A 57671-nucleotide genomic window follows, 5' to 3' on the forward strand; every position below is an offset into this window, starting at 1 on the left:
ACGATGTGGGAAGGCTTAGACAGCTAGGAGGTTGGCTTAGAAGCAGCCACCCTTTAAAGAAAGCGTAATAGCTCACTAGTCGAGTCGGCCTGCGCGGAAGATGTAACGGGGCTCAAACCATACACCGAAGCTACGGGTATCATCTTCGGATGATGCGGTAGAGGAGCGTTCTGTAAGCCTGTGAAGGTGAGTTGAGAAGCTTGCTGGAGGTATCAGAAGTGCGAATGCTGACATGAGTAACGACAATGGGTGTGAAAAACACCCACGCCGAAAGACCAAGGTTTCCTGCGCAACGTTAATCGACGCAGGGTTAGTCGGTCCCTAAGGCGAGGCTGAAAAGCGTAGTCGATGGAAAACAGGTTAATATTCCTGTACTTCTGGTTATTGCGATGGAGGGACGGAGAAGGCTAGGCCAGCTTGGCGTTGGTTGTCCAAGTTTAAGGTGGTAGGCTGAGATCTTAGGTAAATCCGGGATCTTAAGGCCGAGAGCTGATGACGAGTTACCCTTTGGGTGACGAAGTGGTTGATGCCATGCTTCCAAGAAAAGCTTCTAAGCTTCAGGTAACCAGGAACCGTACCCCAAACCGACACAGGTGGTTGGGTAGAGAATACCAAGGCGCTTGAGAGAACTCGGGTGAAGGAACTAGGCAAAATGGCACCGTAACTTCGGGAGAAGGTGCGCCGGTGAGGGTGAAGGACTTGCTCCGTAAGCTCATGCCGGTCGAAGATACCAGGCCGCTGCGACTGTTTATTAAAAACACAGCACTCTGCAAACACGAAAGTGGACGTATAGGGTGTGACGCCTGCCCGGTGCCGGAAGGTTAATTGATGGGGTTAGCTAACGCGAAGCTCTTGATCGAAGCCCCGGTAAACGGCGGCCGTAACTATAACGGTCCTAAGGTAGCGAAATTCCTTGTCGGGTAAGTTCCGACCTGCACGAATGGCGTAACGATGGCGGCGCTGTCTCCACCCGAGACTCAGTGAAATTGAAATCGCTGTGAAGATGCAGTGTATCCGCGGCTAGACGGAAAGACCCCGTGAACCTTTACTATAGCTTTGCACTGGACTTTGAATTTGCTTGTGTAGGATAGGTGGGAGGCTTTGAAGCGTGGACGCCAGTTCGCGTGGAGCCATCCTTGAAATACCACCCTGGCAACTTTGAGGTTCTAACTCAGGTCCGTTATCCGGATCGAGGACAGTGTATGGTGGGTAGTTTGACTGGGGCGGTCTCCTCCTAAAGAGTAACGGAGGAGTACGAAGGTGCGCTCAGACCGGTCGGAAATCGGTCGTAGAGTATAAAGGCAAAAGCGCGCTTGACTGCGAGACAGACACGTCGAGCAGGTACGAAAGTAGGTCTTAGTGATCCGGTGGTTCTGTATGGAAGGGCCATCGCTCAACGGATAAAAGGTACTCCGGGGATAACAGGCTGATACCGCCCAAGAGTTCATATCGACGGCGGTGTTTGGCACCTCGATGTCGGCTCATCACATCCTGGGGCTGAAGCCGGTCCCAAGGGTATGGCTGTTCGCCATTTAAAGTGGTACGCGAGCTGGGTTTAGAACGTCGTGAGACAGTTCGGTCCCTATCTGCCGTGGACGTTTGAGATTTGAGAGGGGCTGCTCCTAGTACGAGAGGACCGGAGTGGACGAACCTCTGGTGTTCCGGTTGTCACGCCAGTGGCATTGCCGGGTAGCTATGTTCGGGAAAGATAACCGCTGAAAGCATCTAAGCGGGAAACTTGCCTCAAGATGAGATCTCACTGGAACCTTGAGTTCCCTGAAGGGCCGTCGAAGACTACGACGTTGATAGGTTGGGTGTGTAAGCGCTGTGAGGCGTTGAGCTAACCAATACTAATTGCCCGTGAGGCTTGACCATATAACACCCAAGCAATTTGCGCTTAAAAGCCAGATTGCGGTGTGTGAAGACGAAACGAACCGAAAGTTCGATGTTCACAAACACCGAAAGCTGTCACATACCCAATTTGCTGAAGCGAGGCCAACTGGCCACGATTCGGTACCCGAATTTCTTGACGACCATAGAGCGTTGGAACCACCTGATCCCATCCCGAACTCAGCAGTGAAACGATGCATCGCCGATGGTAGTGTGGGGTTTCCCCATGTGAGAGTAGGTCATCGTCAAGATTAAATTCCGAAACCCCAATTGCGAAAGCAGTTGGGGTTTTGTTTTGTCCGCAGGAAAGTTTTCGTGGGACACCGCTGTCCCAACCGTCGCAAGAAATGGCCATTGGGGAAATTCCTTCTGAGTGACCGGGCAGTTTTTGGTATGGTGCAGCTCGTTTTTTAACGGACTGATGTCATGCCCACGGATCGGCACTCATTTATGTCAAAGAGTTGCTGTAGAAATGCCTGAACCTATCCCGATCAAGGACCACGAAAAAGAGACGCGTCTGGTCAACAAACGGTTGATCGCCTGCGCCATGTTCGTCTTCGCCATCAGTTGCGCCCTGGTCGTGCGCCTGTACATCCTGCAAGTGGTGGAATTCGACTACCACTCGACCATCTCTGAAAACAATCGCGTCCACGTCTTGCCGATCCCGCCGACACGCGGCTTGATCTACGATCGCAATGGTGTGCTGCTCGCGGATAACCGTCCCAGTTTCAACCTGACCATCACCCGCGAACGCGCGACCGACGTCAATCAAGAACTGGACGAAGTCATCAATCTCCTGCACCTGCCTGCAGAAGATCGCACAGTCTTCGATAAAGCCATGAAGCAGTCCCGCCACCCGTTTACGCCGGTGACGCTGTTCTATGAGCTGACGGAGGAGCAAATTGCCGTACTGGCCGTTAACGAGTTCCGCCTCCCGGGCCTGGATGTCGAGCCGCAGTTTGTCCGCAATTACCCACTCGGCGCGCACTTCGCCCACTCGATCGGTTACGTTGGCCGGATCAACGAAAAAGAATCCAAAACCCTCGACTCGGTCGAGTATCGCGGTACTCAATCCATTGGCAAAACCGGCATCGAACGTTTCTATGAAGCGCAGCTACACGGCCACGTCGGTTATGAAGAGGTGGAAACCAACGCCCAAGGACGCGTACTCCGAGTGCTTAAACACACCGACCCGGTTCCCGGCCAGAACATCGTCCTGAGCCTCGACATCAAGCTGCAGGAAGCTGCCGAAGCCGCACTGGGTGACCGCCGTGGTTCTGTCGTAGCGCTTGATCCGTCGACCGGCGAAGTGTTGGCCATGGTCAGCAATCCGAGCTTCGACCCGAATCTGTTCGTCACTGGCATCAGCTCCAAGGAATACTCGGCACTACGAGACTCGATCGACCGGCCACTGTTCAACCGCGTACTGCGCGGGCTCTACGCACCGGGCTCGACGATCAAGCCAGAGGTGGCCATCGCTGGCCTCGATGCCGGTGTGGTGACGCCGCAGACGCGCGTCTTCGACCCCGGTTATTACCAGCTCCCGGACTTCGATCACAAGTACCGCAACTGGAACCACAGCGGCGACGGCTGGGTGGACATGGACGCGGCGATCATGCGTTCCAACGACACCTACTTCTATGACCTGGCACACAAGCTCGGTATTGATCGTCTGCACGATTACATGGCGATGTTCGGCCTCGGCGAGAAAGTCTCTCTGGACATGTTCGAAGAGTCTCCCGGTCTGATGCCATCGCAAGCGTGGAAGCGCGCGACTCGCCGGCAAGCCTGGTACCCGGGCGAAACGGTCATCCTCGGCATCGGCCAGGGCTACATGCAGGTCACGCCACTGCAACTGGCTCAGGCCACGGCATTGATCGCCAACAAAGGTGTATGGAACCGGCCGCACCTTGCCAAAACCGTCGATGGCGTTGCCCCGGTCGATGAGCATCCGATGCCGAACATCCTGCTCAAGGATCCGCGAGATTGGGAACAGGTCAATCACGGCATGCAGATGGTGATGCACGATGCCCGAGGCATCGCTCGTGCGGCCGCGGCCGGTGCGCAATACCGTATCGCTGGCAAGAGTGGTACGGCGCAGGTGGTGGCGATCAAGCAAGGCGAACGCTACAACCGCGAGAAAACCCTTGAACGCCACCGCGATAACGCCTTGTTCGTTGGCTTTGCGCCGGCCGAGCATCCGAAGATTGCGATTTCGGTGATGATCGAGAACGGCGAGGCCGGTGGTCGTGTCGCCGGCCCTGTGGTGCGGCAGATCATGGATGCCTGGCTACTTGATCAGGACGGCCATCTCAAGCCGCAATACGCGGCGCCGACCAAGGCGCCTGGAGACCCGCATGTCTAACGGTTCGCAGCCTCGGCTCATGCTGGTTGAGCCGAGGCTGTGAGTTGCCCTGCAAAGCCTATTTGCAGCGGTAACCCTCGGGCATCGTGACGGTGTAGTTGCGTTGTACACGGTCCTCGAAGTTCAGGTTCTGCAAGCCTTGCTCCACTAGAAAGTCTTCGACCCTGGAGGATTGGCAGTCTTCGTTATAGGACGAAGCGCGAAGCAGGTAGACCGGGCGCTTACTGACTTCATCGCGTGCAGTGGCAACGAAGGTGCTGAGCGTGGTGTAGCCGGTGCGCTCTGACGTCCCTACCGGGCCATAGGTCGTGTTCGGTTTACTCGTGCACGTCAGCCGGTCGTCTTTTTTCTTGCTGGTCTTGCACACGGTAGAGGTGCTGGTCGGCACTTGCCCGTACTCGGTGGCGGTATAACGGTAAGTCACCTGTCGGCTGCCGACATCGAGGCTGATGGTCATTTTTATCGGCGCATGTTTCTTCGGCAGACTGGCGTCGGTATAAACCTCCTGGAAGCCCCTGTCTTTCAACGCATTAACCATGTCGCGAAGATAGTAGCGGGCATTAAGAGCGTTTTCGTCGCTGCCAGTCGCAGACGTCACCAGTACAGTCGCCTTTCGATCAAAATGATAATCCGGATCGGGTGTGGCATTTAGCGCCACGTCCATTTGCGTGGCGCAGCCGCTGATCAACGCTGTCAGCGATAACAGCGCGCAGAATAAAAACCGGGTCATGACAAAGCCGCCTTACAAACTAAGGATTGAATAAGAGTCAAACGCTGTGGACTGGCGACAATTAACTCGCGCTGATGCGCAAGGCTCAGTCCTTCTGAAATTCCAGCAAATCGCCTGGCTGGCAATCGAGTGCTGCGCAGAGCTTGTCCAGGGTGGCCATTTTCACGCCCTTGACCTTGCCATTTTTCAGTAATGACAGGTTGGCCTCGGTAATGCCCAGCAGGCTGGCCAATTCTTTCGAGCGAATTTTTTGCGTGGCCATGACAACGTCAAGGCGGACGATAATGGTCATTGTATTGTTCTATATGTATTGGCTTTGCTCATCGCTGAGTACTTTTGCATCGCGCATGATAATTGAAAACAAACAGAGCAATACGCCTTTGACAATCTCGTAGGCAGAAGTGGAAGACAGACCGACCGAGAACTGAAAAATACGATCCCCTGGCGGCAGATCAATAGACAGGGCTAAACCTTGCAGGGTCTCTACCAGCGGGTAGGCGGCCGGAGAAATGATGCACAGAATTCCCACTCGCCATAGCACCGTGATGTTGCGCTCGGTCCAGGTTTCACCGCGGGACAAGCGCAGGAAAAACAATCCTGTCAGCCAAAGTACGTAGGTCGAAAGCAGAACGGGCAGGAAATCCAGAACGACGAGCAGCGCAGTGACCAGTGGCGAGAGCCATGTGTCGGGGGCAAGCAGCGCTCCTTCGACAAACGGATCAAGCAATTGCGGCGAGTTTTCGGCGAAGGCGTAGAGTAGAGCCGCGAGCATTTCATCGGTTTTGAAGAACCAGATCGAAGCGTTGCCACCAACCTCGGTCACCCCTAAGACCCAGACAAGAATCGCTGCCAGTAGTCCGACCCAATGCATGCGCTGCAGTGCCAATCCGTTGTTACGAGTACTCATGAAAAATCCTTGCGGTGTCATTGGGAATGACTAATTCTCGATGTTAAATTATCGAATGGCAATAATAAATTGTTCTTGTTTTGTGAAGGTCGCTCTTGGCATCGAGATGCCGGGGGCCACAGCATCATTCTCGGTTCATTCGCTATGGGGAGAATTTCAAGGTCGATGGGCTCTCGAGTTCGAAACAAGTCGAGAGCAGAGGAGGGGCGCGATCCACTCGGTGGCCGCTGGTATCGATGGCGGGGCAGGAATTGATTAGAGCGGGGACACACGCCATAGGCATGTTTCAGTCGCCCGCTCTCACAGGGCTTACTTGATCTCGGTAATGAAGTTTTCCCGCGAGCGGCGAACCTTTTTCAAGTTGACCAACCAGTCTCCCTCAGTGGCTCTATGCCCCAGCGGCAGAATTACCACACTGCGCAGGTTGCGGGCCGCGAGTCCGAGGATTTCATCGATGGCTGCCGGGTCGAATCCTTCCATCGGTGTGGCATCGACTTCTTCAAAAGCCGCGGCGATCAAAGCCGAGCCCAAACCGATATAAGCCTGACGCGCAGCCGCCTGATAATTAGCCTCCTTGCCACGTCCAGCAACAATGCCCAAGAGCATCTGACGGTAATTTTCCCAACCTTCGTTAATGGTCCCGCGTACTTCGTTAGTCAGGTCAAACATCATGTTGACCCGCTCGGCAGTGATGTCGTCCCACGCGGCAAACACCAACAAATGAGAACAGTCGGTAACCTGCTGCTGATTCCAGCTGACGGCTTTGATCTTTTCGCGAACCTCTGCATTGGTCACTACGAGCAATTCAAAGGGCTGCAGTCCACTTGATGTCGGCGTTAACCGCACCGCTTCCAGAATGCGCTCGATTTTTTCATCGGACACCGTCCGGGAAGGGTCGTACTTTTTCGTTGCGTAGCGCCATTTCAGCAGGTCTGTCAGTGTGCTCATCATCAAATTCCATAAAGGTGAAAGATGTTCAGGTGGTCAATAACGACTGGCTGTCGTGCTGAACCTGGGCTTATGCTAACGATTAAAGCCAACTTGAAGGTCAAGCAGTTTTTATGAAGATTGGAGAAGTTTCCAAGCGCACCGGTGTTGCCGCTTCGGCTATTCGCTATTACGAGGAGCAAGGTTTGCTGGAGCCTTCTACCCGTGACGCCAACGGATATCGCCACTATGTCGAGGCGGCTGTCGCGCGATTGATTCTGGTGCGCGATGCTCAGAGGCTGGGATTTTCTCTCGATACCATACGCGGTCTTTTCTTACAGGATGGCAGTTGTTCGAAATCGCTGACCATCGAGCAAATCGATATCCGTATGGATGAGATACGCCAGATCGAGGCCAACCTGGCGCTACAGCGGGAGGGCTTGTTGCGGCTACGGCATGTGCTTGAGGAAAGTTTGCGCAGTGGTGCTCCTGTCGTGTGCGCGAGTGTGCACCGGGCCGAGTCGTATCGGCCTGAGCAGAACATGATCACGCGCAACGCATTGCACGGGCGTTGACCCACATTTGAAATGCATTCCAATGTGGGAACGAGCCTGCTCGCGAAAGATCACTCAAAACCGCCGCAAAAAATTCAGGCCCCGGGCACCGGGCAGCTCATGTCACCTTCTTCACACTTCAAATACTGCTTCAACGCCTCAACCCGCATCTTGGTCACGCTCGTCAGGCAGTTGCTGTAGATCAACGGATAAACACTCCCGCCTGCCACACCGGATGCAGAAAAATTGCACTCCGCATCCCGAAATCCGAGCCACGCGCGCTGCGCACTGACCAATAGTTTCTTGCCATCCGGATTGTCCTTCAAACGCCCGGTAATCTGCTGGTACACCGTATTCAACTCCTTGTCCGCCGCTTTGAAGTCCTGACCGGCGCACTGATTCATCGTCGCCTGATCGCTGGCGTTCGCGCAGTCGACGGCGGCGTGGGCGAGGGGAGTGAACAGGAAGGGCGTGAGAGCCAGAAGCAGGCGTGGGGACATGGTCAAATCTCGCTGTATCGAAGTAAGTGCCGAGCAGTGTAGCGGCTGCGTCGCGCTTATTCAGGCGGGCGCATTCGGGAAGCCGAGAGCAAACGGTCGGCGGTCGCCGCAATCTCTTCACCGTCGTGCAGCTTTTCCAGCCAGTGTTCAGGAATCCCCCGTACGCCGTAATAGGCACCGGCCAACTGACCGGTAATCGCGGCGGTGGTATCGGCGTCATCGCCCAGGTTGGCCGCCCGCAAAATGGCCGCTTCGAAGCTGTCCGTGTGGTGAAAGCACCACAACGCCGCTTCCAGCGACTGCACGCTGTAGCCACTACCTTTGATCTCTGCCTCGGACAGACCGAGGAAATCGCCACGCCCAATTGAAGCGACCTTGGGTTGAGAGAAGCTGACGAGTGGCAGCTGACGCAGTTCTGCCTTGCTCGCGCCTTCAAGCGCGCAGGCAATCAACCCGGCCAACAATTGGCAGCATTCGATGGCTTCAGGTGCTGCGTGGGTGGTTCGCGAACTGTCGGCGGCAAAGCTCTGGATTTGCCGGACGTCGGGAAAGTAGAACAGCACCACCGGCACCAGACGCATCAGCGAACCGTTGCCGGCACTGTACGGGTCGGTCGAGCCGGCGAAGGGATCAGCGGTTTGTTGATATTGCGCCAGCGCCTGACTGACGGTCATGCCGATATCGAAACACTCACCGGTCGAACTCAGATAACCCCATTGCCACCAGTTGAGGTAGCGGCCCATTTGATCGGCAGCATTGAATCCATTCTTGTTCAGCAGGCTTTCTGCCAGACACAGGGCCATGGAGGTGTCATCGGTCCATTGCCCTGGCTTGAGGTGGAACGGGCCACCGCCGACCATATCGGTCAACGGTTGGAATGATCTCCGTGGTTTGAACTCAACCGTAGTACCGACAGCGTCGCCGCATGCCAGACCAAGCAGGGCACCGCGGTAACGTTCGGCGAGGGATGGCGGCATGATTCGTCCTTGTTATTTCAAATTCGCTGGAAAAGGTAACAGTTTCATTGGGCGAAGGGTGCGTGGATCCATCACTGAACCGGTCAGAAAACTGCAGCTTGATGTTTCCTTGCTGATGAATGACTGCACCGCTCTGATACAACTTCACATTGGACATGTGGTCATACAAGCCTAGTGTTCAGAACAGGAGGTGACGTATGAAACCAGTACCCAATAGTTTCGAACGCAAAATCACGCTCAAGGCGACGCGTTCGCATGTCTGGCGTGCATTGGTCGATGCCGAGGCGTTTGGCCAGTGGTTTGGGGTGGCGCTGGAGGGCCGGCGGTTTATTGCCGGTGAATGGACGCAAGGGCAGGTCACGTATCCGGGTTATGAACACGTGTTGTGGAATGTGCTGATCGAGCGGGTCGAGCCACAGCAGTTGTTTTCGTTTCGTTGGCATCCGTATGCGGTGAACCCGAAAATCGACTATTCCCAGGAGCCGACCACGCTGGTCAAGTTCGAGCTGCAGGATTACGAGGACGGCACACTGCTCAAGGTTTCCGAGTCGGGTTTCGCGCATATCCCGGATGTTCGCCAGAAAGAGGCTTATTTCATGGACAGCCGTGGGTGGGAAGAGCAGTTGAGCCGACTCGAACAGTTTCTTGCCGAGAGCGCCAAGGCCCGCGAGCGTGACGGTGGCTGACATTTTCGAACCTTGGCTGAAACGCTGGGCGCTGGTGCGGGATGGCGCGCCGATTATTACGCCCGGCAGCCGTCTGCTGCCGGTACGCCTGAACAACAGGCCGGTGATGCTCAAGGTTGCGCTGGATGTCGACGAAAAGTACGGCAATCAGCTGATGACCTGGTGGGACGGTGACGGTGCGGCGCAAGTACTGGCGCATCACCAGGATGGGCTGTTGATGGAGCGCGCCATGGGCCGACGCTCGCTGATGCACATGGCAGTGAATGGCGAAGACGACGGGGCGAGCCGGATTCTCTGTTCGGCGCTGGCACGATTGCATGCACCGCGCGTGACACCACCGCCGCCGCTGGTGGAGTTGGGGCCATGGTTTGCATCGCTGCGAGTCGCTGCTGCCCAACACGACGGTCTCTATAGCCTGAGCCTGCAAACCGCCGCAACCCTGCTCGGCGATCCACAGGATGTGGTGGTGCTGCACGGCGACATGCATCACGACAACGTTCTGGATTTCGGCGAGCGTGGCTGGCTGGCAATCGATCCGAAGCGGGTCAGGGGCGAGCGTGGTTTTGATTACGCCAACCTGATGTGCAATCCGGACTTGCCGACGGCGACGGATCCCGCGCGTTTTCGCCGGCAGCTGGATGTGATTGTCGAGGCTGCCGGGCTAGATCGCCGCAGGCTGCTGCAGTGGGTGCTGGCGTTCGCCGGTTTGTCGGCGGCGTGGTTTCTCGAGGATGACGCACTGGAGCAGGCCTCAGGGCAGCTGAAAGTCGCGCAGATCGCGGCTTCAATGCTCGATGCCTGACAGGGCTAAGGGTTTTCGGAAGGGTTGCTATGGCGAATGTCTTACACGCATTGGTAGCTTTTACGACTGTTGCCGATTGGATCCACTGCGTAATCTACACACATCAACTGAGACACAGGGAGTGTTTCAGGATCATGGATGATCGACCATTTGCAAGGATCGCTGCCGACAGGGAGTCGATAATGGTCTTGGGAAAAACCCGCTTCGGCGGGTTTTTTTTCGTCCATGGAAAAGTGCATTGCTCTAACGGAAACACCGCCGAATGGCGGTGTTTCTATATCAGCAGATCTTACGAAGCGATCAACTGGCGCAAGACGTAATGCAAAATCCCGCCCGATTTGAAGTACTCGACCTCATTCAACGTATCGATCCGGCACAGCACTTCGATTTTTTCCTGACGCCCATCCTCACGAGTGATCACCAACGGCAAGTTCATTCGCGGTGTCAACTCGACGCCGGTCAGACCCTGGATTTCGAAGGTTTCCTTGCCGGTGAGATTGAGGCTCTTGCGGTTCTGATCAAGCTTGAACTGCAGCGGCAGCACACCCATGCCCACCAGGTTGGAACGGTGAATCCGCTCGAAGCTTTCCGCGATCACCGCTTTGACACCCAGCAGATTGGTGCCCTTGGCCGCCCAGTCACGGCTGGAACCGGTGCCGTATTCTTGCCCGGCAACCACCACCAGCGGCGTGCCCGAAGCCTGATACTTCATGGCCGCGTCGTAAATCGCCAGTTTCTCGCCGCTCGGAATGTAGATCGTGTTGCCACCTTCTTCACCGCCGAGCATTTCATTGCGGATACGGATATTGGCGAAGGTGCCGCGCATCATCACTTCATGGTTGCCACGCCGTGAACCGTAAGAGTTGAAGTCCCGCGGCTCGACGCCTTTTTCGCGCAGATAACGCCCGGCCGGGCTGTCAGCCTTGATGTTGCCGGCAGGGGAGATGTGGTCGGTGGTCACCGAATCGCCGAGCAGGGCCAGCACCCGCGCACCTTTGACATCCTTGATTTCCGGCAACGGCCCGGAAATATCGTCGAAGAACGGCGGATGCTGGATGTAGGTCGAATCGTCCTGCCACACGTAAGTCGCCGCTTGCGGCACCTCGATAGCTTGCCACTGTTCATCACCGGCAAATACTTCGGCGTATTCCTTGTGGAACATTGCCGTGCTGACCTGATTCACCGCATCGGCGATCTCTTTACTCGATGGCCAAATGTCGCGCAGGTACACCGGATTGCCTTGCTGATCTTCGCCCAGCGGTTCGCTGCTGATGTCGCTGCGCACGCTGCCAGCCAAGGCATAGGCGACCACCAGCGGCGGGGAGGCCAGCCAATTGGTTTTCACCAGCGGATGCACGCGGCCTTCGAAGTTGCGGTTGCCGGAAAGCACTGAAGCGACGGTGAGGTCGGCTTTCTGGATGGCTTTCTCGATCGGCTCCGGCAGCGGCCCGGAGTTGCCGATACACGTGGTGCAGCCATAGCCGACCAGTGAAAACCCGAGCTGGTCAAGGTATTGCGTCAGCCCCGCAGCCTTGTAGTAGTCGGTGACCACTTTCGAGCCCGGAGCCAGCGAACTCTTCACCCAAGGTTTGCGGGTCAGGCCTTTCTCCACGGCTTTTTTCGCCAGCAGCCCGGCGGCCATCATCACGCTCGGGTTGGAGGTGTTGGTGCAAGAGGTGATCGCGGCAATGACCACGGCGCCGTTTTTCAGGCGATAAGTGTGGCCTTCGTACTCGTATTCGGCTTCGCCGACCAGATCGGCATTGCCCACCGCGACCCCTCCACCGCCCTCGCTTTCCAGACGTCCTTCTTCTTTACTGGTGGGTTTGAATTGCAGATCGATGAAGTCGCTGAAGGCTTGCGGCACATTCGGCAGCGACACGCGATCCTGCGGGCGTTTCGGTCCGGCCAGACTCGCTTCGACGCTGCCCATGTCCAGCGCGAGGCTGTCGGTGAACACCGGTTCCTGACCGGGCAGGCGCCACAGGCCCTGAGCCTTGGTGTAGGCCTCGACCAGTTTCACCGTTTCTGGCGGCCGCCCCGACAGGCGCAGGTATTCCAAAGTCACGTCATCAACCGGGAAGAAGCCGCACGTCGCGCCATATTCCGGGGCCATGTTGGCGATGGTCGCACGGTCGGCCAGGGGCAGATCAGCGAGACCGTCACCGTAGAACTCGACGAATTTACCGACCACGCCTTTCTTGCGCAGCATTTGCGTGACGGTCAGCACCAGGTCAGTTGCAGTGATGCCTTCCTTGAGTTTGCCGGTCAGTTTGAAACCGATCACTTCCGGAATCAGCATCGACACTGGTTGCCCGAGCATTGCCGCTTCTGCCTCGATCCCGCCGACACCCCAGCCGAGTACACCGAGACCGTTGATCATGGTGGTGTGCGAGTCGGTGCCGACCAGTGTGTCGGGGAACGCATAGGTGCGGCCGTCTTCATCCTTGGTCCACACGGTGCGGCCGAGGTATTCGAGGTTGACCTGGTGGCAGATCCCGGTGCCCGGTGGCACCACGCTGAAGTTGTCGAAGGCGCTCTGGCCCCAACGGAGGAAGGCATAACGTTCGCCGTTGCGCTGCATTTCGATGTCGACGTTCTGCTCGAACGCGCTGGCGGTGGCGAACTTGTCGACCATTACCGAGTGGTCGATCACCAGGTCCACCGGCGATAACGGATTGATTCGCTGTGGATCGCCGCCGGCCTTGGCCATCGCTGCGCGCATGGCGGCAAGGTCGACCACGGCGGGTACGCCGGTAAAATCCTGCATCAGGACGCGGGCAGGGCGGTACTGAATTTCGCGATCGGAGCGACGCTCCTTGAGCCACGCGGCAATCGCTTTGAGATCGGCGCCGGTGACAGTTTTTTCATCTTCCCAGCGCAGCAGATTTTCCAGCAGAACTTTCAGCGACATCGGCAGCTTGTCGAGGTCGCCCAGGCTTTTGGCGGCATCCGGCAAACTGAAATAGTGGTAGGTCTTGTCGTCGATTTGCAGGGTTTTAAGCGTTTTCAGGCTATCGAGGGACGGCATTACAATCACTCCTTTGAATCCGCACGGCTACGGATTGAGGGGACGGGCAGAGCTATCAACGTAGCCCTGTTTTCATTAGCTGGCTAATAACTGGACTCTATGAGCGGAACCAAGGTTCCGACATCGGCTATCATGCGCCGGTTTTCGTGACAGGCTTTGCTTCAGCGCAAGGCCTGAGCATCGCGCAGGGGCCGAATCACCGCCCTCTGCCCAGGAGTAAGAATGAACACCCTATTCATGCATTGCCGGCCAGGCTTCGAAGGCGAAGTCTGTTCGGAAATTTCCGACCTCGCCGCGCAACTCAACGTGGCCGGCTACGCCAAGGCCAAAGCGGCCACCGCGTGCGCCGAATTCGTCTGCACCGAAGAAGACGGCGCCGAGCGTCTGATGCGCGGTCAGCGTTTCGCCGAATTGATCTTCCCGCGCCAATGGGCGCGCGGGGTTTTCATCGATCTGCCGGAAAACGACCGTATCAGCGTGATCCTCGCGCACATGGCTGACTTCCCGGTGTGCGGCAGCCTGTGGCTGGAAGTCGTCGACACCAATGACGGCAAAGAGCTGTCGAATTTCTGCAAGAAATTTGAAGGCCCGCTGCGCAAGGCGCTGACCGGCGCCGGTAAACTGGTGGAGGACGCCAGCAAGCCGCGTCTGCTGCTGACCTTCAAGAGCGGTCGTGAAGTGTTTCTGGGGATGGCCGATGCCGGTAACTCGGCGATGTGGCCAATGGGCATTCCGCGCCTGAAGTTTCCGCGTGAAGCGCCAAGTCGTTCGACTTTGAAGCTGGAAGAGGCTTGGCACCACTTCATTCCGCGTGATCAGTGGGAAGATCGCCTGCACAGCGACATGACTGGCGTTGACCTCGGCGCCGCGCCGGGCGGCTGGACCTGGCAACTGGTCAATCGCGGCATGCTGGTGACCGCCATCGACAATGGCCCGATGGCCGAAAGCCTGATGGATACCGGTCTGGTGCAGCACTTGATGGCCGACGGTTTCACCTTCAAGCCCAAGCAACCGGTGGACTGGATGGTCTGCGACATCGTCGAGAAACCGGCGCGCAACGCCGCGATGCTCGAAGAGTGGATCGGCGAGGGGCATTGCCGAGAGGCCGTGGTCAACCTGAAATTGCCGATGAAGCAGCGCTATGCCGAAGTGAAGCGTTTGCTCGAACGGATTGCCGATGGTTTCAAGGCGCGCGGGATCAAGGTCGATATCGGCTGTAAGCAGCTGTATCACGACCGCGAAGAAGTGACCTGCCACTTGCGCCGGCATGACACCAAGAAAGCCAAATCTCGCTGAAACAACACAAATAACCTGTAGGAGTGAGCCTGCTCGCGATGGCGTCGTGTCAGTCACCTCCATGCTGAATGACACACCGCTTTCGCGAGCAAGCTCGCTCCCACAGGGTTAGACGTTTTACCCGGCAATGCGCGACAATGCTGGCCAGTTTCAGGAGTGAATCATGAGTGAAATGATCGATACCCCGGTCGACGGCACCCTCGACGCCACCGGCCTCAATTGCCCGGAACCGGTGATGATGCTGCACCAGCACATCCGTGATCTGGTGCCCGGTGGCCTGCTCAAGGTGATCGCCACCGACCCCTCGACCAAACGCGACATCCCCAAATTCTGCGTGTTTCTCGACCATGAACTGGTGAGCCAGCACGAAGAGGCCGGTACTTACCTGTACTGGATCCGCAAGAAACACGCTTAACAGCAGCTACACATAAAACAACTGTGGGAGCGAGCTTGCTCGCGAAAGCGGAGTGTCAGTCACTGTAAATGTCGACTGGATCACCGCATTCGCGAGCAAGCTCGCTCCCACTTTTTTGTCCTGTGTGAATGGCTTAGCCTGCGCTACGACTGATCCGAATACGCTTGCGCGCACTGCGCGTCAAACGGATCGACAACATCAACGCCGCACAGCTCAAGCCCACGATCAGACCCTGCCACAAACCGCTCGGGCCGCGTGGCTCACCGAGCCAGTCGGTCAGGCCGAGGGCATAACCCACCGGCAAACCAATGCCCCAATAAGCGAACAGGGTCAGGATCATCGTCACCCGAGTGTCCTGATAACCGCGCAGTGCGCCGGCAGCGGTGACCTGGATGGCGTCGGAAAACTGGAACAGCGCCGAGTACACGATCAGCATCGCCGCAATGTGAATCACCGTCGGGTCAGCGGTGTAGATCGCTGCAATCGGTTCACGCAGCAGCAACATCATGCTCGCCGACAGGCAGGCGTAGGCCAGCGCAGTGCCCATGCCGACACCCGCGGCAAACCGTGCCTCGCGTGGTTCTTCGCGGCCCAGCGCCTGACCGACGCGCACGGTAACGGCCATGCCCAGCGAGTACGGAATCATGAACACCAGCGAGCTGACGTTCAGCGCAATCTGGTGTCCGGCTACCACGGTGGCGCCGAGGCTGCCGATCAGCAGGGCGATCACGGCAAAAATGCTCGACTCGGCAAACACCGCGATGCCAATCGGCAGACCAATCCCCAGCAGACGTTTGATCACCGCCCATTGCGGCCAGTCGAAACGACTGAAGATTTCGCTCGAACGATAGGCCGGGGCCCAGCGCTCATACCCGGCCAGCCCCAGCGCCATCACCCACATCACAATCGCCGTGGCCCAGCCGCAGCCGACGCCGCCCATCGCCGGCACACCGAAGTGGCCGTAGATGAAGATGTAGTTCAGCGGAATGTTTAGTGCCAGACCGCACAGACCCAGCACCATCGCCGGACGGGTACGGCCGATGCCGTCACTGGTGCAACGCAGCACGTGATAGAACGCCACGGCCGGCAGACCGCTGGCGATGCCGTGCAGGTATTGCATGCACGGACCGATCAACTCGGGATCGACCTTCATCAGGTGCAACACCGGTTCGGCGGCAACCAGCATCGCGGTCGCGATCAGCCCGACCACCAGCGCCAGCCACAACGCCTGACGGACGATCGGGCCGATTTCGCTGTGGGTACCGGCACCGAAGCGCTGGGCAACTTTCGGCGTGGTTGCCAGCAGCGTGCCGGTCATCAGCAGAAACACCGGCACCCAGATCGAGTTGCCCAGCGCCACGGCCGCCAGATCCTTGGGCCCGACGCGGCCGGCCATCACCGCATCGACGAAGCCCATGGCCGTGGTTGCCAGTTGCGCGATGATGATCGGCAACGCCAGGGCGAGCAGGTTCTTGAACTCCAGGCGAATACGCGCGGGGCGGGTGAGGGAAACAGCGACAGGTTGATCAGTTACAGAGTTCACGGGCAAAGCGTCCACAGGTGTTGATGCGCAAGGCGCCGCATTCTACGCCGCTGACGCCTTGGTCAGGAAAAATCCTCTGTTGCGGATTTGTAAGCGCAAAGCCTGCTGGCCGGGCGACCGATCTGCACCTAAACTGCCGATCCGCCAAAGGAGCCCGCCATGCTGATTGTTGCCGACGAAAATATCCCGCTGCTCGATGCCTTTTTTGCCGGTTTCGGCGAGATCCGCCGGGTGCCGGGCCGTTCCATCGACCGTGCGACGGTCGAGCAGGCTGACGTATTGCTTGTGCGCTCGGTGACCAACGTCAACCGCGCGTTGCTTGAAGGTAGCAAGGTGCGTTTTGTCGGCACTTGCACCATCGGTACGGATCATCTGGATCTCGATTACTTCAATGAGGTCGGCATCACCTGGTCGAGCGCCCCCGGCTGCAATGCCCGCGGTGTGGTCGATTACGTGCTGGGCAGTCTGATGACGCTCGCCGAAATCGAAGGTGTCGATCTCACTCAGCGGATTTACGGTGTCGTCGGCGCCGGTGAAGTGGGCGGGCGTCTGATCAAGGTCCTGAAGGGCTTGGGCTGGAACGTCAAAGTCTGCGATCCACCGCGTCAGGCTGCCGAGGGCGGCGATTACGTCAGCCTTGAAGCGATCATTGAGCAGTGCGACGTGATCAGTCTGCACACGCCGCTGACTCGCAGCGGCGATGGCGCGACCTGGCATTTGTTCGATCAGTCGCGTTTGCAGCAACTCAAGCCCGGTGCCTGGTTGATCAATGCGGCGCGTGGCCCGGTGGTGGATAACGCCGCACTGCGCAACGTGCTGCTGGATCGTGAAGACCTGCAAGCCGTTCTCGATGTCTGGGAAGCCGAGCCCGAAGTTGACGTGGCGTTGGCCGAGCTTTGCGTATTGGCCACGCCGCACATTGCCGGTTATAGCCTTGATGGCAAGCAGCGCGGTACGGCGCAGATCTATCAGGCTTACTGCACATTCCTCGGTCAAGCGGCGAGCATTCAGCTCAGTGATCTGTTGCCGGCTCCGTGGTTGTCGGAAGTCACCCTGCACGCTGACAGCGATCCGGCTTGGGCGCTGGCGATGTTATGCCGTGGGGTGTACGACCCACGCCGCGATGACGCGGATTTTCGCCGCAGCCTTGTAGGCAATGTCGGCGAGCAGCGTGCGGCGTTCGATGTGTTGCGCAAGCAGTATCCCGTGCGGCGTGAGATTGAAGGGCTAAAGGTGCGGATTGAAGGGGCGTCGCCAGAGTTGGCGAGGATCGTGGCGGCGCTGGGGGCGGTGGCTGTCTAGAAACCGAGTCGGCCCTTTCGCGAGCAGGCTCGCTCCCACATGGATCTGTCATGCACTGAAGATCTGCTGTGGGAGCGAGCCTGCTCGCGAAGGCCGCGCCACAAGTGCCGGATCTGCAGACAGAAAAAACCCGGCCAAAGGGGCCGGGTCAGGAAGACGGTGGCTATATCACTCTTGTTCGGCAGGCTTGACCAATCGCTTCTCCAGCTCGCTGCACGCTTGCTGGATCATTTCTTCAGTGATCGGTACTTCGCGCCCATCCTTATCCAGTATCGAGCAACCCAGAGATTGGCCGGGCTTGGTGCGGATCACTTCAATTTTGTCATCGCTGCTGTGTTGCAAGGACATGGCCTGTCTCCTCATCAGGTTGTGCGCCTAGGGTAAAACCGCCACGTGACCGGGCTGTGACAACTCCCTGCGGTCTGTCAGTGGAGGCATCTCCACTCAAACAGAAACGACCGCTCGTCTCAACCGGGACTTTAGACCAATAGTAACTATGGCCTAGTCTTTGGGGGCATATTTAACCTGACTCATTGTGATTTACAGAGTTCCGCCCCAAGAAGGTTTAGGCTAGCCCTTTCACCAACACGGATGTGTACCTGAATGACCCCGAAGCTTTCTTCAAGGCACCGGCGCGCCCTGCGTCTGACCACTCGATTTCTGGCCCCTTACCGCTGGCAAGTCATCGCTGCGCTGCTGGCGTTGATCGTCACCGCCGCCGTCACGCTGTCGATGGGGCAGGGGATCAAACTGTTGGTCGACCGTGGCTTCATGACTCAGTCGCCGCATCAGCTCAACCAGAGCATCGGCATCTTCATGCTGATGGTGCTGGGTTTGGCGGTCGGTACGTTCGCGCGGTTTTACTGGGTGTCGTGGATCGGCGAGCGTTGTGTGGCCGATATTCGCCGTGAGGTATTCAACCATCTGGTCTATTTGCACCCCGGCTTCTACGAGAACAACCGCAGTTCGGAGATCCAGTCGCGGCTGACTGCCGACACAACGCTGCTGCAATCAGTGATCGGCTCGTCGCTGTCGATGTTCCTGCGTAACCTGTTGATGGTGATTGGCGGTGTCATCCTGCTGTTCGTGACCAATGCCAAACTCACCAGCATCGTGGTGATTGCTTTACCGTTCGTGGTCGCACCGATCCTGATTTTCGGTCGGCGCGTACGCAATCTGTCGCGATTGAGCCAGGACCGGGTGGCCGATATCGGCAGCTATGTGTCGGAAACCCTCGGCCAGATCAAAACCGTGCAGGCCTACAACCACCAAGTCCAGGATGAGCGCCGTTTTGCGACAACCGTAGAGGATGCCTTCGACACGGCGCGCAAACGCATCTTTCAGCGCTCGTGGATGATCACCATGGTGATCGTGCTGGTGCTCGGCGCGGTGGCGGTCATGTTGTGGGTCGGCGGCATGGACGTGATTGCCGGGCGCATCACCGGTGGTGAACTGGCGGCGTTTGTTTTCTACAGTCTGATTGTCGGCAGCGCGATCGGCACCCTGAGTGAGGTGATTGGCGAACTGCAACGCGCGGCAGGTGCCGCCGAGCGCATCGCCGAACTGCTGGGGTCGGAAAACATCATCCAGCCGCCCACCACCGGGCTGGTGACCTTGCCGCAGCGCGTGCGCGGCGAGCTGCAATTGCAGGAAGTGCGGTTTTCCTACCCTTCGCGTCCTGAAAGCTACGCCGTCAACGGCTTGAATCTGACCATTCGGGCTGGAGAGACGCTGGCGCTGGTGGGGCCGTCCGGTGCGGGCAAGTCCACCGTGTACGACTTGCTCTTGCGTTTTTATGATCCGCTGGAAGGGCAGATCCTCATCGATGGCGTGCCGCTGACCAGCCTTGATCCGCTGGACCTGCGTCGCCACTTCGCCCTGGTCTCGCAGTCGCCGGCGCTGTTCTTTGGCAGCGTTGAAGAGAATATTCGTTACGGCAATCCGGGGGCGACACTGGAACAAGTCATGGACGCGGCAAAAATTGCTCACGCTCACGACTTCATCGAGAAAATGCCCAACGGTTACCAGACCCATCTTGGCGATGGTGGCCTCGGTCTTTCCGGTGGCCAGCGTCAGCGCCTGGCGATCGCCCGGGCGTTGCTGGTCGACGCACCGATCCTGCTGCTGGACGAGGCCACTAGCGCCCTCGATGCGCAGAGCGAACATTTGATTCAGGAAGCCCTGCCGAGCCTGATGCAGAACCGCACCACGCTGGTGATCGCGCATCGACTGGCCACGGTGAAAAACGCTGACCGGATTGCGGTGATGGATCAGGGCAAGCTTGTGGCCATTGGCACCCATCAGGAACTGATTGCCAGCAATCCGCTGTATGCGCGGTTGGCGGCATTGCAGTTCAACGATGGCAAGAGCGCTTCAACTAATCCTGTCACCGATCCTGCCATTCACTAAGTAACTGCTCAGGTTGTACCTATAAAAAATGCCCGTATCTCGCGATACTGGCATTTTTTGTTACTGGGCGTCAGCCGCGTGATCACTGATCATCAAAATACCGCTCATGCCAATCCACCAGCGGCTGCGGTGAATTGAGCTTCTGGCCGTAAATCACCGAGTACGACAGCACGTTCTGCACGTATTGACGGGTTTCGTCGAACGGGATGCTTTCCACCCAGACGTCGAAACTCAGGTGATCGGCGCCGCGCAGCCATTGGCGTACGCGACCCGGTCCGGCGTTGTAGGCGGCGGAGGCGAGGACGCGGTTGCCGTTGAACTGGCTGTGCACTTGGCTCAGGTAAGCGGCGCCGAGCTGGATGTTCTTGTCCGGATCGAGCACCTGCTGCGGCGAGGCCAGCGGGATGCTGAATTTGCGCGCGGTTTCCTTGGCGGTGCCGGGCATCAGTTGCATCAGGCCGCTGGCGCCGACGCCGGAACGGGCGTCGTCCATAAAGGCGCTTTCCTGGCGGGTGATGGCAAACACCCAGCTCGAATGCAGGCCACGCACCTTGGCTTCACGCACGAGAGTTTCGCGGTGGGCCATCGGGAAGCGGATGTCCAGATCATCCCAGTATTGCGCCTGGCTGATGGTGCGGATCGCCGGAAAGTACCATTTCAAGTCATAGGCGAGTTTTGCCTGGGCAACCATTTCATCGCGATTGAAGTGGCGGCTGACGTGATACCACTCGCGACGACCGTCGACGATCTGCCCGCGAGCATGGAATTCCAGCGCGCGGCGCACGCCCGGGGTGTTGCGCACCTTGTTGATCAGCGCCTGGCTGAGCACCAGTGGCTTGTTGTTCAGCGAGTACGGCGATTGCGAGCGGTCGGCGGCGAGGAAACCGTAGAAGTCACGTTCGCGCGCAAGGTTTTTGTACAGCGTTTGCGCTTCCGGGTTTTGCGGCTGGGCCAGTTCCAGACTGCGTGCCTGCCAGTAGCGCCAGCGGTTGGTGGTGGCCAGATCCTGCGGCAGACGGCGGGTCAACTGATAGGCGTCGTCCCAACGGGCCAGACGCAACAGCAAGCGCAGGCGCCATTCTGAAACGGTGTTGTCGCGCAGCTCCGGGTCGTACTTGGTCATCACGTCCAGCGCGCGGCTGTCGAAACGCCGGGCGAGGGTCAGGCCGATTTCCCGGGCGATTGCGACTTTTTCATCGCGAGAGAAATGCATGCTGCTGGCATACCCGTCGAGCAGCGCCATGGCCTTGTCAGGATCCTGACGAGCGAGGCGGCGCAGGCCGAGGCTGACCACATCGGACATCGGCTCGTCGGCCGGGGTGAAGCGTGAAGGCTGATTGAGCAGCTCGGGTTTCTGCGCCACATCCACCAGCAGGCGACCGCGTGGGGCGAGGGTGGTCAGGCCGTTGACCAGGCTGTTGGCCAAGGGATAGTTACGCGTCTGAGCGGCGAGTTTGGTGCGCTCCCAGCGTTTCTGTTCGGTGAGCTGGCCATCGGCGGCCCAGATGCCGAACAGTGCGTCACACGCAGCGGGTTGTGATTTACCGGTCAGCCAGAGCTTGTCGGCGTTGGCGTAACCCTCGGCCTTGTGACCGCTGCTGATCTGGTACTGCGCGTTGAGGCAGTCCAGTTCAGTGAAGTTGAGTTTCGGGTCGTAATATTTGACGAAGGTTGCCCAGTCACCACGGTCGGCGAGCCAGCGCAACCAGCGCAGTTTCATCCAGTTGGCCTGGGGCAGGTCACCGTGTTCGGCGAGGAATTTCTCGATTTCCGCATTGCTCGCGGTTTTCAGGCGCGCGGTCAGTTCGTCGTAAGCCAGATACGGTTCCAGCGGATAATCGGCCAGCGCCTGGCTGTAACGGAAATACGGGCCGGTATCACCCTTGGCCAGCGCGCGCTTGGCTTCATCGTAATACTGGCGTTGGGTGGACAGGTCCACCGCCTGAGCGGATTGAGCGGCAGCGGCGGTAAGTAGCAAGCAGGACAAGACACTGAAAAGGCGACTGCGCATGAGACATCCGGGCAGAGAAATCATGACAAGTGCCGACCTCGGTCAGCACTGAATTGTCTGTAGCTTAGCCTTTTGCCAGCAAGCGGCGAAAGCTTTGCCGGCCTCGCAGCACAAGTTCGCAACAAATGTTGTGCAGAGTGCTTCGACAGACAAATTGCCGGCCTGCTGAAGCCCTAATTCAGGTAGAATGCGCGCCCGGTTTTTGGAGAAGCTCATGACCCTGCTCAAATTCAGCGATGTGTCCCTTGCGTTCGGCGCTATGCCGTTGTTGGACAAGGTGTCCTGGCAGATCGCCCGTGGTGAGCGGGTGTGCATCATCGGCCGCAACGGCACTGGCAAGTCCAGCATGATGAAACTGGTCAAGGGCGACCAGAAGCCCGATGAAGGCTCGGTGTGGCGTGCCCCCGGTCTGAAAATCGGCGAATTGCCGCAGGAATTGCCAGTGGCCGACGATCGGACGGTGTTCGACGTGGTCGCTGAAGGTCTTGATGGCGTGGGCGCGTTGCTCGCCGAGTACCATCACCTGGCGCAGAACTGCGTCACTGAAGAAGACCTGAACAAGCTGATGCACGTTCAGCAAGACCTCGAAGCCCGTGATGGCTGGCGTTTGCAGACTCTGGTCGAAAGCACCTTGAGCCGTCTGCAACTGCCGGCCGACAAGACCCTCGCCCAGTTGTCCGGCGGCTGGCGTCGTCGCGTGCTGCTGGCGCAGGCACTGGTGTCCGAGCCGGATCTGCTGCTGCTCGACGAACCGACCAACCACCTGGACATCGGTGCGATTGCCTGGCTCGAAGAAGCTCTGAAAGATTTCCAGGGCGCCGTGCTGTTCATCACGCACGACCGTTCCTTCCTGCAAAACCTCGCCACGCGAATCCTCGAACTGGATCGCGGTGGCCTGATCGACTGGAACGGCGACTACGCCAGTTTCCTTGTGCACAAAGAAGCCGCGCTGGCGGCTGAAGAAACCGCCAACGCGCTGTTCGACAAGAAACTGGCCCAGGAAGAAGTCTGGATCCGCCAGGGCATCAAGGCTCGCCGCACCCGCAACGAAGGCCGCGTCCGCGCCCTGAAAGCCCTGCGCGTTGAGCGTAGCGAACGTCGTGAGCGCACCGGCAAGGCCAACATTCAGTTGGACACTGCCGACAAGTCCGGCAAGCAGGTGATGGTCCTCGAGAACGTGAGTTTCGCTCATCCGGGTGGCCCGTTCCTGATCAAGGACTTCTCGATGGTGCTGACGCGCGGCGACCGTATTGGTCTGCTCGGCGCCAACGGTACCGGCAAGACCACTCTGCTGAAACTGATGCTCAGCGGTCTGCAACCGACCAGCGGCAAAGTGGAAGAAGGCACGCGGATCGACGTGGCCTACTTCGATCAGTTGCGCCATCAGCTGGATCTGGAAAAAACCGTGATCGACAACGTCGCCGAAGGGCGCGACTTCATCGATATCGACGGCCAGAGCCGTCACGTGCTGAGCTACCTCGGCGACTTCCTGTTCAGCCCGCAGCGTGCCCGCACGCCGGTCAAGGCGCTGTCGGGTGGTGAGCGTGCGCGTCTGTTGCTGGCCAAGCTGTTCAGCAAACCGGCGAACCTGCTGGTCCTCGACGAACCGACCAACGACCTCGACGTGGAAACCCTCGAGCTGCTTGAAGAAGTGCTGCTGACTTTCAATGGCACCGTGCTGATGGTCAGCCACGACCGGGCATTCCTCGACAACGTGGTCACCAGCACCCTGGTCTTCGAAGGCGAAGGCAAGGTGCGTGAATACGTCGGCGGCTATCAGGACTGGATCCGTCAGGGTGGTTCGCCGCGTCTGCTGGGCGTAACCGAAAGCAAGTCGGGCAAGGCTGACTTGAACTCCGCCGTGGTGACCGCTGAGCCTGCTGTGGTCGCAGCGCCTGCCGCCGCAGCACCGGCGGCCAAGAAGAAGCTGAGCTACAAGGTGCAGCGTGAGCTGGAAGCATTGCCGGGCGATATCGATGCCAAGGAACAGCAGATTGCTGTCGTGGAAGCCGAAATGGCTGAAGCTGGCTTCTATCAGCGTCCTGCGGCTGAAACGGCCAAGGTGATTGCTTCGCTGGAGCAGTTGCAGGCTGAGCTGGATGCATTGATGGAGCGTTGGGCCGAGCTGGATGCCTGATTGATCCTGATGTGAAAAAGCCCGGCGTTCAGTGATGAGCGCCGGGCTTTTCATATGTAAACGCAGTTCCCTTGTAGGAGTGAGCCTGCTCGCGATAGCGGTTTAGCATTCAACGAACTCGTCGACTGTCAGAACGTTATCGCGAGCAGGCTCACTCCTACATGGAATGGTATTTCAGCGTTTGACCAGGTGTACCGCCAATACATCGCATGGCGCGCCGTGCAGCACGTCATTGGCGGTCGAGCCCAGCAACAGCGCCAGACCATGTCGGCCATGACTGCCGACCACGATCAGATCGCACGTTTGTTCTTTGGCGAAATGATGGATTTCCTGGCGTGGCTGGCCATAGGTCAGGTGGCAGTTGGCGCCCTCAAGCTCCGAGTATTTGGCTTTCAGACGCTCCAGACGCTCCTTGGCCTGATCGAACTGCTGTTGTTGCAGTTGTGACAGATCCATCGGTACGTCGCCGCCGAACGCCATGGCCATAGGTTCGACTATATGCACCAGCGAAAGCTTGGCGCCATTGCTCACCGATAGCTCGCGGGCGCGGTGAATCACAGGGTCGCACTCTTCGGTCAGATCTACGGCGACCAGGATGTGGTGGTAGGGCATGAGGTGCTCCTCGTGGGATTTCAATATTGTTAAGTATGGCTGGTTTCAAGCGCAATGGTTCCAAAGTGACACAATGCGCTCACCAAGAATTGGGAATAGAGATATGACGGTCTGGTTGGTGGTGTCAATCCTGCTGGTGGTTTTAAGTCCGCTGGCGTGGCTGCGCCCATCGCGCGCGCAAAGCGGTCGCATCGCCCTGCGTATGGAGGCACGACGCATCGGTCTGGCCATGCAACTGGCACCTCAGGAATGGCCACACTGGCTGGCGCAAGAGCCACCAAACCCGTGCGCGCAGTATCATCGGCCGCGCCGTGGCAAGTCACCTGCCTGCTGGACTTACTGGCAGAAGTCGCCGGGTGTGTGGGTCAATCAGTGGCAGGAAGTCTGCGAGGACCCTGCGCTGCTTAATCATTTCGAAAAATTGCCGGGCAACGTTTTCAAAGTCGAGGCAGACAAGCAGATGATCGCTTTGTATTGGGGGGAGAAGGGCGAAGCATCTGTTTTGCAGGATATCGACGCCACCCTGAAAGCGCTGGCGTGACGCGCGGACTTTTCGCACTGCAACGGTGTGAAACGTCCGGCAGACGCGCAATAAAAAGCCCGACATGATTCATCGGGCGGGGTTGGCCAGGCAGGCCGGAAATCTTTTTGATGCTGGGTCAGTCAGCGCATTTCCCTGTCGTCCACCCAGCGTAGCCCTTTAAACAAGGGCTGCTGCGAATTAGGGCGACTTTTCTAACTATTGATTCTATGAATGGCTTCACATGCAGACGCGTGTTGCGGGTCTTCGTCTTACAGAAATGACCGCAAAGTCGCATTTCAACCCGTATTTTGGGCGATTGACAATTGTCGGAAATTCCGTGAAGGTGACGTACCCAAATCAAACGGGCGTATGAATTGAGCGTTTGTCTTACAGACTGCTCCTACAGAATCCCGACTATCGCGTTGGCGGGTGTGCCGGGTGGATTGGCGTTAGCATCGACGAAAAAGCGTCCTGCCGAGCCATTCGCCTGCGTCCGACGTGTACTGTTCAGCTTCCATATCGTGGAGATCAGTTGATGATTTACGAAGGTAAAGCCATCACGGTTAAAGCTCTTGAAAGTGGCATCGTCGAATTGAAATTCGACCTCAAGGGTGAGTCCGTCAACAAGTTCAACCGTCTAACCCTGAACGAACTGCGTCAGGCCGTAGACACCATCAAGGCAGATGCTTCGATCAAGGGCGTGATCGTCAGCAGTGGCAAGGACGTGTTCATCGTCGGCGCCGACATCACCGAATTTGTCGACAACTTCAAGCTGCCGGATGCCGAGCTGGTTGCTGGCAATCTCGAAGCCAACAAGATCTTCAGCGATTTCGAAGACCTCAACGTTCCGACCGTCGCGGCCATCAATGGCATCGCGCTGGGCGGCGGCCTGGAAATGTGCCTGGCAGCTGACTATCGCGTCATGTCCACCAAAGCCAAGATCGGCCTGCCGGAAGTCAAACTGGGCATCTACCCAGGCTTCGGCGGTACCGTGCGTCTGCCGCGCCTGATCGGTGTCGACAACGCCATCGAGTGGATTGCCGCCGGCAAGGAAAACCGCCCTGAAGACGCTCTGAAAGTCAGCGCCGTCGACGCCGTGGTTGCTCCTGAAAAGCTGCAGGAAGCCGCCCTTGAACTGATCAAGCGCGCCATCTCCGGCGAGTTCGACTTCAAGGCCAAGCGTCAGCCGAAACTTGAAAAACTCAAGCTGAACGCCATTGAACAGATGATGGCTTTCGAAACCGCCAAAGGTTTCGTTGCCGGTCAGGCTGGCCCGAATTACCCGGCGCCGGTTGAAGCGATCAAGACCATCCAGAAAGCTGCGAACTTCGGTCGTGACAAGGCGCTGGAAGTTGAAGCCGCCGGTTTCGTCAAACTGGCCAAGACCTCTGCCGCGCAGAGCTTGATCGGTCTGTTCCTGAACGATCAGGAGCTGAAGAAAAAGGCCAAGGCCTACGACGAAATCGCCAAAGACGTGAAGCAGGCCGCTGTACTCGGCGCCGGCATCATGGGTGGCGGTATCGCCTATCAGTCGGCCTCCAAAGGTACGCCGATCCTGATGAAGGACATCAACGAGCACGGTATCGAGCAGGGTCTGGCCGAAGCCGCCAAACTGCTGGTTGGCCGCGTTGATAAAGGTCGCATGACCGCTGCGAAAATGGCTGAAGTACTCAACGCCATTCGGCCAACCCTGTCCTACGGCGACTTCGGTCACGTGGATCTGGTTGTTGAAGCTGTGGTCGAGAACCCTAAGGTCAAGCAAGCCGTGTTGGCTGAAGTCGAAGCGCAGGTCAAAGAGGACACCATCCTCGCGTCCAACACTTCGACTATTTCCATCAGCCTGCTGGCCAAGGCTCTCAAGCGTCCGGAAAACTTCGTCGGCATGCACTTCTTCAACCCGGTGCACATGATGCCGCTGGTGGAAGTGATCCGTGGCGAGAAGTCGAGTGAGCTGGCTGTTGCCACCACCGTGGCCTACGCCAAGAAAATGGGCAAGAACCCGATCGTCGTCAACGACTGCCCGGGCTTCCTGGTCAACCGCGTCCTGTTCCCGTACTTCGGTGGTTTCGCCAAACTGGTCAGCGCCGGTGTGGACTTCGTCCGTATCGACAAGGTCATGGAAAAATTCGGCTGGCCGATGGGCCCGGCATACCTGATGGACGTGGTCGGTATCGACACCGGTCACCATGGTCGTGACGTAATGGCTGAAGGCTTCCCGGATCGCATGAAGGATGACCGTCGTTCGGCCATCGATGTGCTGTACGAAGCCAAGCGCCTGGGTCAGAAGAACGGCAAGGGCTTCTACGCCTACGAGGCCGACAAGAAAGGCAAGCAGAAGAAAGTTGCCGATCCGTCGGTACTGGAAGTGCTTAAGCCGATCGTTTACGAGCAGCGCGAAGTCACTGACGAAGACATCATCAACTGGATGATGATCCCGCTGTGCCTGGAAACCGTGCGTTGCCTGGAAGACGGCATCGTTGAAACCGCCGCCGAAGCCGACATGGGTCTGGTCTACGGTATCGGTTTCCCTCCATTCCGTGGCGGTGCGCTGCGCTACATCGATTCGATCGGTGTTGCCGAGTTCGTTGCCCTGGCTGACCAGTACGCTGATTTGGGCGCGCTGTACCACCCGACCGCGAAACTGCGTGAAATGGCCAAAACCGGCCAACGGTTCTTCGGTTAAGCGTCCCAACTTTTGAGCGAGAGTGAAATTTTATGAGCTTGAATCCAAGAGACGTCGTGATTGTCGACTTCGGTCGTACTCCGATGGGCCGCTCCAAGGGCGGCATGCACCGCAACACCCGTGCCGAAGACATGTCGGCGCACCTGATCAGCAAATTGCTGGAACGCAACGCCAAGGTCGATCCTGCTGAAGTCGAGGACGTGATCTGGGGCTGCGTCAACCAGACCCTGGAGCAGGGCTGGAACATCGCGCGCATGGCGTCGCTGATGACCCAGATCCCGCACACTTCGGCCGGCCAGACCGTCAGCCGTCTGTGTGGCTCGTCGATGAGCGCGCTGCACACCGCTGCGCAAGCGATCATGACCGGCAACGGTGACGTGTTCGTGGTTGGCGGCGTCGAGCATATGGGCCACGTGAGCATGATGCACGGTGTCGATCCGAACCCGCACATGTCGCTGTACGCGGCGAAAGCCTCGGGCATGATGGGCCTGACCGCGGAAATGCTCGGCAAAATGCACGGCATCACTCGCGAGCAGCAAGACGCCTTCGGCGTGCGTTCCCACCAGTTGGCCCACAAGGCCACCGTGGAAGGCAAGTTCAAAGACGAAATCATCCCGATGCAGGGCTACGACGAGAACGGTTTCCTGAAACTGTTCGACTACGACGAAACCATTCGTCCGGAAACCACCCTGGAAAGTCTGGCGGCCCTCAAGCCTGCCTTCAATCCAAAGGGCGGCACCGTGACTGCCGGTACTTCGTCGCAGATCACTGATGGTGCTTCGTGCATGATCGTGATGTCGGCGCAGCGTGCACAGGACCTGGGTATCCAGCCAATGGCGGTTATCCGTTCGATGGCAGTGGCGGGTGTGGATCCGGCGATCATGGGCTATGGTCCAGTTCCGGCGACACAGAAAGCCCTGAAGCGTGCGGGCCTTGGCATCAACGATATCGACTTCTTCGAGCTCAACGAAGCTTTCGCCGCACAGGCCCTGCCAGTGCTGAAAGATCTGAAAGTGCTCGACAAGATGAACGAGAAGGTTAACCTGCACGGCGGTGCAATCGCCCTGGGTCATCCGTTCGGTTGCTCCGGTGCTCGTATTTCCGGCACCTTGCTGAACGTGATGAAGCAGAATAGCGGCACCTTCGGGGTGGCCACTATGTGCATTGGTCTCGGCCAAGGCATCTCCACCGTCTTCGAACGCGTTTAAGCGTCTCGTCGATGGAAGCCGGGGCCAAGTGCCCCGGTTTTTGTTTTTGCGGATTTATTTTGTTTTTATTTTGAAAAAATTTGAGTGAGGGCCAAAGCATGCCGATACAACCTGGGCTCTACCAACATTACAAAGGTCCGCAGTACCGCGTATTCAGTGTTGCGCGGCATTCCGAGACCGAAGAAGAAGTGGTCTTTTACCAAGCCCTGTATGGCGATTACGGCTTTTGGGTACGCCCTCTGAGCATGTTTCTCGAGTCAGTCGAGGTTGACGGCGAGCAGGTGCCACGCTTTGCTTTGGTGCAAGCCGAACCGAGCCTTTTTTCCAAGGCATGAGGCGAGTGTGCACAGAACCCTGTGCTTGACCTCACCTTGTATCAACTATATATAGCGGTGCCGCGTCAGGCGCCAACCGCCTTTCACTTCTAGAATTCAGGAATTTTCTGATCCATGGGCAAATCGCTGGTCATTGTGGAATCCCCGGCTAAGGCCAAGACCATCAACAAGTATCTGGGTAACCAATACGTGGTGAAGTCGAGTATCGGCCATATCCGAGACCTGCCCACCAGCGGTTCGGCTAGCGCCAGCAAAGAGCCAGCCGCCAAGCGCGGCAAGGCTGCTGCGGGCGAAGGTCCGGTGCTCTCGCCAAAAGAGAAAGCGCGCAAGCAGCTGGTCTCGCGTATGGGTGTCGATCCCGATCATGGCTGGAAAGCCAAGTACGAGATCCTTCCGGGTAAAGAGAAGGTCATCGAGGAGCTGCGTCGGCTCGCCAAAGATGCTGACACCATCTATCTCGCAACCGACTTGGATCGCGAGGGGGAAGCCATTGCCTGGCACCTGCGCGAAGCCATCGGTGGTGATGACAGCCGCTACAAGCGCGTGGTGTTCAACGAAATTACCAAAAAGGCGATTCAGGAAGCCTTCTCGGAACCGGGCGAGCTGGACATCGATCGTGTCAACGCTCAACAGGCCCGCCGTTTCCTCGACCGCGTTGTGGGTTACATGGTTTCGCCGCTGCTGTGGGCGAAAATCGCCCGTGGCCTGTCCGCCGGTCGTGTGCAATCGGTTGCCGTGAAGCTGGTGGTTGAGCGTGAGCGTGAAATCCGTGCGTTCAACCCGGAAGAGTACTGGGAAGTGCATGCCGATCTCGGCACCACCAAAGGCTCGACCGTGCGTTTCGAAGTAGCTCGCGAGAAAGGCGAAGCGTTCAAGCCGCTCAACGAAGCGCAGGCCATGGCCGCGCTGGAGAAACTCAAGTCTTCCAGCTACAGCATCGTCAAACGCGAAGACAAGCCGACCAGCAGCAAGCCGTCGGCGCCGTTCATCACGTCCACCTTGCAACAGGCAGCGAGTAACCGCCTGGGCTTCGGCGTGAAGAAAACCATGATGATGGCCCAGCGTCTGTACGAAGCCGGCTACATCACTTATATGCGTACCGACTCGACCAACCTCTCGGCTGACGCCGTGGCGATGGCACGCACTTACATCGAAGACGAATTCGGCAAGAAGTACCTGCCGGAAACACCAAATGTCTACAGCAGCAAGGAAGGCGCTCAAGAGGCTCACGAAGCGATTCGTCCGTCCGACGCCAACACCATTCCGAGCAAGCTGACGGGCATGGAGCGTGACGCTGAGCGCCTCTATGAGCTGATCTGGCGCCAGTTCCTCGCTTGCCAGATGCTGCCAGCGCAATACCTGTCGACCACCGTCAGCGTAGGTGCTGGTGAATTCGAGCTGCGCGCCAAGGGCCGTATCCTCAAGTTCGACGGCTACACCCGTGTCATGCCACAGATTGCCAAGCCGGGCGATGACGACGTGCTGCCTGATATGGCGCAGGGCGACGTGATGAAGCTGATCAAGCTCGATCCGTCGCAGCACTTCACCAAGCCGCCGGCGCGTTACTCGGAAGCCAGCCTGGTTAAAGAAATGGAAAAACGTGGCATCGGTCGTCCTTCGACTTACGCTGCGATCATTTCGACCATTCAGGATCGTGGCTACGTGACCCTGCATAACCGTCGTTTCTACTCGGAAAAGATGGGCGACATCGTCACCGAGCGTCTGTCGGAAAGCTTCTCCAATCTCATGGACTACGGCTTCACCGCCGGCATGGAAGAGAACCTCGATGACGTGGCGCAGGGCGAGCGTGACTGGAAAAGCGTGCTGGACGAGTTCTATGGCGACTTCAAAAAGAAACTCGAAGTGGCCGAAAATCCGGACAGCGGCATGCGTGCCAACCAGCCGGTGATGACCGATATTCCGTGCACGACCTGTGGTCGTCCGATGCAGATTCGTACTGCGTCGACCGGCGTGTTCCTCGGTTGCTCGGGCTACAGCCTGCCGCCGAAAGAGCGCTGCAAGGCCACCGTCAACCTGGTGCCGGGCGACGAGATTGCTGCGGACGACGAGGGCGAATCGGAATCGCTGGTGTTGCGTGGCAAGCATCGCTGCCCGATCTGCAGCACGGCGATGGACGCTTACCTGCTCGACGAGAAGCGCAAGCTGCACATCTGCGGTAACAATCCGGATTGTGCTGGCTACGAAATCGAAGAAGGCAGCTATCGCATCAAGGGCTACGAAGGTCCGAGCCTGGAATGCGACAAATGTGGCAGCGAGATGCAGCTCAAGACTGGCCGTTTCGGCAAGTTCTTCGGTTGCACCAATCCTGAGTGCAAGAACACCCGCAAACTGTTGAAAAGCGGTGATGCAGCGCCGCCGAAGATGGATCCGGTGAAGATGCCTGAGCTGAAATGCGAAAAGGTCAACGACACCTACATCCTCCGTGACGGTGCCTCGGGTCTGTTCCTGGCCGCCAGTCAGTTCCCGAAAAACCGTGAGACCCGTGCTCCGCTGGTGATCGAGATCCTGCCGCACAAGGATGAGATCGATCCGAAGTATCACTTCCTCTGCGACGCGCCGAAGAAGGATCCTGATGGTCTGCCAGCGGTGATCCGCTACAGCCGCAAGACCAAGGAGCAATACGTGCAGACCGAAGTCGATGGCAAGCCTACCGGTTGGAAGGCGTACTTCGACGGCGGCAAGTGGACGGTTGAAGACAAGCGTACGAAGGCCAAAGCTGAATAAGCATTAGCCTGATACTGAAAGGCCGCATGAGAACCCTTGGGTTTTCATGCGGCCTTTTTGTTTTGTGCTTGCGGTGGGATCGGCTGATCCACGACACTGTCCGGCCTGTGTGACGCAATTATTTCGTTGTGGAGAGCGCCGTCATGGCTCACGAACTCTATACCCGTACCAATCAAAAGATCTATTTCGCCGGCCTGTCGCTGGAAGCTCTGGCTCGCGCTGAAGAAGGCCGGGCGATGAACTCTCTGGCGCTGATTCAGGCCGGTCGTGAATCGGCCTTGTTTCACCTGTACGGCGCCTTGCTGGGGCTTTGTCATGAGATCGCGGGTTTCTATCGTCTGCCGCAGGCCAATGCGCCGCGGGCCGAGATGCTGCTGACTCGTGAAGTGCTGGAGTCGATCGCAATTCCCGAACTGGCCGAAATGGTTGAGTTGGCTGGCAATTCTGAAACCTGGTTGGCAAAACTGCTGGCAGCGCATTCGGCGCTGTTTCAACCGCCACGAGTGCCGCACAAGCCGAAGGGTGATGTGACGCAACCGTTGATTCAGGCGATTAATCTGGACGAAGAAGAAGCGCCAGAAGAGTTGAGTCGAGAGGAGCTGGAGAGCTGGCGGCAGAACTTGAAAGGTCTGGCGATACGTTTCCGCGAAGGCTTGAACGAGTGCTGAGGGCGATTGACACGGTGGCAATCTGAAACATGCTGCTGGTCAAGATCCCGAGCGAAGCCTGAATGATGTCTATATAATCCCTGCCTTTCGTGGAGAACAGACCTTTATGCCAACGTCCTTTCTAGAAATTGTCGAGTTACCAGACGGCCGAATCGAACTGCGCAGGGCTGAGGACGAGGGTTCTCTGGTGACGCTGGATTTCTCCGAGGATGCCAAGGCTTTCCTGCAAGGTCAGCATGTGGAAATCGCCAAGGCGATGTTAAGCGTCGGCGTGCAAATGGCCGGTCGCATGGTCGAAGGCGAGTTTGATAAGGAAGAAGGACCGCGGGTTCTTCATTGATCCTGGCGTCTTTTTACTTTTTGACGTTACCGCTTCAGATCGGCTTCTCTGTCCCTGGAGAAGCCCTGCGCTTCACACAGCGCGTATAAGCACCAATCAACCCAAACGAATATTCAGGCTCTGAGCATCGCCCGTGCGTGCGGCGTTGATCAGTTGTTGCCGTGAATTTGCGTTCAATGGGTTGAGCCAAGTGACTACGGTGTGACTGCGACCCAGTTTCAGGGCTTCGCATGCCAGTTGCTGAGCGCTTTGAGCGCCTCTTGGTTGCAGCAGCAGAATACGCTCGCGATTCAAGCCGGCATCCCGCAGCCATGTCTGGGTCAGGCTCGCAGGAGGCGCTATCAGCGTCAGCCAGCGCGCGTCCTGATCTTCACTGAGTTCGCGAAGGATCGGGGCAAGAAGGTTCAGACAGTTCCCGGTAGCACCGCGCAGTGACAGCTCGCTGAATACTTCAGGTTCGGCAATCCACGGGCGCTCGACGACCTCTTTGAGGATCGGCGCCATCGGTTGTGCCAGAAACGCTTCGAATAAAGGCAGTTGTGTTTGCTGAGGGGTGTGTGGGAACTGCATAAAGCCTCCTTTAGCGGCGAATCACGCCGACACTCAAGCCTTCGATCACCAGTTCCTGATCTTTCAGGTCGACTTCGATAGGGGCGAACTCGGGGTTTTCGGCAATCAGCCAGACCTTGCTGCCTTCACGCTTGAAGCGTTTGACCGTCACTTCATCGCCGATGCGTGCGACGACAACCTGACCGTTACGCGCTTCGCGGGTGGTGTGCACCGCGAGGAGGTCGCCGTCGAAAATGCCGATGTCCTTCATGCTCATGCCTTGCACCCGCAACAGGTAGTCGGCACGAGGTTGAAAGAAGGTTGGATTGATGTTGCAGGATTCCTCGATATGCTGCTGGGCGAGGATTGGCGCGCCGGCAGCAACCCGGCCAATGATCGGCAGGGTGGAGTCGTCAGCCTTGGCTTCGAAGCCAGGGATGCGAATGCCGCGAGAGGCGCCGGGAGTCATCTCGATGGCACCCTTGCGAGCCAGTGCCTTGAGGTGTTCTTCAGCCGCGTTCGGCGACTTGAAGCCCAGTTCCTGAGCGATTTCCGCACGGGTTGGCGGGTAGCCGTGGTCTTCGAGGCAGCGTTTGATAAAGGCCAGAATCTCGGCTTGGCGTGGCGTCAGCTTTAGCATATTGATCGCTCTGTCTTTTTATACAGTGACTGGGATTATATACAGTGAAGCGTGCTTGGCAATGCCCGTTTTTTTGCATGCCGCCGGACGGTCGGCATTCGCGCTTATTAATGCATTGGGCTTGTGTGGTTAAATAGCTGACCGACCATTCCCAAAACGAACCGGCAGGCTTGACAAGGCACTGGCTGAAACGTATGTTTCAAACAAGTGTTTGTCAGGCGGAGTAGCCATGGCCCAGTCGGAAACCGTTGAACGCATTCTTGATGCTGCCGAGCAGTTGTTCGCGGAGAAAGGTTTCGCTGAAACCTCATTGCGTTTGATTACCAGCAAGGCTGGCGTCAACCTGGCAGCGGTGAACTATCACTTCGGCTCGAAAAAAGCGCTGATCCAGGCGGTTTTCTCGCGGTTTCTCGGCCCGTTCTGCATCAGTCTCGATAAAGAGTTGGAGCGGCGTCAGGCCAAGCCTGAAAACAAGCCGACGCTTGAAGAACTGTTGGAAATCCTCGTCGAGCAAGCCTTGGTGGTCCAGCCACGCAGCGGCAATGACCTGTCGATCTTCATGCGCCTGCTCGGCCTCGCGTTCAGCCAGAGCCAGGGCCACTTGCGTCGTTATCTGGAGGACATGTACGGCAAAGTGTTCCGTCGCTACATGCTGCTGGTCAACGAAGCCGCACCACGCATTCCGCCGATCGAGCTGTTCTGGCGCGTGCACTTCATGCTCGGCGCCGCCGCGTTCAGCATGTCCGGCATCAAGGCTTTACGCGCAATCGCCGAGACCGATTTCGGCGTCAACACCTCCATTGAGCAAGTGATGCGCCTGATGGTGCCATTCCTCGCTGCAGGCATGCGGGCCGAAACCGGCGTCACCGACACTGCCATGGCCACCGCGCAACTGCGTCCGCGCAGCAAATCAACGCCGGTCGCTGCCAAGGTTTAGCCGCGCACGGGTGGGCGCGGCAGCTTGTATCCGCTAAGCTAGCCGCCCATGCCGACTCTCGTTCTGAACCCGAAATCCATAGATATTGCCGACCTGCCGAGCATTGCTCACGGCAGCGATTTGTTGTGGATCGGGTTTTTCGTTTTCAAGGAATCTCTATGACTGCTGGCCTGCAAGGCTCGTTGATGGTGGACGTCGCCGGTACCTGGCTGACGGCCGAAGATCGCCAATTGTTGCGTCAGCCCGAAGTGGGCGGCCTGATCATTTTCGCGCGCAACATCGAGCATCCGCGCCAAGTGCGTGAACTCAGTGCGTCGATTCGCGCGGTTCGCCCGGACCTGCTGCTGGCGGTGGATCAAGAGGGCGGCCGCGTGCAGCGCCTGCGTCAGGGCTTCGTGCGCCTGCCGGCCATGCGCGCCATCGCCGATAACCCGAACGCCGAATACCTCGCCGAGCAATGCGGCTGGATCATGGCCACCGAAGTGCTGGCAGTCGGCCTCGATCTGAGTTTCGCCCCGGTACTCGACCTGGATTACCAGCGCAGCGCCGTGGTTGGCACCCGCTCGTTCGAAGGTGATCCCGAGCGCGCGGCACTACTCGCCGGAGCGTTCATTCGCGGCATGAACAGCGCCGGCATGGCGGCCACCGGCAAGCACTTCCCTGGCCACGGCTGGGCAGAAGCGGACTCCCACGTCGCGATCCCCAACGACGAGCGCAGCCTCGAAGAGATCCGCGCCAACGACCTCGTACCCTTCGCCAAACTCAGCAAGCAACTGGCCGCGATCATGCCGGCGCACGTCATCTATCCGCAGGTCGATTCGCAGCCTGCCGGCTTCTCCCGCCGCTGGTTGCAGGACATCCTGCGCGGCGAATTGCAGTTCGACGGGGTGATCTTCAGCGACGACCTGTCGATGGCCGGCGCCCACGTGGTCGGCGACGCCGCCAGCCGCATCGAAGCCGCTTTGACTGCCGGTTGTGACATGGGCCTGGTGTGCAACGACCGCGCCGCTGCCGAACTGGCCCTGAGCGCCGCGCAACGCATGAAGGTCAAGCCGTCCGCGCGCATCGCCCGCATGCGCGGTCAGGCATACGCCAGCACCGATTACCGTCAGGATCCGCGCTGGCTCACCGCCATCGGCGCGCTCAAAGACGCTCAACTGATCGATTAAGGATTTTTCGCTATGACGGTTTACGCAATCATCGGTGGCACTGGCCTGACCCAACTCGAAGGCCTGACCATTCGCCAGTCACTGGCAGTGGATACGCCCTACGGCGCGCCATCGGCCGACGTGCAAATTGGCGAATACGCCGGCAAGGAAGTGCTGTTCCTCGCCCGTCACGGCCACCCGCATCGCTTCCCGCCGCACAAGGTCAACTACCGCGCCAACCTGTGGGCGCTGAAGCAGGCTGGTGCCGAGGCGATTATCGCGGTGAACGCCGTAGGCGGGATCCATTCGGCCATGGGCACGGGTCATTTCTGCGTGCCACATCAGATCGTCGACTACACCAGCGGGCGCGAGCACACCTTTTTCGCCGATGATCTGGAGCACGTCACCCACATCGACTTCAGCTTTCCCTACAGCGAGCCGCTGCGTCAGCAATTGATCGCCGCTGTGGCTGCCGAAGGTTGCGAGTACAGCGATCAGGGTGTGTATGCCTGCACCCAAGGCCCGCGTCTGGAAACCGTGGCGGAGATTGTGCGTTTGGAGCGGGATGGCTGCGACATCGTCGGCATGACCGGTATGCCGGAAGCGGCACTGGCCCGCGAGCTGGATCTGGATTACGCCTGTCTGGCACTGGTGGTCAACCCGGCGGCGGGCAAGACCACCGAAGTGATCACCATGGCCGAGATCGAGCAGGCATTGCACGATGGCATGGGCAAGGTGAAGTCGGCGTTGGCGCGGGTGTTGGCCGGCTAAGGACTGCCCATGAGCATTCTCATCGAACGGCTCGAGTCGTTGGCCTGGACTCAGGCATTCAGTAGCAAGGCGCTGGCCAAGGCTCGCGCTTATGCCGCCGATGACCGGGTAGAGATCATCGAGATCAATGACAAAAAGATCGAGGCGTTCTGCGTTGGCTCGGAAAGTCAGGCGTATGAACAAAGCATTTACCTGTCCGAAGATCGCCTGGGTTCCGTCAACTTGCGTTGCCTGTGCAGCTGTCCTGTCGTCATCGACTGCAAGCACTGCGCTGCGGTGCTCTATCACCTTCAGGGCAGTGCTGATGATGCGTCTGAAAGTGACGCACAAATCCCTTTGGGGCGGGCGCTGGAGCATTGGCTTTCGACCATTCCCGTGCCGGCCAAGCCCGCCGAAGAAGGCGCGCAAACCGCAGGCACGCGTCTGTTTTACAAGCTCAAGCCAACGCCTGTGAGCGGCAAGTGGCTGCTTGATATTTTCAAGGTCTCCCAGCTCAAGAACGGCGAGTTACGCGAAGTCAAACCGATGTATTCGCTGGCGGAAATGCTCATGCGTCAGCCCGGCTACCTGTCCGAGCTGGATTTGCGCGTTGCCAGGCTGCTGGTTGCCATGCACTCCCACCACGCCTATTACAGCGGCTATCCGCTGGAAGGCAGCAGCGGCGCCGAACTGCTGGAAATGCTCCTGCGCACCTCGCGGCTGTTCCTCGATTTCGAGGATCTGCAACCGTTGGTGTCTGGCGCGAAACGCGTCGGCCAGTTCGCCTGGGCCGAGCAGGCCGACGGCGGGTTCCGCGCGCAGTGGAGCAGTGCCGAGGCGGCGCAAGAAACCGTGCTGGCGCTGGAGCCGCTTTATTACCTGGATCGTGAACAGCGGCAGATTGGCCCTCTGTTCAATGAACTGGAAGAAAAACTGGCCAGCCATTTGACGCTGGCGCCGGACATTCCGGCGCGTCAGGCCATGCAGTTCAGCCATCGCATGAGCGCGGCAACGAGAATCCCGCCGCCACACCAACTGACCGAACGGATCATCGACGACGTACTTCCACAGCCACAACTGACCCTCGTCAGCGGTCGGGAGCGCTCGCGCTGGGAATACATTCTTGAGCACCGCGCCGCCCTGGTGTTTACCTACAACGGCCAGCCGACGGTGGATCGCAACCCGGAAGTAATGATCCTCAACGGCACCGAAACCCAGCGCATTCAACGCCAGCCCGCAGTGGAAAAGAAACTGCGCCAGATCCTGCAAAAGCTCGGCTTCAAGAAAGCCACGCGCAAGAGCTCGCTGGATCGTCCCGGCGAGATGTTCACGTTGCCGGATGATTCCGCCTGGCTCGGGTTTATGCACGAAGGCCTTGCCACGTTGCGCGCCTCGAACTGGGAAGTGGAGATGAGTCCCGGCTTTCATTTCAATGTGCAACCGGTTGAGCATTGGTACGCCGAGGTCGAAGAAGAGGCCGGGCATCAGTGGTTTGATTTGCAGTTGGGTATCGTCGTCAATGGCCAGCGCTACAGTTTGCTGCCGATCCTTCTGCACTTGCTGCGCACGCAGCCGCGCTTGCTTGACCCGGTCGATCTGGCTCAGCGCGGCGATGACGAAAAACTCCTGATCGAACTCAAGCCCAGCGGTTTTGGCGACCCTTCAGGCGCCAAGGTCGCGCTGCCGCTGAGTCGGGTCAAGCCGCTGATGGCCACGCTGGGCGAGTTGTACCTGGGCGGTCATCAGGGCGATACACTGCGCTTGAGTGTCCCGGATGCCGCGCGCTTGAGTATGCTCGATGGCGTGCCGCTGGATTGGCAGGGTGGCGAGCGGCTGCGCACCTTCGCCAAGCGCTTGCAGAATTCCATTCACACCCAGGTCGTTGCGCCGGCCGGCCTTAACGCGCAACTGCGCCCCTATCAGCTCGAAGGCCTGAACTGGATGCAGACCCTGCGCGAGCTTGAGGTCGGCGGCATTCTGGGCGATGACATGGGGCTGGGCAAAACGCTGCAGACCTTGGCGCACCTGCTCACGGAAAAACACGCCGGTCGCCTTGATTGTCCGGCTCTGGCGGTGATGCCGACCAGCCTGATTCCCAACTGGCTCGACGAGGCCGAGCGTTTCACCCCGCAGTTGAAAGTATTGGCGCTGCATGGCTCTGGGCGGCAAAAGGATTTCGCTGATCTGGCTGAGTACGATCTGGTGCTGACCACTTACGCGTTGCTGCCGAGGGATTTGGAGACCTTGCAGCCACAGTTGTGGAGCGTGCTGATTCTCGACGAAGCGCAGAACATCAAAAATCCGATCAGCAAAGCCGCGCAAGCGGCCCGTGATCTGCAGGCCCGCCAGCGCTTGTGCCTGAGCGGCACGCCATTGGAAAACCACTTGGGCGAGCTTTGGTCGCAGTTTCATTTCCTCATGCCCGGTTGGCTCGGCGACAGCAAGTCCTTCAATCGCGATTACCGCACGCCAATCGAGAAGCACGGCAATGTTCAGCGCATGCAGCACCTGACAGCGCGCATCAAGCCCTTTTTGCTGCGCCGCAAAAAGGATCAGGTCGCCACCGAGTTGCCACCGAAAACCGAAATTGTCCATTGGGTCGATCTCAGCGACGGCCAGCGTGATGTCTATGAAACGGTTCGCGTGGCGATGGACAAAAAAGTCCGTGACGAAATTGCCCGCAGTGGCGTGGCGCGCAGTCAGATCATCATTCTGGATGCCTTGCTCAAGCTGCGGCAGGTTTGTTGCGACTTGCGTCTGATCAAGATGCCGATGACAGCGAAAGCGCTGCGCTCCGGCAGTGGCAAGCTGGTCAGCCTGATGGAGATGCTTGAAGAGTTGCTCGGCGAAGGGCGCAGGATCCTGCTGTTCTCGCAGTTCACCTCGATGCTCGCCTTGATCGAGGAAGAATTGCAGCAACGTGACATTGCCTATTCGCTACTGACCGGTGACACCACGGATCGACGCACGCCGGTGAAGGATTTTCAGGGCGGCAAGGTGCCGTTGTTTCTGATCAGTCTGAAGGCCGGGGGGACCGGTTTGAACCTGACCGCCGCGGATACGGTGATCCATTTCGACCCTTGGTGGAACCCGGCGGTGGAGAATCAGGCAACCGATCGCGCGTATCGAATCGGGCAAAACAACCCGGTGTTCGTTTACAAACTGATCGCTCGCGGCACAGTAGAGGAAAAAATCCAGGCGCTGCAGCAGGAGAAAGCAGCGTTGGCCGGGGCGGTGCTTGAGGGTGGAACGACGGGAGGCTGGAAGCTGGAGCAGGGTGACATTGAGGCGCTGTTTGCGCCGCTGCCTGTTTCCAAGCAGTGAGCTTCGGTTTTAACCTTTAAACCGAGGTGACCCGTTCGCGAGCAGGCTCGCTCCCACATTAGATTTGTGTGATTCACAAGATCCCTGTGAACACTGGATTGGTGAATGCCACAGATCCAGTGTGGGAGCGAGCCTGCTCGCGAAAGCTATCTAACTGGCGACGCAAATCTCAACGCTTGTCGAGCTTATCCGGCAACGGCGCAAACAACGCTTCAATATCATCACTCTGCAACTTCCAGTCCCCGGCTTTGCGCCCGTCCAGCACGCCCGCCGCCAAGTCGGACTTTTCCTTCTGCAGGTGCTGAATCTTCTCTTCCACTGTGCCCCGGGCAATCATCTTGTAAACAAATACCGGTTTTTCCTGGCCGATTCGATATGCGCGGTCGGTCGCCTGATTCTCGGTTGCCGGGTTCCACCACGGATCGTAGTGAATCACTGTATCCGCTTCGGTCAGGTTCAAGCCGACGCCACCAGCCTTCAGGCTGATGAGAAAAATCTGACGCTTGCCGCTCTGGAATTCCTTTACTGGCGTACGCCGATCACGGGTCTGGCCGGTCAGTAGTGCGTAGGACACGTTGCGTTTTTTCAGCTCTTGCTCGATCAACGACAGCATCGAGGTGAACTGCGAAAACAGCAGAATCCGCCGACCCTCCTCAAACAATTCCTCAAGCATTTCCATCAGGCTGTCGAGCTTGCCTGACGTGCTGCCGCGAGCGGGCAGGGTGGCGTCATTGACCAAGCGTAGATCACAGCAAACCTGACGCAATTTCAGCAGCGCTTCAAGAATGATGATCTGACTGCGGGCCACACCTTTGCGAGTGATCTCGTCGCGGACTTTCTTGTCCATCGCCAGGCGCATGGTTTCGTACACATCGCGCTGTGCTTCGTTGAGATCGACCCAATGGATGATCTCTGTTTTCGGCGGCAGCTCGGTGGCCACTTGTTCCTTGGTGCGACGCAGCAGGAAGGGTTTTATCCTACCGTTCAAGTGCTGAAGTCTGACTTCACTGCCGCGCTTTTCAATCGGCACACGATAATCGGCGTTGAAGCTTTTCACGTCGCCGAGCCAGCCCGGCAGCAGGAAGTGAAATAGCGACCAGAGTTCACCCAAGTGGTTTTCAAGCGGCGTACCGCTGAGGCACAGACGCTGGCGCGCATTCAATTCGCGCGCCGCTTGTGCGGCTTTGCTGTTGGGGTTCTTGATGTACTGCGCCTCGTCCAGCACCAACACATGCAGCGGCTGCTTGGTCAGACGCTCGACGTCCTTGGGCAGCAGTGCGTAAGTGGTGAGGATCAGGTCGTAATCCGCCAGATTGTCGAAGTGCTTTTTACGCGTGGCGCCGTACAGCGCGACCACTTTCAGTTGCGGGGTAAAGTGCGCCGCCTCATCGAGCCAGTTGGGAATCAGGCTGGTCGGCATCACCACCATGCACGGGCGGTCCAGGCGCCCGGCGTTTTTCTCGCTAAGAATATGCGCCAGGGTCTGTAGGGTTTTACCCAGGCCCATGTCGTCCGCAAGAATCCCGCCGACTTCCAGTTGCCGCAGCGATTGCATCCAGCTCAAACCTTCGAGCTGATAAGGGCGCAGCGTCGCGTTCAGGCCTTCCGGAGCCTCTGCGCTGAAATCACGAATATCACGCAGGCGCTGAGCAAGCGTGCGGATCTGCTCACCGCCCTCCCACAGCAGCGGCAGTCCTTCCAGCGAATTGAGGCGTGTGGCATCGGCCTTGCTCAGGCGCAGTGTGGTTTCGCCCGGTTCTTGCAGATAGAACTCGCCGAGCGTCATCAGTACCGGCTTCAACCGCCCCAACGGCAACGCCACCTGCAGCGGCCCGTGCTCGCTGGTGCGTTGCGGAATGTTGACCAGAATCAGTTCATCATCGCGGCGACGGGCGAGGCGTTCCGGGTTGAGGATTTCCGCGTGTGAGCGCATCAGGTTGAGCAGGATCGGCAACAGGCTCAGACGCTCACCGTTGACGATGATCCCCAGCTCCAGATCAAACCAGTCGCGCTCCGGCACCTGTTCGACGGTGGCGTACCAGTCATCGACGGCGGTCAGGTCGAAGCCGAATTCCTCATCGATCTGCAGTTCCCAGCCTTGGCTGCGCAGTTTCGGCAGGTCGTTGAGGGTGAAGGTCAGCCAGGCGCTGTCATTGACCATCTCGTACAGCTCGCCGGCGCTTTCCGGCAGCGCTTTGCTCTGCCGCGTGGCGATGCGAAAGCCGAGGATTCTTAACTGTTCGCGGTAGGACTGCTCGACATCCGGGTGGCGTTTTATCCGCAGCGTCTGGGTCTCCTGACGAATCAGGATGTCGCTGTTCTTCTGCCCGCTGACGTACTCATCCAGATAACTGAACGACAACGCCGCGCGATGCTGAATGTAGCGCTGCATTTTGCCGTTGCGCGGTTCGAAGGCGCTGAATTCGACACTGGCCAGCCACAGGCGCGGCAACGGCTGCACGTTGTCTACCAGCACTTGCGGCGGGGCTTTCGGGCTGCGGTTTTCCAGCACGGCCTGGAGTTTCTCCAGCAGCTCGGCGTCTTTGGCAGCGGCGGGGTAATCGAGGGTTTCCTGCACTTTCAGCAGGACGGCGGCGCAGTGTTTGCAATTGGTGCGCACCGGGCAGGTGCAGCCGGCATCAACCAGCAGCAAGGTGCCTTTGGCTGACTCGCGAAGATGAATGGTCTGACGGTAAACGTTACCGCCAGAGCCTTCGCAACTGGCGGTGATGGTCGCGTCACCGACCTGGGCGATACGTACCCGGTTTTCCACGGCGTAGCGGCGGCCACGCTCCAGGCTCTGTTCCTTGAATCGGCTGACCCAGGAGGGCGCCAACGGTTTACTCAGCGGCGGGTTCATAAGGACTTCGATCAGTCCGGAATCGCTTCAGGCGCTTCCCGTGGCGCAGGCGCGGTCAGGGAAGTGATCTTGATCAGCAGGGCCAGATGGCCGTTGTCGAGATAGTTGAGTTGGCCGTTCTTGGTGTGGCTGTCCTGTTTCAGGCGCTCGCTGGCGGTGACCAGGCCATTGGCGTCGATCTGATTGACCCAGAAATCGGCAGCGACGTCAGTGAAGCGCCCGAGCTTCATCTCCAGCGTGCCTTCGATCGGGAACTGGCCGAACTGCTCCTGACCATCGCTGACCGCAACTTTTGCCGGTGCTTCGCCAAGGGTTTGCTGCCAGGCCTTGTGCATCAGCACGCTGTAGTCGCCGCTGGCGGTGAGTTTAGTCACCACGTCATTCAGTGCAGGCGTGCGCTGGCTGTCATCGGCCAAGCGCTGGGCACCAGCGGCCCAGTCTTCCGGCGCGGCACGGCTGACGATCGCCGGCACGGCGTTCTGACGCACCAGAATCATTTCGACCTGATACAGGTCATCGGCGAAAACCGAGGGTGCTGACACTGTTATCAAAAGCGAGGTCAGCAGCAAAGTCAGCGAACGAAACAGGCGCATTGGGCGTCCTTCAAACAGTTTTCGGGAGGAGGCGCTCAAACAGCGCCTCTACAGTATTAAAGCGCTCTTCCGGGCGTTCCATCGGCACCTGGAACTTGAACATTGTGGCGCCTTCGAATTTGTAGCGTTTCGGCTGGCTCTGGATAAGCTTGATCAGGGTCATCGGGTCAACTGGCGTCTGCGCTTCGAACTCGATGCGCCCACCTTGCGGCCCGCCGTCGACCTTCTTGATACCCAACTGCTCAGCCTGCAATTTCAACGCCGTGATGCGCACCAGATTCTTCGTCGGTTCCGGCAACAAGCCGAAACGGTCAATCATCTCGACTTGCAGATCCTTCAGGCCTTCCTCATCGGTGGCCGAAGCAATGCGCTTGTACAGAATCAGACGCGCGTGAACGTCCGGCAGATAGTCTTCCGGAATCAGCGCCGGCACCCGCAGGTTGACCTCCGGGCCACCGCCCAGCGGTTGATCGAGGTTCGGTTGCTCGCCCTTGCGGATCGATTTCACCGCGCGCTCAAGCATTTCCATATACAGCGTGAAACCGACGGCTTGAATCTGCCCGCTCTGGCCATCGCCGAGCAATTCGCCGGCACCACGGATTTCCAGGTCGTTGGTGGCCAGCACGAAACCGGCGCCGAGATCCTGAGTATTGGCAATTGCCTCCAGACGCTTTTCCGCGTCCGAAGTGATTTGCTGGCGCGGCGGCGTCAGCAGATACGCATACGCCTGGTGGTGGCTACGGCCGACACGACCACGCAACTGGTGCAGTTGCGCCAGGCCGAACTTGTCGGCGCGCTCGATGATGATGGTGTTGGCGCTCGGCACGTCGATGCCGGTCTCGATGATGGTCGAGGCGATCAGCACGTTGAAACGCTTGTGATAGAAGTCGCTCATCACCTGTTCGAGTTCGCGCTCGCGCATCTGTCCGTGACCGATGCCGATGCGTGCTTCTGGCACCAGTTCGGCGAGATCGGCGGCGCACTTCTCGATGGTTTTCACGTCGTTGTGCAGGTAGTAAACCTGACCGCCACGCAGCAGTTCGCGGAGCAGGGCTTCTTTGACCGTGCTCTTGTTCTGCTCCATGACGAAGGTGCGCACCGACAAGCGTCGCGCTGGCGGCGTGGCGATGATCGACAGGTCGCGCATGCCCGACACAGCCATGTTCAGCGTGCGCGGAATCGGTGTGGCGGTCAGCGTAAGAATGTCGACTTCGCTGCGCAGGGCCTTGAGCTGCTCTTTCTGACGCACACCGAAACGGTGCTCTTCGTCGATGATCACCAACCCGAGGTTTTTGATCTTGACGTCGTCGGACAGCAACTTGTGCGTGCCGATGACGATGTCGATCTTGCCTTCCGCGAGATCGGCAATCGCCGCATTCACTTCCTTGGCCGATTTGAAGCGGCTCATGACTTCTACGGTCACCGGCCAGTCGGCGAAGCGGTCGCGGAAGCTGTTGTAGTGCTGCTGGGCGAGCAGGGTGGTCGGCACCAGAATCGCCACTTGACGACCACCGTGTACGGCGATGAACGCCGCGCGCATGGCCACTTCGGTCTTGCCGAAGCCGACGTCGCCGCAGACCAGTCGGTCCATTGGTTTCGGCGCGAGCATGTCTTCGCGCACGGCTTCGATGGTCGATTGCTGATCCGGGGTTTCTTCGAACGGGAAGCCTGCGCTGAAGGTCGCGTAATCGGCTTTCGGGTCGGCGAATGCGTAACCTTCGCGAGCGGCGCGACGGGCATAGATGTCGAGCAGTTCAGCGGCGACATCGCGCACCTGTTCGGCGGCTTTGCGCTTGGCTTTCTGCCAAACCTCGGAGCCGAGGCGGTGCAGCGGGGCCAGGGCGTCGTCGCTGCCGGTGTAGCGCGCAATCAAATGCAGGTTGGCCACCGGCACGTAAAGCTTGGCGTTCTCGGCGTATTCGAGGGTGAGGAATTCGGCTGCCTGATTGTCGATTTCCAGAATGGTCAGGCCCAGATAGCGGCCGACACCGTGATCGATGTGCACCACCGGCGCGCCTTCGCGCAGCTCGGTGAGGTTCTTGATCACCGCATCGTTATTGCCGTCGGCACGCTTCTCGCGGCGACGACGCTGCATCACGCGTTGGCCGAACAGCGGACTTTCCGCGACCAGTGCCAGCGCCGGGTCATCCAGCATCAGGCCTTCGTCGAGCGGGGCAATGGTGATCGCCAGGCGATCCTGGCTCGCGACGAAGTCCGGCCAGCTGTCGACGGTTTTCGGCCGCAGCTTCAGGCGCTCCAGTAACTCCAGCAGCACTTCGCGACGGCCGGCGGATTCGGCGGTGAACAGCACGCGGCCGGGGAATTCATCAAGGAAGGTCGACAGCGCCGCCAGCGGTTGCGTGGCTTTGGCTTCGATCGCCAGGTTCGGCAGCGCCTGCGCGGGGAATCGCTCGCGGCCGACGCCGGTTTCGACGTCTTGTTGGCTGGCGACCACACGCGGCCAACTCTTCAGTCGGGCGAAACAGTCTTCCACCGGCAGGAACAATTCCGCTGGTGGCAATAAAGGACGCGATGGATCGACGCGGCGCTCTTCGTAACGGTTGCGCACGTCGTTCCAGAAATTCTCCGCCGCTTGCTCGATGCCCGGCAGCGAGAACACCTGGGTGTCCTGCGGCAGGTAATCGAACAGCGTCGAAGTTTCGTCGAAGAACAGCGGCAGGTAGTACTCGATACCGGCCGGAGTAATGCCGCTGCTCAGATCCTGAAAGATCGGGCAGCGCCGGAAGTCGACGTCGAAACGCTCGCGAAAGCGTGCCTTGAAGCGGGTGACCGCGTCTTTCTGCAGCGGAAACTCACGTGCTGGCAGCAGCTTGACCGAATCGACCTTGTCGATGGAGCGCTGGTTTTCCGGGTCGAAGGTGCGCAGGGTTTCGATTTCGTCATCGAACAGGTCGATGCGATACGGCAACTTGCTGCCCATCGGGAACAGGTCGATCAGCGCACCGCGTACGGTGAACTCGCCGTGCTCATAAACCGTGTCGACGTAGCGATAGCCACTGGCTTCGAGTCGCGAACGCATCTGTTCAACGTCGAGCTTCTGGCCGACATCCAGTACCAGACTGCTGCCGAGCAGGAACTTGGTCGGCGCCAAGCGGTGCAACGCCGTGGTAATCGGCACCACCAGCACGCCGTGCGCCAGTTCCGGCAGCCTGTATAAGCTGGCGATGCGCTGGGAAATGATGTCCTGGTGCGGCGAGAACAGGTCGTACGGCAGGGTTTCCCAGTCAGGGAAATGCAGAACGGGCAAATCCGGGGCGAAGAAACTCAGCTCCTGTTCCAGTCGTTCAGCGCTCTGGCTGTCGGCGGTCAGTAGCAGGGTGAAGCGCTTGGCAGCGCTGGCAGCCTCGGCAATCGCCAGGCTGAGGGCAGCACCGGGCAGATTGCCCCAATGCTGTTTACCTGCCTCGGCAGGGAGTAGCGGTAGACGCAGAACGGGCACGGAAGGTTGAGCTCCAGGCTTTGCGACAAAGTCGGTAATTGTAGCGGCGTCGGGTGCCGCCTGTCAGTTGCAGACTACGTCTATCTTCGCTGTTTGGACGAAATGTAGTGGTAACCATAAAAACGAGCAGTTTTTTTGTGGTTATGTAGTGCCGAAACGGGGTGGTGTTACGGAGGGTTACAGACATCGTCTAACAGTCGTCGAAAAATTGACTGCGCTGAAAGCCCCGGTTTTACTGGGCTTGAGAGGGGCGTAATTTTTTTGAACGGAATTTTGTTACCGATTTCGCGACAAGCGCGCATTGCTACAGGAGGTTGTCGGCGGCATAATGTAGCCCCTTTTTTCTGCCCCTACATGTGGAAGGTTACCGTGACTCAGAAGCCCGACCAGTGTCTTGGTGAATGGATCGACCGTGAAGCACTCGCAGAAGCGATGATTCCGCTTATCGGTCAGCTCTACCGCAATAACAACGTGGTGAGCTCGATCTATGGCCGCAGCCTGATCAACCAGTCTGTCATCGCGATTCTCAAAGCTCACCGCTTTGCGCGCCACCGTTCTTCCGACGACAGCGAACTCTCCGTCCACGAAACATTCCCGCTGCTCAAAGCCATGAGCGAGCTCAAGCTCGGCGCGGCTTCGGTAGATCTGGGCAAGTTGGCGTTCAAATTCCGCAACGAAGGCAATGGCCGCAGCGCCGAGCAGTTCGTTCGTGAAGAAATGGCTGACGTGGTTGGCCAGCAAAACGCTTCCGCACGTAAAGGCACCGACGTTGTGCTGTACGGCTTCGGTCGTATCGGCCGTCTGCTGGCGCGCATCCTGATCGAAAAAACCGGTGGTGGCGACGGCCTGCGTCTGCGCGCCATCGTCGTGCGCAAAGGCGCCGAAAACGACCTGACCAAACGCGCCAGCCTGCTGCGTCGCGACTCGGTACATGGTTCGTTCAACGGCACCATTACCATCGACGAAGAAAACAACACCATCACCGCCAACGGTAACCTGATCCAGGTGATCTACGCGAAGAACCCGACTGAAGTGGATTACACCCAGTACGGCATCAAAGACGCGCTGCTGGTGGACAACACCGGTGTATGGCGTGACGCCGATGGTCTGGGCCAGCACTTGCAGTGCCCGGGTATCGACCGCGTCGTTCTGACCGCGCCTGGCAAAGGCAAGCTGAAGAACATCGTTCACGGCATCAACCATGGTGAAATCACCGCTGACGACAAGATCGTCTCCGCCGCTTCCTGCACCACCAACGCCATCGTGCCGGTGCTCAAAGCTGTGAATGACAAGTTCGGCATCATCAATGGTCACGTCGAAACCGTTCACTCGTACACCAACGACCAGAACCTGATCGACAACTTCCACAAGGGCGATCGCCGTGGTCGTAGCGCCGCGCTGAACATGGTCATCACCGAGACCGGTGCTGCCACCGCTGCTGCCAAGGCCCTGCCTGAGCTGGCCGGCAAACTGACCGGTAACGCGATCCGTGTTCCAACGCCAAACGTGTCGATGGCCATTCTCAACCTGAACCTTGAGAAAGCCGCCACCCGTGAAGAGATGAACGAGTACCTGCGCTACATGGCGCTGCACTCTGATCTGCACAAGCAAATCGACTTCGTCAATTCGCAGGAAGTGGTTTCGACCGACTTCGTTGGCTCGCGCCACGCCGGTGTGGTCGACGCTGAAGCGACCATCGTGCAGGACAACCGCGTTGTTCTGTACGTCTGGTACGACAACGAGTTCGGTTACAGCTGCCAGGTTATCCGCGTGATGGAAGATATGGCTGATGTGAATCCGCCTGCGTTCCCGCGCTAAGCCTTAGCTGCACATGAAAACGCCCCGACCTAGGTCGGGGCGTTTTTGTTTGTGTGCCTTTTAGAGCTGTGTTGTCAGTGCTGACCCTTCGCGAGCAAGCTCGCTCCCACACTGGATCTGTGGCGCTTAGAAAATCCCCTGTGGGAGCGAGCCTGCTCGCGAAAGCGATTTATCGAGCGCCGCCGGGTATGGCCGCTTGCGCCGTGCGCAGTTCATGCTTGTTGCCACGAAACAGCACCAGCGTCGCAATCAACCCCAACACCGCCGCGCCACTCAGCCAGATCCCCGGCGCAGCCTTGTTATCCAGCACATGAATCAGATACGTACACGCCGCCGGGGTAAACCCGCCAAACGTCGCCGTCGCTAGGCTATAGGCCAGCGAGAACCCGGTCGTACGCACTTCCACCGGCATGATCTCGGTCAGCGCCACCACCATCGCACCGTTGTACGAGCCGTACAGGAACGACAGCCACAACTCGACGATCAGCAAATGGCTGAAACTCGGGTTCGCCACCAGCCACGACAGCGCCGGATATGCGGTGAGAATCGCCAGAATCGTCGCCGCCAGCAGTAGGGGTTTACGTCCGATCTTGTCAGACACCGAACCCATCACCGGCAACCAGAAGAAGTTCGACAGACCGATACACACCGTCACCAGCAACGCATCGAAGTCCGACAAGTGCAGCTCAGCCTTGCCGAAGGTCGGGGTGTACGCGGTGATCAGGTAGAAAGACACCGTGGTCATCACCACCAGCGCCATGCCAGCGATAACGATGCCAAAGTTCTGACCGATCGAGCGGACAATTTCCCGCAGGGTAGGGCGATGTTTCCGTGCCTGGAATTCCGGGGTTTCTTCCAGCGAACGACGAATGACGAAGATCACCGGCACAATCATGCAGCCGATCAGGAACGGCACGCGCCAGCCCCAGTCACCCATCTGTTCCGGACTCAGCCAATGATTGAGGCCGACGCCGAGCAAACCGGCGAAGACCACTGCCGCTTGTTGGCTCGCAGACTGCCAGCTGACAAAGAAGCCCTTGCGGCCCGGTGTGGCGATTTCTGCCAGATAGACAGAGACACCGCCCAGCTCCACGCCAGCCGAAAAGCCTTGCAGCAAGCGACCGAACAGTACGATCAGCGGCGCAGCGACACCAAGGGTGGCATAGCCCGGTACGCAGGCAATCAGCACCGTACCGGCAGCCATCAGCGCCAAGGTGATGATCAGTCCCTGACGACGGCCATGACGGTCGATGTAGGCGCCGAGGAAGATTGCCCCGAGCGGTCGCATCAGGAAGCCGGCACCAAAAGTCGCCAGCGACAACATCAACGACGCGAAAGCGCTATCAGTGGGGAAGAAGGTCTTGGCGATGGCTGTGGCGTAGAAGCCATAGACCATGAAGTCGAACATTTCGAGAAAGTTGCCGCTGACAACGCGAAAGATCGCTTTGCCTTTGCCCGTGGTGGAGGACATGTTCAGGTACTCACTATTGGATTTTGTATAAAGATGTTGCAGATCCTTTAATTCATAATGGCCGCCGTGGTTTTACGGAGAGATGAATAATTGTTCACTGGACGGTTGCTTGGGCTTGTGATTTTGGCTGGCCTATTGGCTGGCTGCGGCAATGGCGACTCCATGGAAAGCTTCGGCGGGCCGACCATGGGCAGCACGTATTCGCTCAAGTACGTGCGCCACGCCGGCATGCCTGAATCAGCGCATGTTCGCAGTGAAGTGGAGGGTATCCTCGGCGAAGTCGATCGGCAGTTATCCACCTATCGCAATGATTCGGGCATCGAACGCTTCAACGCTTTGCCCGCGAACCGCTGTCAGAAAATGCCTGCATCGGTCCTTGAATTGGTCCGCGTTGGCGAACAGCTGTCAGTGCAAAGCGAAGGCTCCTACGACCTCACTGTCGAACCGCTGATGAATCTCTGGGGATTCGGCCCCCAGGGGCGCGAAGAGAAAGTCCCTGGCGCCGCCGCACTCGCCGAGGCGATGTCGCGCGTCGGTCATCAGCACTTGCGCATCAATGGCGATCAGTTGTGCAAAGACGCCGCCGTCGAAGTCGATTTCAACAGCATCGCTGCCGGTTATGCCGTCGACACTATCGCGGCGAGGCTCGACGCCATGGGCATTCAAGACTACTTGGCCGAAGCCACAGGTGAATTAAAGGCCAAAGGCAGAAAACTCGACGGCTCACCCTGGCGCATCGCTTTGGAAGAACCCCGTGACGATCAACAGGTCGCCGAACGCATCATCAATGTCGACGGCTACGGCGTTTCTACCTCCGGCGACTACCGCAACTATTTCCTGCAGGACGGTCGGCGCTATTCCCACACCTTTGATGCCCGCACGGGGGCACCGGTCCTACACAGCCTGGCGTCAGTCACGGTGATTCATCCTTCAGCGCTGATGGCCGATGGACTATCGACGCTGTTTCTGATTCTTGGCCCGGAAAGGGCGTGGGACTATGCCGAAAAACATGAGATTGGTGCATTCTTTGTGATTCGTGCCGATACAGGTTTTGTCATTCGTACCAACAAGGCTTTCGAGCGCCTCAGTGGCGCAAAAAATGACTGAGAACAATACGAAAGCTGGCGTTGTAGTGCAGGCAAAAGTAGCCTACGACGCGACCAAGGGTTAATGTGCGCGGCGTTGACGCTTCTATAGACTGTGTCCGGGTTCTTGATTGACCCCCAATTGTTCCTTCGCGCCGCCGTTCGGCGTGATTTAGCCGCCGGTGCTGCTGGCACCGCGGCCTGTTCTGAGGAGTACGCATGGCTGTCTACAACTACGACGTGGTGGTACTGGGTTCCGGCCCGGCGGGAGAAGGCGCGGCAATGAACGCCGCCAAAGCAGGGCGCAAGGTCGCGATGGTCGACAGCCGTCGCCAGGTCGGCGGCAACTGCACCCACCTCGGCACCATCCCGTCCAAGGCACTGCGTCATTCGGTGCGGCAGATCATGCAGTTCAACACCAATCCCATGTTCCGGGCGATCGGCGAGCCACGCTGGTTCTCCTTCCCGGACGTGTTGAAAAGCGCCGAAAAGGTTATTTCCAAACAAGTCGCTTCGCGTACCGGCTACTACGCCCGTAACCGCGTCGACGTGTTCTTCGGCACCGGCAGCTTCGCCGACGAGCAAACCATCGAAGTGGTCTGCGCCAACGGCGTGGTTGAAAAACTGGTGGCCAAGCACATCATCATCGCCACCGGTTCGCGTCCTTATCGCCCGGCGGACATCGATTTCCACCACCCGCGTATCTACGATAGCGACACCATCCTCAGCCTCAACCACACCCCGCGCAAACTGATCGTTTACGGCGCTGGCGTGATCGGTTGCGAATACGCTTCGATCTTCAGCGGTCTGGGCGTACTGGTTGAACTGGTCGACAACCGTGGTCAGTTGCTGAGCTTCCTCGACTCGGAAATTTCCCAGGCGTTGAGCTACCACTTCAGCAACAACAACATCACCGTGCGCCACAACGAAGATTACGATCGCGTTGAAGGCGTCGACAACGGCGTGATCCTGCACCTCAAGTCTGGCAAGAAGATCAAGGCCGATGCCTTGCTCTGGTGCAACGGCCGTACCGGCAACACCGACACGCTGGGTCTGGAAAACATCGGCGTCAAGGTCAACAGCCGTGGCCAGATCGAAGTCGACGAGGCTTACCGCACCTGCGTGCCGAACATCTACGGTGCCGGTGACGTGATCGGCTGGCCGAGCCTGGCCAGTGCCGCCCACGACCAGGGCCGTTCGGCCGCTGGCAGCATCGTCGATAACGGTAGCTGGCGCTTTGTGAATGACGTGCCGACCGGCATTTACACCATTCCGGAGATCAGCTCGATCGGCAAGAACGAGCAGGAACTGACTCAGGCCAAAGTGCCTTACGAAGTCGGCAAGGCGTTCTTCAAGAGCATGGCGCGTGCACAGATCGCCGGCGAGCCGCAAGGCATGCTGAAGATCCTGTTCCACCGTGAAACCCTGGAAGTGCTGGGCGTTCACTGCTTCGGTTATCAGGCGTCGGAGATCGTCCACATCGGTCAGGCGATCATGAGCCAGCCGGGCGAGTTGAACACGCTGAAGTACTTCGTCAACACCACGTTCAACTACCCGACCATGGCCGAAGCCTATCGGGTAGCGGCGTACGACGGCCTCAACCGGCTTTTTTGACGGGCTCCGGCCGGTGGCCTGAGCCGGCCGGGGAGACCGATTTCAGCAATTCTCGAGCGTGGCAGTGGCCAAACCGGGAAAGTCTGTAATCAGGCTGTCAACGCCGAAGTCGGCGAGCCTGCGCATCAGCGCAGGCTCGTTGACGGTCCACACCGACACATGCAGCCCTTGACGCTGCGCCTTCTGCAGGCGTTCCGGCGTACACAGGGTCCAGTTCAGCGCAAGAATCTCACAGCCATAGCTCGCCGCGACCTTCAATGGGTCGAGCCAGGCGTATTCGGCGACCAGTCCGCGCGACACGTCCGGCACCAGATCCAGCGCCGCTTTCAACACTTCCCGCGAACTCGAGGTGATCGTCACCTTGTCGAGCAGGCCATGGCGCTGGGCCATTTCACGAATCGCCAGCACGGTGGTTGCCGCGCGGGTGCGTGAAGCGCTTTTGACCTCCAGCTGCCAGTGCTCGAAATCACACTTCTCGAACAATTCTTCCAGCGTCGGAATCGGGCACGGCTTGATCCAGCCCGGGCCGCCCTTGCGCGCGTCGTACGTCACCAGTTCGGCGGCGGTGTGTTCAACGACTTTGCCGCGGCGTTCCGTGGTGCGTTTGAGGGTCGGGTCGTGGATGACCATCAACTCGCCGTCCTTGGACAGGTGCAGATCGAGTTCGCAGCGGCGCACGCCGTGCTTGAGACATTCCTGAAAACTGCTCAGGGTGTTTTCCGGTGCTTCGCCCTTGGCGCCGCGGTGGCCGTAGATGAGGGTCACGGTTCTTCCTTAAATTAAATGCCTGATTCGTTCTGTTCGCGGGCCAGACGTCGTTCCTGAGCCTGCTTCTGCAAGATATAGCGGGCGAGCAACTGGCGCTGGGCATCGGTCAAGTGTTCGAACTCGGTGCCGACGTCATAACCCTCGCCCTTGCGGTCGCAATGGGTGACGCGGGCGCGCAGCAGCAGGCCCAGCGCTTGCGGCATCAATACCAGTTTCACCGACAGGTGTGCGCCAGTGGCAATCGGCGTCGGGTACTGAAAGTCGATTCCACCCTCGGAGATGATCACCGGTTGCGGCTCGCCGATATGGCCGAGCACGGTCAGGGCGACCACCTGACTGAGCAGGTCAATGCGCTTGTTCTGGGATTTCAGGAACGCGGCGATGGCCCGATCGCGCTCGCTGATCTGGCGCAACAAGTGCTGCGACTCGAATTCGCTCAGGTGCAGTTCGCTGAGCAGGTTGAAGAGTGGGGAAGCATCCTGCAACACTTCCTGGCCTGCGGCTTCGGGAGCGGACAGGGGCCGAATTTCCAGTGCGATCGTGTCCTCGATACGGTAGTATTCGCGGCGATCTTCTTCATCTAATGTCGACATGGCGAACCCATGGTAGCGGCGGTGGTCTGAGTGTAAAGCTGGTTATCGACCCCCGCCACAAGGACGTTCCTTTTCCCTCCGAACAAGCCCCGACATGTTCAGACCTCTCTTCGTATTTATCGGCACGCGTTATACCCGTGCAAAGCGTCGCAATCATTTTGTGTCATTCATTTCCCTGACTTCGATGATCGGGCTCGCCCTTGGCGTGGTCGTGATGATCGTCGTGCTGTCGGTGATGAATGGCTTCGATCATGAGATGCGCACCCGCGTGCTGGGCATGGTGCCCCACGCGACCATTGAATCCACTGAGCCGATCAACGATTGGCAAAGCCTGGCTACCAAGGTCAAGCAGAACCCGCAGGTGACGGCGGTTGCGCCGTTCACCCAGATGCAGGGCCTGCTGACCAATAACGGTCAGGTGTCCAAGGTGTTGCTCAACGCCATCGACCCTGCGCTCGAGCGCAACGTGTCGATCATCGATAACTTCATGAAGCAGGGCAAACTCGACGATTTGACGCCGGGCAGCTTCGGCATCGTCATCGGCGACAAGGCCGCGACCAAGCTCGGCGTGGGCATCGGTGACAAAGTCACCTTTGTTGCGCCGGAGGTCAGTGTGACCCCGGCCGGGATGTTCCCGCGCATGAAGCGCTTCACCGTGGTCGGCATTTTCCATGTCGGCGCCGGTGAGCTCGATGGTTATCTGGGTGTGACCAACCTGCAGGATCTGGCGAAGATGCACCGCTGGAAGCCTGATCAGGTGCAGGGCATCCGCCTGAAGTTCGACGACCTGTTCCAGGCGCCGCGTGTGGCATGGAACATTGCCCAGCAACTCGGCGAAGACCATTACTACGCCCGTGACTGGACGCGCACCCACGGCAATCTGTATCAGGCAATCCGTATGGAAAAAGCCATGATCGGCCTGCTGTTGCTGCTGATCGTCGCCGTCGCAGCGTTCAACATCATCTCCACGCTGGTGATGGTGGTCAACGACAAGAAGGGCGATATCGCCATTCTGCGCACATTGGGCGCAACGCCGGGCACGATCATGCGCACGTTCATGGTGCAAGGCACGGTGATCGGTGTGGTCGGCACGGCGATTGGCGCGGTGCTCGGGATTCTCGCCGCGCTCAACGTCAGCGCGGCGATTTCGGCACTGGAAGGCCTGATCGGCCACAAATTCCTTAATGCTGACGTGTATTTCATTGATTATCTTCCGTCGCAGGTGCAGAGCCAGGATGTGGTCATGGTCTGTGCGGCGGCGTTGGTCCTGAGTTTCCTCGCCACCCTGTATCCCGCCTGGCGTGCCGCGCGCACCCAGCCGGCGGAGGCGCTACGTTATGAGTGAGTCGGGCATGAGTGAACAAGCAATCTTGAGCTGCCGCAACCTGGGCAAATCCTACGAGGAAGGCCCGGAATCGGTAGAAGTACTGGCCGGCCTGCAACTGGAGTTGCACCCGGGCGAGCGTGTCGCGATCGTCGGCACTTCGGGTTCGGGCAAAAGTACTTTGCTCAACCTGCTCGGCGGCCTCGATACGCCAACCAAGGGCAGCGTCTGGCTCGACGGTGAAGAGCTGTCGGCGCTGAGCGAGAAGAAACGTGGCCTGCTGCGTAACCGTTCGCTCGGTTTCGTCTACCAGTTCCACCACTTGCTGCCGGAATTCACTGCGCTGGAAAACGTCTGCATGCCGCTGCTGATCGGCAAGACGCCGATCCCGGAAGCGCGTCAGCGTGCCACGGCATTGCTGGAGCGCGTCGGCCTCGGTCATCGTCTGGAACACAAACCGGCGGAATTGTCCGGTGGCGAGCGTCAACGTGTCGCCATTGCTCGCGCTCTGGTGAACAAGCCAGGTCTGGTGATGCTCGACGAGCCGACCGGCAACCTCGACTCCCACACCGCCCAGGGCATTCAGGATTTGATGCTGGAACTCAGCACCTCAATGCGCACGGCGTTTCTGGTGGTGACTCACGACATGAACCTGGCCCGCCAGATGGATCGCGTACTGCACCTGCAAGAAGGTCGCCTCACGCCTATCTGATTGGCTGAAACCCGACGCCGGAAACGGCGTCGGGTCTTTTATTTTTATACGGTGCCCCAGCGAATGTTCAGACCGTTATCGATCTTTATCGGCACGCGCTATACCCGCGCCAAGCGCCGCAATCGCTTTGTTTCGTTCATTTCGATGACCTCGATGATCGGCCTCGCCCTCGGCGTGCTGGCGATGATCGTGGTGTTGTCGGTGATGAACGGCTTCCAGCGCGAAATGAGCTCGCGCATCCTCGGCATGGTGCCGCACGCGACCATCGTTGGCGTCAAGCCTATTGAGGACTGGCAGCCTGTGGCTGCTGCCGCGATGAAGAATCCTGAAGTGACTGCGGCCGTGCCGTTCACTGAGATGGAAGGCATGCTGTCCTACAAGGGCCTGATGCAGCCGATCCAGATCAGCGGCGTTGATCCGGCGCAGGAA

45 protein-coding genes and 2 rRNA genes (2 of these 47 cut by a window edge) are annotated in these 57671 nt (G+C 58.6%); 28 read left to right on the forward strand and 19 right to left on the reverse strand.

Going from position 1 to position 57671, the window contains the following annotated elements:
- From HUW52_RS11240 to mrdA, 3 genes are all read left to right on the forward strand, one after another.
- Positions 1-1875 (forward strand): 23S ribosomal RNA (locus tag HUW52_RS11240); it begins 1019 nt to the left of the window's first position.
- A 150-nt stretch (positions 1876-2025) separates the two neighbouring features.
- A 5S ribosomal RNA gene (gene rrf / locus HUW52_RS11245) occupies positions 2026-2141 on the forward strand.
- A 221-nt stretch (positions 2142-2362) separates the two neighbouring features.
- Positions 2363-4255, forward strand: coding sequence for a penicillin-binding protein 2 (gene mrdA / locus HUW52_RS11250; protein ID WP_016983713.1), 1893 nt, complete (start codon positions 2363-2365; stop codon positions 4253-4255).
- A gap of 58 nt (positions 4256-4313) precedes the next feature.
- On the opposite strand, the gene HUW52_RS11255 is transcribed toward mrdA, so the two are convergent.
- From HUW52_RS11255 to HUW52_RS11270, 4 genes are all read right to left on the reverse strand, one after another.
- A complete protein-coding gene (locus HUW52_RS11255; RefSeq protein ID WP_175553668.1) occupies positions 4314-4985 on the reverse strand; it encodes a hypothetical protein in 672 nt (223 codons plus the stop codon).
- Between the two features lie 85 nt (positions 4986-5070).
- Positions 5071-5277 (reverse strand): helix-turn-helix transcriptional regulator, encoded by a 207-nt coding sequence (locus HUW52_RS11260; RefSeq protein WP_016983714.1) that lies wholly within the window; start codon positions 5275-5277, stop codon positions 5071-5073.
- Between the two features lie 9 nt (positions 5278-5286).
- The gene (locus tag HUW52_RS11265) at positions 5287-5892 is read right to left on the reverse strand and encodes a hypothetical protein (protein WP_175553669.1); all 606 of its coding nucleotides are present in this window, start codon (positions 5890-5892) and stop codon (positions 5287-5289) included.
- Positions 5893-6201: 309 nt separating this feature from the next.
- Positions 6202-6840, reverse strand: coding sequence for an NAD(P)H-dependent oxidoreductase (locus tag HUW52_RS11270; protein WP_016983716.1), 639 nt, complete (start codon positions 6838-6840; stop codon positions 6202-6204).
- A 113-nt stretch (positions 6841-6953) separates the two neighbouring features.
- On the opposite strand from HUW52_RS11270, the gene HUW52_RS11275 reads away from it, so the two are divergent.
- The gene (locus tag HUW52_RS11275; RefSeq protein WP_016983717.1) at positions 6954-7394 is read left to right on the forward strand and encodes a MerR family transcriptional regulator; all 441 of its coding nucleotides are present in this window, start codon (positions 6954-6956) and stop codon (positions 7392-7394) included.
- A 74-nt stretch (positions 7395-7468) separates the two neighbouring features.
- Here HUW52_RS11275 and HUW52_RS11280 read toward each other — a convergent pair whose 3' ends face one another.
- Both HUW52_RS11280 and HUW52_RS11285 read right to left on the reverse strand, forming a co-directional pair.
- On the reverse strand, positions 7469-7873 hold the full coding sequence (locus tag HUW52_RS11280) for a lysozyme inhibitor LprI family protein (RefSeq protein ID WP_175553670.1): 405 nt from the start codon (positions 7871-7873) through the stop codon (positions 7469-7471).
- Between the two features lie 56 nt (positions 7874-7929).
- Positions 7930-8850: an ADP-ribosylglycohydrolase family protein gene (locus tag HUW52_RS11285; protein ID WP_175553671.1), complete on the reverse strand. Its 921-nt coding sequence runs from the start codon at positions 8848-8850 to the stop codon at positions 7930-7932.
- 197 nt (positions 8851-9047) lie between these two features.
- Here HUW52_RS11285 and HUW52_RS11290 point away from each other — a divergent pair, with 197 nt between their 5' ends.
- Positions 9048-9536 (forward strand): SRPBCC family protein, encoded by a 489-nt coding sequence (locus HUW52_RS11290; RefSeq protein WP_016983720.1) that lies wholly within the window; start codon positions 9048-9050, stop codon positions 9534-9536.
- The gene (locus HUW52_RS11295; RefSeq protein ID WP_175553672.1) at positions 9523-10338 is read left to right on the forward strand and encodes an aminoglycoside phosphotransferase family protein; all 816 of its coding nucleotides are present in this window, start codon (positions 9523-9525) and stop codon (positions 10336-10338) included. Before HUW52_RS11290 ends, HUW52_RS11295 begins: the two co-directional genes overlap by 14 nt.
- 289 nt (positions 10339-10627) lie before the next feature.
- On the opposite strand, the gene acnA is transcribed toward HUW52_RS11295, so the two are convergent.
- Positions 10628-13369 carry an aconitate hydratase AcnA gene (gene acnA, locus HUW52_RS11300; RefSeq protein ID WP_175553673.1) on the reverse strand — a complete coding sequence of 914 codons (2742 nt, stop codon included), beginning with the start codon at positions 13367-13369 and terminating at the stop codon, positions 10628-10630.
- 222 nt (positions 13370-13591) lie between these two features.
- Between acnA and rlmM the strand changes: the two genes are divergently transcribed.
- Together rlmM and tusA are read left to right on the forward strand one after the other, a co-directional pair.
- Positions 13592-14665 (forward strand): 23S rRNA (cytidine(2498)-2'-O)-methyltransferase RlmM, encoded by a 1074-nt coding sequence (gene rlmM, locus HUW52_RS11305; protein WP_038369412.1) that lies wholly within the window; start codon positions 13592-13594, stop codon positions 14663-14665.
- A gap of 163 nt (positions 14666-14828) precedes the next feature.
- Positions 14829-15080: a sulfurtransferase TusA gene (gene tusA, locus HUW52_RS11310; RefSeq protein ID WP_007910424.1), complete on the forward strand. Its 252-nt coding sequence runs from the start codon at positions 14829-14831 to the stop codon at positions 15078-15080.
- Positions 15081-15213: 133 nt separating this feature from the next.
- On the opposite strand, the gene HUW52_RS11315 is transcribed toward tusA, so the two are convergent.
- On the reverse strand, positions 15214-16623 hold the full coding sequence (locus HUW52_RS11315) for an MATE family efflux transporter (RefSeq protein ID WP_016983724.1): 1410 nt from the start codon (positions 16621-16623) through the stop codon (positions 15214-15216).
- Positions 16624-16782: 159 nt separating this feature from the next.
- Here HUW52_RS11315 and pdxB point away from each other — a divergent pair, with 159 nt between their 5' ends.
- Positions 16783-17925, forward strand: a complete 1143-nt coding sequence (pdxB, locus tag HUW52_RS11320) for a 4-phosphoerythronate dehydrogenase PdxB (RefSeq protein ID WP_016983725.1) — start codon at positions 16783-16785, stop codon at positions 17923-17925.
- Positions 17926-18093: 168 nt separating this feature from the next.
- Here pdxB and HUW52_RS11325 read toward each other — a convergent pair whose 3' ends face one another.
- Complete coding sequence (locus tag HUW52_RS11325; RefSeq protein WP_016983726.1) at positions 18094-18273, reverse strand: PA1571 family protein; 180 nt, start codon at positions 18271-18273, stop codon at positions 18094-18096.
- Between the two features lie 255 nt (positions 18274-18528).
- Between HUW52_RS11325 and HUW52_RS11330 the strand changes: the two genes are divergently transcribed.
- Entirely contained in the window at positions 18529-20334 is a 1806-nt protein-coding gene (locus tag HUW52_RS11330; protein WP_175553674.1) for an ABC transporter transmembrane domain-containing protein, read from the forward strand.
- Between the two features lie 82 nt (positions 20335-20416).
- Here the strand turns inward: HUW52_RS11330 and HUW52_RS11335 are convergent, their stop codons facing one another.
- Positions 20417-22345, reverse strand: a complete 1929-nt coding sequence (locus HUW52_RS11335; protein ID WP_016986755.1) for a transglycosylase SLT domain-containing protein — start codon at positions 22343-22345, stop codon at positions 20417-20419.
- A gap of 214 nt (positions 22346-22559) precedes the next feature.
- Here HUW52_RS11335 and HUW52_RS11340 point away from each other — a divergent pair, with 214 nt between their 5' ends.
- Positions 22560-24482: an ATP-binding cassette domain-containing protein gene (locus HUW52_RS11340; RefSeq protein WP_016986754.1), complete on the forward strand. Its 1923-nt coding sequence runs from the start codon at positions 22560-22562 to the stop codon at positions 24480-24482.
- Positions 24483-24656: 174 nt separating this feature from the next.
- On the opposite strand, the gene HUW52_RS11345 is transcribed toward HUW52_RS11340, so the two are convergent.
- The gene (locus HUW52_RS11345) at positions 24657-25094 is read right to left on the reverse strand and encodes a universal stress protein (protein WP_077573839.1); all 438 of its coding nucleotides are present in this window, start codon (positions 25092-25094) and stop codon (positions 24657-24659) included.
- Positions 25095-25197: 103 nt separating this feature from the next.
- On the opposite strand from HUW52_RS11345, the gene HUW52_RS11350 reads away from it, so the two are divergent.
- From HUW52_RS11350 to HUW52_RS11380, 7 genes are all read left to right on the forward strand, one after another.
- Positions 25198-25635, forward strand: coding sequence for a hypothetical protein (locus tag HUW52_RS11350; protein WP_175553675.1), 438 nt, complete (start codon positions 25198-25200; stop codon positions 25633-25635).
- A gap of 517 nt (positions 25636-26152) precedes the next feature.
- Positions 26153-28300, forward strand: a complete 2148-nt coding sequence (gene fadB / locus HUW52_RS11355) for a fatty acid oxidation complex subunit alpha FadB (protein ID WP_175553676.1) — start codon at positions 26153-26155, stop codon at positions 28298-28300.
- Positions 28301-28332: 32 nt separating this feature from the next.
- A complete protein-coding gene (gene fadA / locus HUW52_RS11360) occupies positions 28333-29508 on the forward strand; it encodes an acetyl-CoA C-acyltransferase FadA (RefSeq protein ID WP_007910465.1) in 1176 nt (391 codons plus the stop codon).
- 98 nt (positions 29509-29606) lie between these two features.
- Complete coding sequence (locus HUW52_RS11365; RefSeq protein WP_007910467.1) at positions 29607-29843, forward strand: DUF1653 domain-containing protein; 237 nt, start codon at positions 29607-29609, stop codon at positions 29841-29843.
- Positions 29844-29957: 114 nt separating this feature from the next.
- A complete protein-coding gene (topA, locus tag HUW52_RS11370; protein WP_016986750.1) occupies positions 29958-32588 on the forward strand; it encodes a type I DNA topoisomerase in 2631 nt (876 codons plus the stop codon).
- 143 nt (positions 32589-32731) lie between these two features.
- Positions 32732-33256 (forward strand): DUF6586 family protein, encoded by a 525-nt coding sequence (locus HUW52_RS11375; RefSeq protein ID WP_007910470.1) that lies wholly within the window; start codon positions 32732-32734, stop codon positions 33254-33256.
- Between the two features lie 106 nt (positions 33257-33362).
- Positions 33363-33596 (forward strand): hypothetical protein, encoded by a 234-nt coding sequence (locus HUW52_RS11380; protein WP_003226592.1) that lies wholly within the window; start codon positions 33363-33365, stop codon positions 33594-33596.
- Positions 33597-33692: 96 nt separating this feature from the next.
- Here the strand turns inward: HUW52_RS11380 and sulA are convergent, their stop codons facing one another.
- Both sulA and lexA read right to left on the reverse strand, forming a co-directional pair.
- Positions 33693-34166: an SOS-induced cell division inhibitor SulA gene (gene sulA / locus HUW52_RS11385; RefSeq protein WP_116030904.1), complete on the reverse strand. Its 474-nt coding sequence runs from the start codon at positions 34164-34166 to the stop codon at positions 33693-33695.
- A 10-nt stretch (positions 34167-34176) separates the two neighbouring features.
- Positions 34177-34785 carry a transcriptional repressor LexA gene (gene lexA, locus HUW52_RS11390; protein WP_016986748.1) on the reverse strand — a complete coding sequence of 203 codons (609 nt, stop codon included), beginning with the start codon at positions 34783-34785 and terminating at the stop codon, positions 34177-34179.
- A 229-nt stretch (positions 34786-35014) separates the two neighbouring features.
- Between lexA and HUW52_RS11395 the strand changes: the two genes are divergently transcribed.
- From HUW52_RS11395 to HUW52_RS11410, 4 genes are all read left to right on the forward strand, one after another.
- Positions 35015-35722 carry a TetR/AcrR family transcriptional regulator gene (locus HUW52_RS11395; RefSeq protein ID WP_016986747.1) on the forward strand — a complete coding sequence of 236 codons (708 nt, stop codon included), beginning with the start codon at positions 35015-35017 and terminating at the stop codon, positions 35720-35722.
- 158 nt (positions 35723-35880) lie between these two features.
- On the forward strand, positions 35881-36891 hold the full coding sequence (gene nagZ, locus HUW52_RS11400) for a beta-N-acetylhexosaminidase (protein WP_016986746.1): 1011 nt from the start codon (positions 35881-35883) through the stop codon (positions 36889-36891).
- A gap of 12 nt (positions 36892-36903) precedes the next feature.
- Positions 36904-37641, forward strand: a complete 738-nt coding sequence (locus HUW52_RS11405; protein WP_007910483.1) for an S-methyl-5'-thioinosine phosphorylase — start codon at positions 36904-36906, stop codon at positions 37639-37641.
- A 9-nt stretch (positions 37642-37650) separates the two neighbouring features.
- On the forward strand, positions 37651-40944 hold the full coding sequence (locus HUW52_RS11410) for a DEAD/DEAH box helicase (protein WP_175553677.1): 3294 nt from the start codon (positions 37651-37653) through the stop codon (positions 40942-40944).
- Positions 40945-41113: 169 nt separating this feature from the next.
- On the opposite strand, the gene HUW52_RS11415 is transcribed toward HUW52_RS11410, so the two are convergent.
- Genes HUW52_RS11415 through mfd form a run of 3 tightly spaced genes read right to left on the reverse strand, consistent with a single transcriptional unit; the run spans position 41114 to position 47857 of the window.
- A complete protein-coding gene (locus tag HUW52_RS11415) occupies positions 41114-43804 on the reverse strand; it encodes a DEAD/DEAH box helicase (protein ID WP_175553678.1) in 2691 nt (896 codons plus the stop codon).
- A gap of 11 nt (positions 43805-43815) precedes the next feature.
- The gene (locus tag HUW52_RS11420; protein ID WP_102902242.1) at positions 43816-44397 is read right to left on the reverse strand and encodes a CsiV family protein; all 582 of its coding nucleotides are present in this window, start codon (positions 44395-44397) and stop codon (positions 43816-43818) included.
- 10 nt (positions 44398-44407) lie between these two features.
- The gene (mfd, locus tag HUW52_RS11425; RefSeq protein WP_175553679.1) at positions 44408-47857 is read right to left on the reverse strand and encodes a transcription-repair coupling factor; all 3450 of its coding nucleotides are present in this window, start codon (positions 47855-47857) and stop codon (positions 44408-44410) included.
- A 354-nt stretch (positions 47858-48211) separates the two neighbouring features.
- Between mfd and HUW52_RS11430 the strand changes: the two genes are divergently transcribed.
- Complete coding sequence (locus HUW52_RS11430) at positions 48212-49675, forward strand: glyceraldehyde-3-phosphate dehydrogenase (RefSeq protein ID WP_016986741.1); 1464 nt, start codon at positions 48212-48214, stop codon at positions 49673-49675.
- Between the two features lie 169 nt (positions 49676-49844).
- Here HUW52_RS11430 and HUW52_RS11435 read toward each other — a convergent pair whose 3' ends face one another.
- Entirely contained in the window at positions 49845-51146 is a 1302-nt protein-coding gene (locus tag HUW52_RS11435) for an MFS transporter (RefSeq protein ID WP_016986740.1), read from the reverse strand.
- A gap of 162 nt (positions 51147-51308) precedes the next feature.
- Between HUW52_RS11435 and HUW52_RS11440 the strand changes: the two genes are divergently transcribed.
- On the forward strand, positions 51309-52253 hold the full coding sequence (locus HUW52_RS11440; RefSeq protein ID WP_256668166.1) for an FAD:protein FMN transferase: 945 nt from the start codon (positions 51309-51311) through the stop codon (positions 52251-52253).
- Between the two features lie 197 nt (positions 52254-52450).
- Positions 52451-53845 carry a Si-specific NAD(P)(+) transhydrogenase gene (sthA, locus tag HUW52_RS11445; RefSeq protein WP_038362239.1) on the forward strand — a complete coding sequence of 465 codons (1395 nt, stop codon included), beginning with the start codon at positions 52451-52453 and terminating at the stop codon, positions 53843-53845.
- Positions 53846-53887: 42 nt separating this feature from the next.
- Here the strand turns inward: sthA and HUW52_RS11450 are convergent, their stop codons facing one another.
- Both HUW52_RS11450 and HUW52_RS11455 read right to left on the reverse strand, forming a co-directional pair.
- Positions 53888-54610 carry a glycerophosphodiester phosphodiesterase gene (locus HUW52_RS11450; RefSeq protein ID WP_007910500.1) on the reverse strand — a complete coding sequence of 241 codons (723 nt, stop codon included), beginning with the start codon at positions 54608-54610 and terminating at the stop codon, positions 53888-53890.
- Positions 54611-54624: 14 nt separating this feature from the next.
- Positions 54625-55206, reverse strand: a complete 582-nt coding sequence (locus tag HUW52_RS11455) for a PilZ domain-containing protein (RefSeq protein WP_016986736.1) — start codon at positions 55204-55206, stop codon at positions 54625-54627.
- Positions 55207-55300: 94 nt separating this feature from the next.
- Here HUW52_RS11455 and HUW52_RS11460 point away from each other — a divergent pair, with 94 nt between their 5' ends.
- From HUW52_RS11460 to HUW52_RS11470, 3 genes are all read left to right on the forward strand, one after another.
- The gene (locus tag HUW52_RS11460; RefSeq protein ID WP_150730818.1) at positions 55301-56551 is read left to right on the forward strand and encodes a lipoprotein-releasing ABC transporter permease subunit; all 1251 of its coding nucleotides are present in this window, start codon (positions 55301-55303) and stop codon (positions 56549-56551) included.
- Positions 56544-57242 carry a lipoprotein-releasing ABC transporter ATP-binding protein LolD gene (lolD, locus tag HUW52_RS11465; RefSeq protein WP_016986734.1) on the forward strand — a complete coding sequence of 233 codons (699 nt, stop codon included), beginning with the start codon at positions 56544-56546 and terminating at the stop codon, positions 57240-57242. The genes HUW52_RS11460 and lolD overlap by 8 nt, the downstream gene beginning before the upstream one ends.
- A gap of 63 nt (positions 57243-57305) precedes the next feature.
- Positions 57306-57671, forward strand: the 5' portion of a protein-coding gene (locus HUW52_RS11470) for a lipoprotein-releasing ABC transporter permease subunit (RefSeq protein ID WP_175553680.1). Its footprint extends 879 nt past the window's final position; the window shows 366 of its 1245 coding nt (coding positions 1-366); the start codon lies at positions 57306-57308; its stop codon lies beyond the right edge, outside the window.

This window comes from Pseudomonas sp. 43A (assembly GCF_013363935.1).
Classification (GTDB): domain Bacteria; phylum Pseudomonadota; class Gammaproteobacteria; order Pseudomonadales; family Pseudomonadaceae; genus Aquipseudomonas; species Aquipseudomonas crudilactis.

Coding starts and splice junctions, on each gene's coding strand:
- HUW52_RS11340 (WP_016986754.1), top strand. CDS start 22,560: ATGACCCTGCTCAAATTCAGCGATGTGTCCCTTGCGTTCGGCGCTATG.
- HUW52_RS11280 (WP_175553670.1), bottom strand. CDS start 7,873: ATGTCCCCACGCCTGCTTCTGGCTCTCACGCCCTTCCTGTTCACTCCC.
- HUW52_RS11420 (WP_102902242.1), bottom strand. CDS start 44,397: ATGCGCCTGTTTCGTTCGCTGACTTTGCTGCTGACCTCGCTTTTGATA.
- HUW52_RS11460 (WP_150730818.1), top strand. CDS start 55,301: ATGTTCAGACCTCTCTTCGTATTTATCGGCACGCGTTATACCCGTGCA.
- lolD (WP_016986734.1), top strand. CDS start 56,544: ATGAGTGAGTCGGGCATGAGTGAACAAGCAATCTTGAGCTGCCGCAAC.
- HUW52_RS11345 (WP_077573839.1), bottom strand. CDS start 25,094: ATGCCCTACCACCACATCCTGGTCGCCGTAGATCTGACCGAAGAGTGC.
- HUW52_RS11415 (WP_175553678.1), bottom strand. CDS start 43,804: ATGAACCCGCCGCTGAGTAAACCGTTGGCGCCCTCCTGGGTCAGCCGA.
- HUW52_RS11350 (WP_175553675.1), top strand. CDS start 25,198: ATGACGGTCTGGTTGGTGGTGTCAATCCTGCTGGTGGTTTTAAGTCCG.
- fadA (WP_007910465.1), top strand. CDS start 28,333: ATGAGCTTGAATCCAAGAGACGTCGTGATTGTCGACTTCGGTCGTACT.
- pdxB (WP_016983725.1), top strand. CDS start 16,783: ATGCTGATTGTTGCCGACGAAAATATCCCGCTGCTCGATGCCTTTTTT.
- nagZ (WP_016986746.1), top strand. CDS start 35,881: ATGACTGCTGGCCTGCAAGGCTCGTTGATGGTGGACGTCGCCGGTACC.
- HUW52_RS11365 (WP_007910467.1), top strand. CDS start 29,607: ATGCCGATACAACCTGGGCTCTACCAACATTACAAAGGTCCGCAGTAC.
- HUW52_RS11440 (WP_256668166.1), top strand. CDS start 51,309: ATGGAAAGCTTCGGCGGGCCGACCATGGGCAGCACGTATTCGCTCAAG.
- HUW52_RS11290 (WP_016983720.1), top strand. CDS start 9,048: ATGAAACCAGTACCCAATAGTTTCGAACGCAAAATCACGCTCAAGGCG.
- HUW52_RS11405 (WP_007910483.1), top strand. CDS start 36,904: ATGACGGTTTACGCAATCATCGGTGGCACTGGCCTGACCCAACTCGAA.
- HUW52_RS11275 (WP_016983717.1), top strand. CDS start 6,954: ATGAAGATTGGAGAAGTTTCCAAGCGCACCGGTGTTGCCGCTTCGGCT.
- HUW52_RS11285 (WP_175553671.1), bottom strand. CDS start 8,850: ATGCCGCCATCCCTCGCCGAACGTTACCGCGGTGCCCTGCTTGGTCTG.
- HUW52_RS11435 (WP_016986740.1), bottom strand. CDS start 51,146: ATGTCCTCCACCACGGGCAAAGGCAAAGCGATCTTTCGCGTTGTCAGC.
- HUW52_RS11455 (WP_016986736.1), bottom strand. CDS start 55,206: ATGTCGACATTAGATGAAGAAGATCGCCGCGAATACTACCGTATCGAG.
- HUW52_RS11260 (WP_016983714.1), bottom strand. CDS start 5,277: ATGACCATTATCGTCCGCCTTGACGTTGTCATGGCCACGCAAAAAATT.
- topA (WP_016986750.1), top strand. CDS start 29,958: ATGGGCAAATCGCTGGTCATTGTGGAATCCCCGGCTAAGGCCAAGACC.
- HUW52_RS11375 (WP_007910470.1), top strand. CDS start 32,732: ATGGCTCACGAACTCTATACCCGTACCAATCAAAAGATCTATTTCGCC.
- rlmM (WP_038369412.1), top strand. CDS start 13,592: ATGAACACCCTATTCATGCATTGCCGGCCAGGCTTCGAAGGCGAAGTC.
- HUW52_RS11325 (WP_016983726.1), bottom strand. CDS start 18,273: ATGTCCTTGCAACACAGCAGCGATGACAAAATTGAAGTGATCCGCACC.
- HUW52_RS11430 (WP_016986741.1), top strand. CDS start 48,212: ATGTGGAAGGTTACCGTGACTCAGAAGCCCGACCAGTGTCTTGGTGAA.
- fadB (WP_175553676.1), top strand. CDS start 26,153: ATGATTTACGAAGGTAAAGCCATCACGGTTAAAGCTCTTGAAAGTGGC.
- HUW52_RS11335 (WP_016986755.1), bottom strand. CDS start 22,345: ATGCGCAGTCGCCTTTTCAGTGTCTTGTCCTGCTTGCTACTTACCGCC.
- HUW52_RS11330 (WP_175553674.1), top strand. CDS start 18,529: ATGACCCCGAAGCTTTCTTCAAGGCACCGGCGCGCCCTGCGTCTGACC.
- HUW52_RS11380 (WP_003226592.1), top strand. CDS start 33,363: ATGCCAACGTCCTTTCTAGAAATTGTCGAGTTACCAGACGGCCGAATC.
- lexA (WP_016986748.1), bottom strand. CDS start 34,785: ATGCTAAAGCTGACGCCACGCCAAGCCGAGATTCTGGCCTTTATCAAA.
- acnA (WP_175553673.1), bottom strand. CDS start 13,369: ATGCCGTCCCTCGATAGCCTGAAAACGCTTAAAACCCTGCAAATCGAC.
- HUW52_RS11270 (WP_016983716.1), bottom strand. CDS start 6,840: ATGAGCACACTGACAGACCTGCTGAAATGGCGCTACGCAACGAAAAAG.
- HUW52_RS11255 (WP_175553668.1), bottom strand. CDS start 4,985: ATGACCCGGTTTTTATTCTGCGCGCTGTTATCGCTGACAGCGTTGATC.
- sulA (WP_116030904.1), bottom strand. CDS start 34,166: ATGCAGTTCCCACACACCCCTCAGCAAACACAACTGCCTTTATTCGAA.
- HUW52_RS11265 (WP_175553669.1), bottom strand. CDS start 5,892: ATGAGTACTCGTAACAACGGATTGGCACTGCAGCGCATGCATTGGGTC.
- HUW52_RS11395 (WP_016986747.1), top strand. CDS start 35,015: ATGGCCCAGTCGGAAACCGTTGAACGCATTCTTGATGCTGCCGAGCAG.
- tusA (WP_007910424.1), top strand. CDS start 14,829: ATGAGTGAAATGATCGATACCCCGGTCGACGGCACCCTCGACGCCACC.
- HUW52_RS11410 (WP_175553677.1), top strand. CDS start 37,651: ATGAGCATTCTCATCGAACGGCTCGAGTCGTTGGCCTGGACTCAGGCA.
- sthA (WP_038362239.1), top strand. CDS start 52,451: ATGGCTGTCTACAACTACGACGTGGTGGTACTGGGTTCCGGCCCGGCG.
- mrdA (WP_016983713.1), top strand. CDS start 2,363: ATGCCTGAACCTATCCCGATCAAGGACCACGAAAAAGAGACGCGTCTG.